Annotated in this window: 38 protein-coding genes and 1 tRNA gene; 35 read left to right on the top strand and 4 right to left on the bottom strand. The window is 46.8% G+C overall.

The window, feature by feature from the left end; translation table 11 throughout:
• The 21 genes from BVJ53_RS15605 (at window position 1) to lepA (ending at window position 26,909) form a co-directional block, all read left to right on the top strand.
• Window positions 1-177 (top strand): IS3 family transposase, encoded by a 177-nt coding sequence (locus tag BVJ53_RS15605; RefSeq protein WP_414467458.1) that lies wholly within the window; start codon window positions 1-3, stop codon window positions 175-177.
• A gap of 588 nt (window positions 178-765) precedes the next feature.
• A complete protein-coding gene (locus BVJ53_RS12290) occupies window positions 766-1,518 on the top strand; it encodes an isoprenyl transferase (RefSeq protein ID WP_129302652.1) in 753 nt (250 codons plus the stop codon).
• Between the two features lie 35 nt (window positions 1,519-1,553).
• Complete coding sequence (locus BVJ53_RS12285) at window positions 1,554-2,342, top strand: phosphatidate cytidylyltransferase (RefSeq protein ID WP_129302651.1); 789 nt, start codon at window positions 1,554-1,556, stop codon at window positions 2,340-2,342.
• A 16-nt stretch (window positions 2,343-2,358) separates the two neighbouring features.
• Window positions 2,359-3,600: an RIP metalloprotease RseP gene (gene rseP, locus BVJ53_RS12280; RefSeq protein WP_129302650.1), complete on the top strand. Its 1,242-nt coding sequence runs from the start codon at window positions 2,359-2,361 to the stop codon at window positions 3,598-3,600.
• A 23-nt stretch (window positions 3,601-3,623) separates the two neighbouring features.
• Window positions 3,624-5,354 (top strand): proline--tRNA ligase, encoded by a 1,731-nt coding sequence (locus tag BVJ53_RS12275; RefSeq protein WP_129302649.1) that lies wholly within the window; start codon window positions 3,624-3,626, stop codon window positions 5,352-5,354.
• 129 nt (window positions 5,355-5,483) lie between these two features.
• Window positions 5,484-9,818: a PolC-type DNA polymerase III gene (locus BVJ53_RS12270; protein ID WP_129302648.1), complete on the top strand. Its 4,335-nt coding sequence runs from the start codon at window positions 5,484-5,486 to the stop codon at window positions 9,816-9,818.
• A gap of 252 nt (window positions 9,819-10,070) precedes the next feature.
• Entirely contained in the window at window positions 10,071-10,550 is a 480-nt protein-coding gene (gene rimP / locus BVJ53_RS12265) for a ribosome maturation factor RimP (protein ID WP_129302647.1), read from the top strand.
• Window positions 10,551-10,566: 16 nt separating this feature from the next.
• On the top strand, window positions 10,567-11,778 hold the full coding sequence (gene nusA, locus BVJ53_RS12260) for a transcription termination factor NusA (protein WP_129302646.1): 1,212 nt from the start codon (window positions 10,567-10,569) through the stop codon (window positions 11,776-11,778).
• Between the two features lie 11 nt (window positions 11,779-11,789).
• Complete coding sequence (gene rnpM / locus BVJ53_RS12255; protein WP_049169457.1) at window positions 11,790-12,083, top strand: RNase P modulator RnpM; 294 nt, start codon at window positions 11,790-11,792, stop codon at window positions 12,081-12,083.
• 2 nt (window positions 12,084-12,085) lie between these two features.
• The gene (locus BVJ53_RS12250) at window positions 12,086-12,385 is read left to right on the top strand and encodes a YlxQ-related RNA-binding protein (protein ID WP_129302645.1); all 300 of its coding nucleotides are present in this window, start codon (window positions 12,086-12,088) and stop codon (window positions 12,383-12,385) included.
• Between the two features lie 20 nt (window positions 12,386-12,405).
• Window positions 12,406-15,189, top strand: a complete 2,784-nt coding sequence (gene infB, locus BVJ53_RS12245; protein WP_129302644.1) for a translation initiation factor IF-2 — start codon at window positions 12,406-12,408, stop codon at window positions 15,187-15,189.
• Between the two features lie 203 nt (window positions 15,190-15,392).
• Window positions 15,393-15,746, top strand: coding sequence for a 30S ribosome-binding factor RbfA (rbfA, locus tag BVJ53_RS12235; RefSeq protein WP_129302643.1), 354 nt, complete (start codon window positions 15,393-15,395; stop codon window positions 15,744-15,746).
• Between the two features lie 117 nt (window positions 15,747-15,863).
• Window positions 15,864-16,655 carry a DUF475 domain-containing protein gene (locus BVJ53_RS12230; RefSeq protein ID WP_191983448.1) on the top strand — a complete coding sequence of 264 codons (792 nt, stop codon included), beginning with the start codon at window positions 15,864-15,866 and terminating at the stop codon, window positions 16,653-16,655.
• A 53-nt stretch (window positions 16,656-16,708) separates the two neighbouring features.
• A complete protein-coding gene (truB, locus tag BVJ53_RS12225) occupies window positions 16,709-17,617 on the top strand; it encodes a tRNA pseudouridine(55) synthase TruB (protein WP_129302641.1) in 909 nt (302 codons plus the stop codon).
• 4 nt (window positions 17,618-17,621) lie between these two features.
• On the top strand, window positions 17,622-18,566 hold the full coding sequence (gene ribF / locus BVJ53_RS12220) for a riboflavin biosynthesis protein RibF (protein WP_129302640.1): 945 nt from the start codon (window positions 17,622-17,624) through the stop codon (window positions 18,564-18,566).
• A gap of 1 nt (window position 18,567) precedes the next feature.
• Complete coding sequence (hemW, locus tag BVJ53_RS12215; RefSeq protein WP_129302639.1) at window positions 18,568-19,713, top strand: radical SAM family heme chaperone HemW; 1,146 nt, start codon at window positions 18,568-18,570, stop codon at window positions 19,711-19,713.
• A 156-nt stretch (window positions 19,714-19,869) separates the two neighbouring features.
• Window positions 19,870-20,916 carry a heat-inducible transcriptional repressor HrcA gene (gene hrcA / locus BVJ53_RS12210; RefSeq protein ID WP_129302638.1) on the top strand — a complete coding sequence of 349 codons (1,047 nt, stop codon included), beginning with the start codon at window positions 19,870-19,872 and terminating at the stop codon, window positions 20,914-20,916.
• 67 nt (window positions 20,917-20,983) lie between these two features.
• Entirely contained in the window at window positions 20,984-21,577 is a 594-nt protein-coding gene (grpE, locus tag BVJ53_RS12205; RefSeq protein WP_129302637.1) for a nucleotide exchange factor GrpE, read from the top strand.
• Between the two features lie 29 nt (window positions 21,578-21,606).
• Window positions 21,607-23,478, top strand: coding sequence for a molecular chaperone DnaK (dnaK, locus tag BVJ53_RS12200; RefSeq protein WP_129302636.1), 1,872 nt, complete (start codon window positions 21,607-21,609; stop codon window positions 23,476-23,478).
• A gap of 113 nt (window positions 23,479-23,591) precedes the next feature.
• Window positions 23,592-24,761, top strand: a complete 1,170-nt coding sequence (gene dnaJ / locus BVJ53_RS12190; RefSeq protein WP_129302635.1) for a molecular chaperone DnaJ — start codon at window positions 23,592-23,594, stop codon at window positions 24,759-24,761.
• Between the two features lie 309 nt (window positions 24,762-25,070).
• Window positions 25,071-26,909 carry a translation elongation factor 4 gene (lepA, locus tag BVJ53_RS12185; RefSeq protein WP_129302634.1) on the top strand — a complete coding sequence of 613 codons (1,839 nt, stop codon included), beginning with the start codon at window positions 25,071-25,073 and terminating at the stop codon, window positions 26,907-26,909.
• A 151-nt stretch (window positions 26,910-27,060) separates the two neighbouring features.
• On the opposite strand, the gene BVJ53_RS12180 is transcribed toward lepA, so the two are convergent.
• The 3 genes from BVJ53_RS12180 to BVJ53_RS12170 all read right to left on the bottom strand — a co-directional run bounded on the left by BVJ53_RS12180 (window position 27,061) and on the right by BVJ53_RS12170 (window position 28,325).
• A complete protein-coding gene (locus BVJ53_RS12180) occupies window positions 27,061-27,282 on the bottom strand; it encodes a hypothetical protein (RefSeq protein ID WP_129302633.1) in 222 nt (73 codons plus the stop codon).
• 5 nt (window positions 27,283-27,287) lie between these two features.
• Complete coding sequence (locus BVJ53_RS12175; protein WP_129302632.1) at window positions 27,288-27,764, bottom strand: ASCH domain-containing protein; 477 nt, start codon at window positions 27,762-27,764, stop codon at window positions 27,288-27,290.
• 189 nt (window positions 27,765-27,953) lie between these two features.
• On the bottom strand, window positions 27,954-28,325 hold the full coding sequence (locus tag BVJ53_RS12170) for a hypothetical protein (protein ID WP_129302631.1): 372 nt from the start codon (window positions 28,323-28,325) through the stop codon (window positions 27,954-27,956).
• A 300-nt stretch (window positions 28,326-28,625) separates the two neighbouring features.
• Here BVJ53_RS12170 and recJ point away from each other — a divergent pair, with 300 nt between their 5' ends.
• The 9 genes from recJ to BVJ53_RS12125 all read left to right on the top strand — a co-directional run bounded on the left by recJ (window position 28,626) and on the right by BVJ53_RS12125 (window position 36,356).
• Window positions 28,626-30,920 carry a single-stranded-DNA-specific exonuclease RecJ gene (recJ, locus tag BVJ53_RS12165; RefSeq protein WP_129302630.1) on the top strand — a complete coding sequence of 765 codons (2,295 nt, stop codon included), beginning with the start codon at window positions 28,626-28,628 and terminating at the stop codon, window positions 30,918-30,920.
• On the top strand, window positions 30,917-31,444 hold the full coding sequence (locus BVJ53_RS12160) for an adenine phosphoribosyltransferase (RefSeq protein WP_010488148.1): 528 nt from the start codon (window positions 30,917-30,919) through the stop codon (window positions 31,442-31,444). Before recJ ends, BVJ53_RS12160 begins: the two co-directional genes overlap by 4 nt.
• An 87-nt stretch (window positions 31,445-31,531) precedes the next feature.
• Window positions 31,532-32,032, top strand: a complete 501-nt coding sequence (ybaK, locus tag BVJ53_RS12155; protein ID WP_129302629.1) for a Cys-tRNA(Pro) deacylase — start codon at window positions 31,532-31,534, stop codon at window positions 32,030-32,032.
• A gap of 16 nt (window positions 32,033-32,048) precedes the next feature.
• The gene (locus BVJ53_RS12150) at window positions 32,049-32,366 is read left to right on the top strand and encodes a DUF960 domain-containing protein (RefSeq protein WP_010488150.1); all 318 of its coding nucleotides are present in this window, start codon (window positions 32,049-32,051) and stop codon (window positions 32,364-32,366) included.
• A 101-nt stretch (window positions 32,367-32,467) separates the two neighbouring features.
• Complete coding sequence (locus tag BVJ53_RS12145) at window positions 32,468-33,262, top strand: N-formylglutamate amidohydrolase (protein WP_129302628.1); 795 nt, start codon at window positions 32,468-32,470, stop codon at window positions 33,260-33,262.
• A 1,373-nt stretch (window positions 33,263-34,635) separates the two neighbouring features.
• A tRNA-Ser gene (locus BVJ53_RS12140) sits at window positions 34,636-34,723 on the top strand.
• 261 nt (window positions 34,724-34,984) lie between these two features.
• The gene (locus tag BVJ53_RS12135; protein ID WP_129302627.1) at window positions 34,985-35,371 is read left to right on the top strand and encodes a hypothetical protein; all 387 of its coding nucleotides are present in this window, start codon (window positions 34,985-34,987) and stop codon (window positions 35,369-35,371) included.
• Entirely contained in the window at window positions 35,371-35,574 is a 204-nt protein-coding gene (locus BVJ53_RS12130) for a hypothetical protein (protein ID WP_129302654.1), read from the top strand. The genes BVJ53_RS12135 and BVJ53_RS12130 overlap by 1 nt, the downstream gene beginning before the upstream one ends.
• Before the next feature lie 395 nt (window positions 35,575-35,969).
• Entirely contained in the window at window positions 35,970-36,356 is a 387-nt protein-coding gene (locus BVJ53_RS12125; RefSeq protein ID WP_129302626.1) for a DUF1093 domain-containing protein, read from the top strand.
• Between the two features lie 152 nt (window positions 36,357-36,508).
• Here the strand turns inward: BVJ53_RS12125 and BVJ53_RS12120 are convergent, their stop codons facing one another.
• Window positions 36,509-36,757, bottom strand: coding sequence for a hypothetical protein (locus tag BVJ53_RS12120; RefSeq protein ID WP_129302625.1), 249 nt, complete (start codon window positions 36,755-36,757; stop codon window positions 36,509-36,511).
• A 104-nt stretch (window positions 36,758-36,861) separates the two neighbouring features.
• On the opposite strand from BVJ53_RS12120, the gene BVJ53_RS12115 reads away from it, so the two are divergent.
• From BVJ53_RS12115 to BVJ53_RS12095, 5 genes are all read left to right on the top strand, one after another.
• On the top strand, window positions 36,862-37,467 hold the full coding sequence (locus BVJ53_RS12115) for a DNA-3-methyladenine glycosylase (RefSeq protein ID WP_167470202.1): 606 nt from the start codon (window positions 36,862-36,864) through the stop codon (window positions 37,465-37,467).
• Entirely contained in the window at window positions 37,464-37,958 is a 495-nt protein-coding gene (locus tag BVJ53_RS12110; RefSeq protein WP_129302624.1) for a DUF3013 family protein, read from the top strand. Before BVJ53_RS12115 ends, BVJ53_RS12110 begins: the two co-directional genes overlap by 4 nt.
• A gap of 65 nt (window positions 37,959-38,023) precedes the next feature.
• The gene (prmA, locus tag BVJ53_RS12105; protein WP_129302623.1) at window positions 38,024-38,977 is read left to right on the top strand and encodes a 50S ribosomal protein L11 methyltransferase; all 954 of its coding nucleotides are present in this window, start codon (window positions 38,024-38,026) and stop codon (window positions 38,975-38,977) included.
• The gene (locus BVJ53_RS12100; RefSeq protein ID WP_129302622.1) at window positions 38,977-39,705 is read left to right on the top strand and encodes an RsmE family RNA methyltransferase; all 729 of its coding nucleotides are present in this window, start codon (window positions 38,977-38,979) and stop codon (window positions 39,703-39,705) included. Before prmA ends, BVJ53_RS12100 begins: the two co-directional genes overlap by 1 nt.
• A 38-nt stretch (window positions 39,706-39,743) precedes the next feature.
• A complete protein-coding gene (locus tag BVJ53_RS12095; protein WP_129302621.1) occupies window positions 39,744-40,067 on the top strand; it encodes a hypothetical protein in 324 nt (107 codons plus the stop codon).
• Window positions 40,068-40,425: the final 358 nt, after the last annotated feature.

Here is a 40,425-nt window from a genome sequence, read left to right as displayed (position 1 = left end):
ATGGAGCGCTGGTGGAACGAATTTAAACTGCGGTGGATGGATCGTCATCCAATGGCAAAGACTTACAAGGAATTCGTCCAGCTCGTTGAAGATGGGATCCACTATTTCAATCACGATAATCGTTCAGGACAAAGAGACGGCCTTACCCCAGAAGAATACTGGAATAAGGCCATCTAAAAGCTACCAAAATTTTATATTATTTCATCTGTCAACTTGACAGGGCCGACCGCAGAATGTTGTTCGCCTTTTGTTTTGCCATAGATGATTTGAAAGAAGCGTTAAGACACTAGTGCCAAAGCTGAGCCCCATCTGGCCGGAGATTGCGGAGTTTGGCACGGCACGGGACTAATTGCCTAGGATTTTGTATCGTTCGGAATTCAGTGATTCAAAGACATCTTATACGAATTATGGCTCAATCTCTTTGTTTTTGCTGGTGTGAGGATGTTTTGAAGATGCTATACGGGGGCGCGGTCGCTGGCGCAGAAGTCTGCGTGTAAGGGGCTTGGTCGCAATGGCTCTAGAACTTCGACTGCCGGTGTTGAGTGAAGTACTGTTCGCCGATGCTGCATCGAAACGCGCTCCCCGGCGCAGAAGCCTGCATGTAAGGGCCTTGACCGCAATGGCCACAACCCGGCCATCACGGTCAAGCCCACTTACACTCCAGCTTCTAACCGCGCCGGCTCGCGCTCTTGCCTTTTTTCTGCTACAATCGTTTAAGACATTTGGTACTTGAGGGTACCATGGACGTTGTGAGGAGGCGCCAGTTTGGCCACAGCCAAGGATTCTAAAGCAAAACTCGATCTTTCACGGATTCCTGCGCATATTGCGATTATCATGGATGGTAATGGCCGGTGGGCGAAGCGGCGATTTTTGCCGCGAGTTGCCGGTCATAAGCAAGGCATGCAAAATGTTAAAACCATTACTAAGGCAGCGAGTCGCCTTGGCGTTAAGGTTTTGACTTTGTATGCTTTTTCAACCGAAAATTGGAAGCGGCCTGGTTCCGAGGTTAATTACCTGATGCGCTTGCCGGTGGATTTTTTTAATGACTTTATGCCTGATTTAATTAAGGAAAATGTTAAAGTTGAAGTTATGGGTGAGTTGACCGACTTGCCTGATGCGACACGTCAGGCGAGTGAAAAGGCAATGGCTGATACAGCGAATAATACCGGGATGATCCTGAACTTTGCGTTAAACTATGGCGGTCGGGATGAACTGGTACATGCCGCAAAAAAGTTGGCTAAGCAGGTTCAAAAAGGTGCGCTCAAGCCAGAGGAAATTGATAATTCCCGTTTTTCTTCTGCTTTGATGACAGGATTTCTGGGCCCGTTGGCGGATCCGGACCTGCTGATTCGGACCAGTGGCGAGCTGCGGATTTCCAACTTTTTACTGTGGCAAATTGCTTACAGTGAACTGGTTTTTGTGGACGATTATTGGCCGGACTTCTCACCGGCTGCTCTTCAGTCGGCGATCGCAACCTACCAAGCGCGGGATCGTCGCTTTGGCGGTTTGAAGAAGTAATCAATTATTGAAATGGTGATGGAGGATTTATTATCATGAAACAACGGGTCATAACGGCGGTCGTTGCCTTAGCGATTTTTATTCCAATTTTAATCCTGGGCGGCGGTTGGATCGATACAGCCGGGGCAATTCTGGCATTGATCGCTTTGTCAGAAGTTTATATCATGCGGAAGCGGATTATTCTTTCGCCGGATTTTCTGATTGCGGCGCTTGGTGTCTTGGTCGTCGTTTTGCCAAATAGCTTCTTCCGCTGGCTGCCTCCCTTTTTGGGTCGCATTGATTTGATTTATGTTGCGGTTGCCTTGTTGCTATTTTTAACGGTCACGACCAAAAATCGGACAACTTTCGACGATATCGGCGTTTCGGTGCTGTCGTTTTTTTACATTGGGACCGGTTTTCATTATTTGATCAGTGTGCGGAATAATGCAGGTTTGGATACGTTGATGTTTGCATTGCTAATTGTCTGGCTCACTGATACCGGTGCTTATATGATCGGCCGTAAGCTAGGCCGTCACAAACTATGGCCGGCGATCAGTCCCAACAAAACGATTGAAGGAAGCATCGGCGGTATCGTTCTTGCCTTGATTACCGCTGCAATTTACTTAATGTTTTTGCCACAATATTATACATTTTGGCCGATGATGGGTATTGCGCTGTGTTTATCCGTTATCGGGCAAATCGGAGATTTAATTGAATCCGCGTTGAAACGGTTCTACGGTGTCAAAGATTCCGGGAAAATTTTGCCGGGACACGGCGGCATTTTGGATCGGTTTGATAGTTTACTGCTGGTATTGCCAATGTTGCATCTCTTTGGCATTGTCTAACTTCTAAGGAGCACATATGACCACAATCATTGCCTTTATTGTTATCTTCTGCATTCTTGTGGTGGTTCACGAGTTTGGCCATTTCTATTTTGCAAAACGCAGCGGTATTCTGGTGCGTGAATTTTCAATTGGAATGGGACCTAAACTTTGGGCGTCGCGTAAAAATAATACAACCTATACATTACGCTTGCTGCCGTTGGGCGGTTATGTGCGTATGGCAGGCTGGCAGGATGATGAAGATGATATCAAACCAGGCACGATGTTGAGCCTGATTTTAAACGATGCCGGTAAAGTTGTCCGTATTAATGCCAGTGACAAAACCACATTAGAAGGCGGCATGCCGGTTCAGGTCAGTCGAGTTGATTTGGTCAAGGATCTCGTCATCGAAGGTTATCCAAATGGTGATGAAGAGGCCTTGCAAACCTGGCACGTTGATCATGACGCCACCATCATCGAAGAAGACGGCACGGAAGTCCAAATTGCGCCGGAAGACGTTCAATTTCAAAATGCCCCGGTTTGGCGGCGACTACTAGTTAACTTTGCCGGACCGATGAATAACTTTATTCTCGCTATTTTAACGTTCATCGTTTATGGTCTGGTTTTTGGTGTGCAAATTTTTAATACCAATCAAGTCGGAACTGTTCTTCCTGATTACCCGGCTGCCCAAGCAGGACTTAAATCGAATGCTAGGGTTGAATCGATCGATGGTAAAAAGATTCATTCATTTACCGATCTTTCGACTCAGGTCAGCAAACATGCCGGCAAATCGGTCAAGTTTACCGTTAAGCAAGATGGCAAAACGCAAAATATTGCGATTAAACCGGATAAGGAAGGCAAGATTGGCGTGATGGTGCCCGTTGATAAGTCACCAGTGCGCGCCTTTACTTATGGGTTTACCCAGACTTGGGATTTAGCCGTTCGCACTTGGGATGTCTTGAAGTCGATGGTAACTGGAGGCTTTTCACTCAATAAGCTGGCTGGGCCGGTTGGTATTTATACCATGACCAGTCAAAGCGCAAAAGGCGGATTGGCCGGCTTGCTGTTCTTCATGGGTTACCTGAGCCTTGGTTTGGGTATTTCAAACTTACTGCCGATCCCAGTTTTGGACGGCGGAAAAATTTTATTAAATCTGATCGAAATCATTCGGCGTAAACCACTCAAACAGGAAACTGAAGGTGTTATCACGATGATTGGGCTGGGTTTGATGGTCTTACTGATGATCGCCGTCACAATTAATGACATTATGCGTTACTTTTAAATAAACTAGCTTTGGAGGCTGACATGAAACAATCACGGATGTTTATTCCCACAGAAAAAGAAGTACCGAGTTCGGCGGAAGCAAAATCACATAAAATGATGTTGCGGTCCGGCTTTGTTCGTCAAGTTCAGGCTGGGGTTTACGCTTATTTACCGCTCGCTGAACGCGTCCTAACTCGCATTGAAGCCATCATTGACGATGAAATGACGAAGATTGATGCGGTTAAGATGAAAATGCCAGTCTTGTTGCCGGCTGAACTCTGGGAAGAATCCGGACGTTATGAAACTTATGGACCGAACTTGTTTAAGTTGAAAAATCGCCAGGATCGTAAAATGATTCTGGGACCGACTCACGAAGAAACCTTCACGGACTTGGTACGTAATGAACTAAAGTCTTATAAACGCATGCCACTGGTTCTTTATCAAATTCAGGATAAGTTTCGCGATGAAGATCGCCCGCGTTACGGGGTACTACGAGGTCGCGAATTTATTATGAAGGATGCCTATTCGTTTACCAGCAATGATCATGATCTGGACACGATTTATCGCCAGATGGAACATGCTTACACCAATATCTTTGATCGCTTAGGGTTGCGTTATCGCACCATTATCGGTGATGGTGGGGCCATGGGTGGAAAGGATTCCAAGGAGTTCTCCGCCATTGCGCCAATCGGTGAAGATACCATTGTTTATTCCGATAGTTCTGACTATGCTGCTAATCTGGAGATGGCTACCAGCATGGCCTTACCTAAGCAAGGCGTAGAAGCCCAGGCGGAATTAAAACCGGTTGATACTAAAGATGCCAAGACTATCGCTGAAGTTGCAGCATTATTGAAAGTACCTGAGCAAAAACTGATTAAGGCTGTTTTGTTCATGGCTGATGGTGCGCCAGTGTTGGCGTTGGTGCGTGGCGATTATGAAGTGAACGATACCAAGCTAAAGAACATCTTAGGCGCGGATTTTCTTGAAATGGCAACCCCTGAGCAGGTTGAAACGGTCATGCATGCCGAAGTTGGCAATATCGGTCCGGTCAACGTTGATAAAGACGTGCGGATTATTGCCGATAACAGTTTAAGCGGCTTGACGAACCTGGTTGCAGGTGCTAATAAGGCTCACACCCATTTTCTAAATGTTAACTTTGACCGCGATGTTACGCCGGAAAGCTTTGCTGATATCCGGTTTGTCAAGGAAGGTGAAGTCTCGCCGGATGGTCAGGGCGTGCTTAAGTTCACGCGTGGAATCGAAATCGGCCATATCTTCAAACTAGGCACACGTTACTCAGAAACCATGGGCGCCAATTTTCTCGACGAAAATGGCCGCAGCCAACCGATTATCATGGGCTCTTATGGAATTGGCGTTTCCCGTTTGCTCTCAGCCATAGCGGAACAGCAAGCTGACGATCACGGCCTGATTTGGCCAACGACGATCGCACCATTTGACATTCATTTAATTCCGGTTAATCTAAAACGCGAGGAACAAAAGACGCTGACCGCCTCAATTGAAAGTATGCTTGAAGAGGCTGGTTACAGCGTTTTGGTTGACGACCGTAATGAGCGACCGGGGGTTAAATTTGCTGATTCTGACTTGATCGGTGTGCCGTTACGCGTGACAGTCGGTAAAAAAGCGGTCGACGAGATTGTTGAACTGAAGTTGCGTAAAACCGGCGAGACCATTGAAGTCAAGAAGGAAGAGCTGATCAGTTCGATCAAAATCCTCATGGCCCAACTGCATAAACAAGAACAGCCAAAAGCATAATTGATTACGATGATGCTGGGGCAAAATCGTCAATCCGATGATCGCCATGTCAAAAGCAAGTTTCGACATGGCATTAATCACCACGTGGCGGTTTGTCCCAGTTTCTGCCATCTAAGAGGGGTGCACAATTTGGTTTTATCCCAACATGAGATGTTTGAAAAATTACTGGATCAACTTGATTTGCCAGCGGATGTCAAAAATGATCCGGCGCTGGCAGAAGGTGTGGTCCAAGGTGTGACAATCCACGAGCAATCCCAGCGGTATGACTTTACGCTGGGATTTCCCGCGATTTTACCGTTTCAGATTTTTAATACATTGGCGACCCAATTACCGCTTGCGTTTAAACAAATTGCTAAAACTAACTTGACTATTTCAGTGGCTCATGCCGTTTTTACCGATGAACTGCTGGCCCAATACTGGCGGTTTGTCGTGCAAAATGCGGAAATCGGCACCGGAATTGTGCGCGAGCTGTGTGAAAAGCAGGTTCCGACACTAGTCAATGATCGTGCGGTGATCACTGCGGAAAACGAACAGGTTCGCCAATACTTGATTCATCAGGGTTTGGGTAAGCTTGAGGAAACCTATCAGCAAGTCGGATTCACCGGGTTGCGGATGCAGGCAGATGTTGATGAAGAGCAAGCTGCACAGTCAGTGGCCGCCTTCGAAGCCCAAAAAGCTGCCCAAACGGCCAAAATGGCGCAAGCTGCGGCCGAAGTAGTTAAACGTCAAGCCGCCAAACAGAAACAAGAAAGCACTGATGGTCCTGTACAAATGGGTCGTCAGCTGAAAATGAGTGACCCGCCACAGCAGATGGTGACCATCACGCAAGAAGAACGGTCGGTTACCGTCGAAGGCTACGTTTTTGATGTGGAAGTGCGTGAGTTACGATCCAAACGGCAATTATTAATTTTTAAAATCACGGATTACAGTTCCAGTTTCATTGCCAAGAAGTTTAGTAATGGCGCTGATGATGAGGCGATGTTTGCCAGAGTTCAGAAAGGCCAGTGGCTCCGCGTCCGTGGCAGTGTTCAGGAAGATAATTATTCCCGTGAATTGACGATTAATGCCCAGGACATTCAAACTGTTTCACATCCAGATCCGACTGATGACGTGGAAGGCGAAAAAAGGGTAGAACTTCACTTGCATACCAACATGAGCCAGATGGATGCCACTAATTCGATCACCGATTTTGTTAACCGCGCAAAAGAATGGGGTCACAAAGCGATCGCTGTGACAGATCATGCCGGCTTGCAGGCTTACCCAGAAGCACACACAGCGGCAGATAAAGCCGGCTTAAAAATGCTATATGGCGTTGAAATTAACTTAGTTGACGATGGCACGCCTGTCGCTTACCGCGCAAACGATCCCCGCGATCTTGCTGATTCCGAATATGTCGTCTTTGACGTTGAAACAACCGGACTGTCAGCGGTCTATGACAAGGTTATTGAACTCGCTGCGGTTAAGATGAAAGACGGCCAAGTGATTGACCAGTTTGAAGAAATGATCGATCCCGGTTTTCCTTTGTCAGAATTGACAATAAATTTGACGCACATTACCGATGATATGGTCCACGGTTCGAAGTCGGAAGAAGAAGTTTTCAAACTTTTCCAGCAATTTTGTGACGGTGCCATTATGGTCGGTCACAATGTAACTTTTGACGTGGGCTTTCTTGACAACGGGTATGAACGCCACGGACTTCCAGACATTGATAATCCTGTCATTGATACGCTGGAATTATCTCGTATGTTACATCCGGAACGCAAGAATCATAAGCTCGATACGTTGGCCAAACTATATAAAGTCAGTTTGGAACACCACCATCGCGCGAACGCCGATGCCGAAGCAACCGGTTATTTACTTTATGCGCTGGAAAAAGAAGCGGCCAAGCTTTATGGTATGACCAAACTTAATCAACTGAATGACCGAGTCGGCGCCGGTGATGCTTACAAGGCTGCCCGTCCGAGTCATGCTGTGGTTTTTGCTAAGACGCAGGCGGGATTGAAGAATCTATTCAAACTGGTCTCATTGTCCAATGTCAAATATTTCTACCGCGTACCACGAGTGCCGCGCAGCCAATTGCAAAAACTGCGTGAAGGTTTGCTAGTCGGATCGGCCTGCTCCAATGGTGAAGTTTTCACGGCGATGATGCAAAAAGGTGAAGCCGAAGCGCGCGAAAAGGCCGCTTTTTATGATTATCTTGAAATTCAGCCGTTACCGGTCTATCAGCCGTTGCTGGAAGCAGATTTGATTAAAGGTGAATCCCATCTAAAAGATATTCTTCAAAAGATCATTAAAATTGGCGATGAGATGGAGAAACCGGTGGTGGTCACTGGGGATGTCCATTATTTGGATCAGCATGATGCTATTTATCGCAAAATACTGATTCATAGTCAAGGCGGTGCGAATCCGCTGAATCGCCACAGTCTGCCTGATGTCCATTTTCGCTCAACTCGGGAAATGCTGGATGAATTTGACTGGCTAGGTGCTGACAAGGCCAAAGAGCTGGTTGTGACCAACTCCAATCTGATTGCTGACTGGATTGACGATGACATTTCGCCAGTCAAGACGAAACTTTATACACCTGATGTGCCGGGCGTGGAGGACAAACTCAAGCATGATGTCATGACCACCGCCCATGAATTATATGGCAATCCTTTGCCGGAAATTGTCGAACAACGGCTAGACAAAGAGCTAAAAAGTATTATTGGTAACGGGTTCTCGGTCATTTACAACATTGCCCAACGACTGGTTTTAAAGTCGAACAAGGACGGGTACCTGGTTGGTTCGCGAGGTTCGGTTGGCTCTAGTCTGGCGGCGACAATGGCGGGCATCACCGAGGTTAATCCGCTGCCGCCGCATTATCGCTGTCCTAAGTGTCAATACAGCGAATTCTTTACGCATGGCGAAGTCGGTTCCGGTTTTGACTTGCCTGATAAGGTCTGCCCGAAATGTGGTGCCGAGCTGCATAAAGATGGCCATGACATTCCTTTTGAAACCTTCCTCGGGTTCCATGGCGATAAGGTACCGGATATTGATTTGAACTTTTCCGGTGATTATCAACCGATCGCACATAACTATATCAAGGTCATGTTTGGCGAGGATCACAGTTTTCGGGCTGGGACAATCGGTACGGTTGCTGACAAAACGGCTTATGGTTATGTCAAAGCTTATGAACGTGACACCGGCCAGCAACTGCGCGGTGCCGAAATTGATCGGTTAGCGCAAGGTGATACCGGTGTTAAACGGACAACCGGACAACATCCAGCCGGCATTCTAATTGTTCCCGCTGATATGGATATTTACGATTTTACCCCGATCCAATATCCGGCTGACGATCAAAATGCTGCCTGGATGACGACTCATTTTGATTTCCATTCGATTCATGACAACATTTTGAAAATGGATGTCCTGGGCCATGATGATCCGACCATGATTCGGATGTTGCAGGATTTATCCGGAGTTGAGCCGAAGTCCATTCCAACCGATGATCCTGGTGTGATGGCGCTCTTTTCTGGTACTAAAAGTCTTGGGGTTACGCCTGAACAGATCAATTCGAAAATGGGTACACTGGGTATTCCTGAGTTTGGTACTCGGTTTGTCCGGGGCATGCTCGAAGAAACCAAACCGACAACCTTCAGCGAATTGCTTCAAATCTCTGGCCTTTCACATGGGACCGACGTGTGGTTAGGCAATGCAGAGGAATTGATCAAGCAAGGCATTGTTACGCTAAAAGAAGTCATCGGCTGTCGTGATAATATCATGATGGACTTGATCCATTGGGGCATGGATGACTCGATGGCCTTTAACATTATGGAACACGTGCGTAAAGGTCGCGGGATTCCGGAAGATTGGCAAAAAGCCATGCGGGAAAATGAAAATGTGCCGGATTGGTACATCGATTCCTGCTTGAAGATCAAATATATGTTTCCGAAGGCTCACGCTACAGCTTATATTTTGATGGCGTTACGGATTGCCTGGTTCAAGGTTCATTATCCGCTGGTGTACTACACGGCTTACTTCTCGGTGCGTGCGGAAGACTTTGATCTGGCGGCAATGAGTCATGGCAAAGAGGCAGTTAAGGCGGCCATGAAGGAAATTACAGACAAAGGCATGGATGCTTCGACAAAAGAAAAACAACTGCTGACAGTATTAGAAATTGCCAATGAATGTCTGGAACGAGGCTTTAAGATTAAAATGATTGATGTCACTAAGTCTGATTCGCATGATTTTCTGATTCAAGATGATCACACGATTTTGGCACCATTCCGCGCGGTTCCGGGATTAGGCGATAACGTTGCGAAGCAGATTGTTGCCGCGCGCGAAGAAAAGCCGTTCCTGTCCAAAGAAGATCTTGCCAATCGTGGTAAAGTTTCCAAGACGTTGATTGATTACATGACAACCAATCATGTTCTAGACGATTTACCAGACGAGAACCAACTCTCGCTTTTTGACGGATTGTTTTAAATTGTCAGGTAATATGATGGTGCCACAACCGCAAACTAGCAAAGTCTCGTGCAGTCGGTAGTGAAGCTTACTACCACAACGGACTGCCTGTTTGCAAGTGACGGTTATCTATGGTATTGTAACAATAGTAAAGTAAGGTTCTGGCGGTGAGTGAGCAGCGATGCTCACTCTTTTTATTGGCGAGCGTCATGATGTTTGTCAAGAAACCGTTAGAAGTGAAAGTCTTGAGTGAACAATAAAGGAGGCGGTGGCTTGAGTACGCAATCGGTTGTTGAAACCGTGACCGCTTTGGTCAAACCGATTTTGGACGACCATCATTTTTACCTCACGGATGTCGAATTTGTGAAAGAAGGCGGCGGCTGGTACTTGCGGGTGTATATCGACAAGTCAGGTGGCATCACATTGGATGAATGTGTGCTGGTCAGTGAAGCTTTGTCTGAGAAACTGGACAGTATGGATCCGGATCCGATTCCGCAGCAATACTTTCTTGAAGTTTCCAGCCCCGGTGCCGAGCGACCGTTGAAGCGTGAGAGGGATTATGAGCAGGCAGTTGGCGACTATATTCATGTCTCGCTATTCAAGAAGTTGGATGGTAAGAAAATCTTCGAAGGTACTTTGAAAGATCTGAATCCTGACCAGTTGACATTAACGGTCAAAGATAAAAGCCGCAAATTCGATCAGGTCATCGACCGAAAATTGATCGCTTCTGCACGGTTGGCGATCGAATTCTAGTGGAGGTAAGAAAAGCATGTCAAAGGAAATGATCCAAGCACTTGACGCTCTAGAGCAAGAAAAAGGCGTTAAGAAAGAGGTTGTGATCGAAGCTTTGGAAGCCGCGTTGGTTTCCGCGTATAAGCGTAATTACAATCAGGCGCAAAATGTCGATGTGGAATTTGATCCTAAGCAAGGGGACATCCATGTCTATGCTGTCAAAGAAGTGACTGATGAAGTTTTTGACTCGCGGTTAGAAGTGAGCCTCAAAGATGCATTGGCGATCAACAAAGCTTACGAAATCGGTGATAAAATCAAGTTCGAAGTCACGCCTAAAGATTTTGGCCGGATTGCAGCACAAACGGCTAAGCAGGTGATTATGCAACGCGTGCGTGAAGCTGAACGCAGTATTGTCTATGACGAGTATTCTCAGTATGAAGATGAGATCTTGCAAGGGGTTGTCGAGCGTCGCGATAACCGGTTCATCTACGTTAATTTAGGTAAGATCGAAGCTGTTTTGGGTCGCCAAGATCAGATGCCAAACGAAAAGTATGAGGCACACGATCGTATCAAGGTTTATGTGACCAAAGTCGAAAATACCAGTAAAGGTCCCCAAGTCTTCGTTAGTCGGACGCACCCGGGCTTGGTTAAACGCTTGTTTGAGCAGGAAGTTCCGGAGATTTTCGACGGTACGGTTGAAATTGTCAATATTGCGCGTGAACCGGGCGATCGGACGAAGATTGCGGTTCGGGCAACTAACGATGCTGTCGATGCTGTCGGTACCACAGTTGGTCCGCGCGGTGCTCGAGTACAGGCTGTGGTCAATGAGCTATCAGGCGAGAACATGGATGTTGTTCAGTGGGAAGAGGATCCTGCCGATTACATCGCCAATGCCTTGAATCCGGCACAGGTTATCGCGGTGCAATTCAACGATGAAGATAATGATCGTTCGGCAACCGTGATCGTCCCTGATTATCAGCTGTCACTGGCCATCGGTAAGAAAGGTCAAAATGCGCGGCTTGCTGCAAAGTTAACCGGTTATAAGATCGATATTAAGCCAGAATCAGAAGTTGAATTTGTGGATGACGATGAGTTGTCAGAGGCGGAAGCTGAAGCTGCAGCGGCGTCAGATAATCAGGTCGATGACACCGAGGCAATTAGCGACGAACCAACCGAAGCCGAACAATCGGATAACACATCCGAAGCAACACCGGTCACGCCAAACGCTGATAATCAGTCACAGGCATAAGGAGGCGAGCCATGAAAAAGCGTAAGATTCCAATGCGCAAGGACTTGCTAAGCAATACGATGATGCCGAAGAAAGAACTTGTTCGGATCGTTAAGAACAAGGAGAACGTTGTCGCAATTGATCCAACCGGAAAGGCAGCAGGACGTGGCGCATATGTGGCACTGAATCCTGATGCCGTGAAGCAGGCTAAGGGGAAAAAATTGATTGACGCAGCTTTCGGTATCACCATTGACCCGGCCTTTTACGATGATCTTTTTGCTTATGTTGATCATCAAAAGGCGCGTCAGGAACTATTCGGCAAGTAACCATGCAAAAACAAGCCGTTTTGAAATTATTGGGATTGGCCCGCCGCGCCAGTCGCCTTACCACCGGTGACCAACTGGTGTTAGGAGCGATTCGTTCCGGTGATGCAAAGCTGGTGTTCGTTGCCAGTGATGCAAGTGCCAATACCCGCAAGAAGTTTTCCGATAAAAGCAGCTACTATAAAGTTCCTTTGGTGACAGTATTCTCCAAAATGGACTTATCACAGGCTATCGGTAGTGATCGTTCAATCATTGCCGTGGCAGATGCAGGCTTCGCCAAGAAGATGCAAGAGCTGCTCACCTAAATTGCAGGGAGCGTGAAGAAATGGGCAAAAAACGCGTTTATGAATTTGCCAAAGAAATGCACGTCGATAATAAAGACGTTATCGATATCGCTAAAAACTTGGGTATCGAAGTGAAGAATCACATGTCCTCGATCGATCAAGATCAAGAAGCAAAAATCAAGGGGGTGTTGAGCAAGTCCTCAGCAGTTAAAACACCTTCAACATCAGCGGCTGCTAAACCGACCAAGTCAGCAGCGCCTGCAAGTGCTAAAGATAATCAGCATGCATCTGCAGAGAAACCGACCCGTCATGAGCATAAGCCGGCACGGTCTAACAAAACCGCTGACGGTAAAATCATTTTAAGTAAGTCAACGATTTTACGGCCTCGGGGCACGCAGACAACGCATAAATCCGGCAACCACAACCGCGGCAGCGAGCAAACGGCAACGGCTGCTAAGACAGGAAACCGTAATACCAATCGAAACAACAATAACAACCGTTCTGGCAATAACACTCGTCCGAATGATCGCAATCGGCGCGATCGTAATCGCCGGTTTGACAACCAGCGTGTAACCGGCCCAATGCCACGTGCCGGACGTCCGACCGCAGCCAATGGCAATCCGCGTCCCGTCGCAGGAAATGGCGGGAAATTTGTCAAGCCGGAATCCGAACGACAACAGCCAAAGCGTCAACAAGAGGCTAAACCAGCTGTAGCGAGTAAACGTTCTGAACGTTCTGAATCGACTCGTGCACAACAGCGGCCACAAATGGAACAACGGCCACAACGGACAGAACAGCGTCCTCGTACCGAACAACCAGCTACAAAAACCAATCAACGCTTTGCAAAACCGGCTGCCGTTACGCCAGCTGCCAAACCAGCAACGGTCGGCAGCCAGGACAACCGCAATAGTCGGCGCGGTAGTGGGAATAACAACTTTGGTCGCGGCAACAGCTTTGGGAATCGCAACGGGTTTAACCGCAACAGCAATCGACGGAACAAGAAGAACAAGCGTCGTCAACAAAGCCAGCCGAAGAAGGAAATGCCACAGCGCAAAGAGCGTCCGTTACCAGAAGTCTTGAATTATGAAGTTGGGATGAATGCTCAGGAACTGGGCAAGATCCTTCATCGTGAGCCAGCTGAATTAATCAAGAAACTGTTTATGTTGGGTGTTATGGTCAACCAGAACCAGAGTCTGGACAAAGATACCATTGAACTTTTGGCCACCGATTATGGTATTGACGCGAAAGAAAAGGTTCACGAAGACATTTCCGATTTGGACAAAGTGTTCGAAGAAGAAAACAAGAACCAAGACAACTTGCAGCCACGGCCGCCAGTTGTGACGATCATGGGACACGTTGACCACGGCAAAACAACCTTGCTGGATAAGTTACGGCATACGCACGTCACTGAAGGTGAAGCCGGTGGCATTACGCAGCATATAGGTGCGTATCAAGTTAAATTGCGTGATCGCTTGATTACGTTCCTCGATACCCCGGGGCATGCGGCCTTTACCAATATGCGCGCGCGCGGTGCCGATATTACCGATATTGTTATTCTTGTGGTTGCTGCTGACGATGGCGTGATGCCGCAAACGATTGAAGCGATTCATCACGCTCAGGCAGCCAAGGCGCCGATCATTGTAGCGGTCAACAAAATCGATAAGCCGGGGGCCAATCCGGAGCACGTCATGGAACAATTGACCGAATATGGGTTGATTCCTGAAGACTGGGGTGGCGACACAATTTTCGTCAAAATCTCAGCTAAATTCGGTAAAAACATCGATGAATTATTGGAGATGATTTTGCTGGAAGCAGATGTGCTTGAATTGAAGGCTAACCCGGATCAACGAGCTGTCGGTACAGTTATCGAAGCACGTTTGGATAAAGGTAAAGGACCGGTTGCGACTGTTTTGGTTCAACAAGGAACCTTGCACACCGGTGATCCGATTGTTGTTGGGAATACCTTTGGCCGTGTGCGCGCTATGACCAACGATCATGGTCGTCGGGTCAAGGATGCGTTGCCATCAATGCCAGTCGAAATCACCGGACTTAATGACGTACCGCAGTCCGCTGACAAGTTTGTTGTCTTCGCAGATGAACGGACTGCTCGGGCTGCCGGTGAAGAACGGGCAAAACGGGCTCAAGAAGAAGAACGCAAGAACACGACCCATGTCACTTTGGACAATTTGTTTGAAACAATGAAAGAAGGTCAACTTAAAGAAGTTGACGTCATCATTAAGGCGGATGTCCAAGGGTCTGTTGAAGCTTTGGCAGGAAGTCTTGAAAAGATTGAAGTCAAAGGCGTTCGAGTCAACATTATTCACCAAGCAGTTGGTGCGATTAATGAAAGTGATGTGACACTGGCCGCGGCAAGTAATGCCATCATCATTGGCTTTAACGTTCGGCCGACAGCATTGGCTAAAGCGCAGGCTGAACAGGATGATGTCGATATTCGTCTGCACAGTGTCATCTACAAAGCGATCGAAGAAGTCGAGTCAGCAATGAAGGGCATGCTGGAGCCAACTTATGAAGAGAAGGTTATCGGTACGGTTACGGTTCGTGAAACGATTCCGGTTTCCAAGGTCGGAACGGTTGTCGGCGGTTACGTCGATTCCGGTTATATTACCCGTGATGCCGGTGTTCGGCTCATTCGTGATGGTATTGTCAAGTATGAAGGTAAACTCGGTTCACTTCGTCGGTTTAAGGATGATGTTAAGCAGGTTCGCCAAGGATTTGAACTCGGGCTGACCATTGAGAATTATAACGATATTAAAGTCGGTGATCAGATCGAAGCCTTTACAATGGAGGAAGTACCTGTCAAGTAAGCGGTGTACGGAAGCCATTTTGAAGGAAAGGCGTTTGCTGGCTGAGAAGGGCTGGTGAACGATCCATCATAACGCGTTCGCTGGCGCAGGAGCCTGCATGTAAGGACCTTGGTCGCAATGGCACAAACCGCCATCACGCCCAAGGCCACTTACACTCCGGCTTCTAACCGCGCCAGCTCACGCTCACCAGGAGGTTTAAGCGGATGAAGCATCGTATCGGTCGAGTTGAGACTCAGATCCAACGTGAAGTTGATGATATCTTGTTAAAGGATGTTAATGATCCGCGGGTCAAAGGCGTGACGATTACCGGCGTCAAGCTGACCGGTGATCTGCAGCATGCCACCATTTTCTATAGCATTCTCGATGATGCACCTGATAAAGTCGAAGCAGCCCAAACTGGTTTGGATAAAGCCAGTGGACTGATTCGGCGTGAAGTCGGGCAACGGATTCGGCTGTTCAAGGTGCCGGAAATCGAATTTGTTCAAGACAAATCCGTTCAGTATGGTGCTCGCATTGATCAGTTAATCAATGAAGTGCGGCGCAAGAATTTGGAATAGCGCTGTTCAATCAAAAGGGGTTCAGTCGTCAAGATTGAATCCTTTTTTCGTGTCCTTTTTTATGAAGTCATCAGGCAACGTTGCCTTTCTCGTAATAGCCGCTTTAGCTTTCCTGGCTTGAACGGTATAATAATAAACATTGAGAAGGGAAGGATCACGATCAAGTTTTTAGGGACCTTATACGGACCATTCTTTTCGATGCACAACTGGCAGCTGGCTTTTTCGGTCAGCGGCCTAGTTACGATTTTCAGCTTAATCCTTTTAGAATGTATGCTCTCCGTTGATAATGCAGTTGTTCTCGCTGCACAGACCGAACAGCTTAAGGCTGAGTCGGAGCGCAAAAAGGCCTTGATGTATGGCATGGGAGGAGCATATCTGTTTCGCTTCATTGCCATCGGACTTGGAACTTACTTATTACAGTTTTGGCCGATTAAGGCACTTGGCGCTTTGTATCTGGTATGGATGAGTGCTAGTTATTTTTATGCGGTTCGTCATCCTAAAAGCAACACAGGCAAACGGACCAAACGCGCTCATGGCTTATGGGGGACGGTTTTTCAAATTGAAAGCCTCGATATAGTTTTCTCGGTGGATTCAATCTTGGCAGCTTTGGCAGTCTCCAGTAATCCGGTCATTGTTTTAATCGGCGGCTGCTTGGGTATTTTGGCGATGCGGGTTGTTGCTCAAGTGATCACGACCTTTATCGATCGAGTACCTGAGTTGGAAACCGCGGCGTATGTACTCGTTGGCCTCATTGCCATCAAACTTGGATTGAGTTTGCCGATGATCAATGTCAAAACACCGGATTGGCTCTTTTCGATTTTGGTCGTGCTGATTTTTATTTGGGCAGGATGGCAACATGCGGCACATGCTAGGCATCATCGCAGCATGTATACCAAGCCTAAAGCTTGATGGGTTACAATAATTAACTTTTTTAATTTTGAAAACTGAAAGGGGCCGACTTCATGAACGGCATTCTTCCGCTGTATAAACCAACCGGCATGACCAGTGCCGATGCCGTTTATCATGCACGCAAGCTTCTTCACATTAAAAAAATCGGTCACTCCGGTACACTTGACCCGAATGTTGACGGTGTTTTACCACTCGCGATTGGTGCGGCGACCAAAGCTGTGCCCCAATTAATGGCCAGTGGGAAAATTTATACCGGCGAAATCACACTTGGCTTTGCAACAACCACCGAAGATCTTGATGGCGAGGTGGTGAAACGGACGCCGCTAGTGAAGCCGGTACCGGTGCATGAACTGGATCAGGCACTGACGCAATGGACAGGGGAAATTACCCAAGTGCCGCCGATGTTTTCAGCAGTCAAAGTCAATGGTAGGCGGTTGTATGAGTATGCGCGTGCCGGTGAGTCAGTTGAACGTCCGAAGCGCCAGGTGACGGTAAAGCGCTTTGAGCGAATCAGTGAACCGATTTTCGACGTAGCTCAAGGAATTCAACGTTTTCGTTTTGAGGTTGCAGTGTCTAAGGGAACCTATATCCGAACCTTGGCAGTTGATGTTGGCCAATCATTAGGCGTCGCTGCAGTGATGAGTCAATTGACGCGGATTAAAAGCGGCGGCTTTACATTAGCGCAATCGGTCAGCCTTAGAGACTTGGAGCAACATATTACTGATGGCACTATAGCGTCAGTGATCCAACCGATTGATATTGCATTTGCTGAATTGCCGAAAGTTGATTTGACAAACGACCAGTATGACGATGTCCGGCACGGCCGATTTTTGACCCTGCAGCTGGATGCACCAAGGATTCGGCTACATTACGCTGGCGTTTTGAAAGCCATCTATCGATTGGAAAAACACCAGTATCGCCCGGATATTATGTTTTTAGCGAATGAGAAGAATGCGAGATAATTTAATGGAAGTCATCGATATTCACCCGCCGTTGCAAGCATCAGCGGCACCGCTACAGCCCATCGTTTTGACGCTGGGTTTCTTTGATGGCGTACACCGCGGCCATCAAGCCGTCATTAAAGCAGGGAAGCAAGTAGCCTTAGCCAAAAAATTGCCGTTAGCTGTGATGACATTTGACATTCATCCGGCTGTTGTTTATCGCGGCGTCAGTAAAACAACGATCCAGTATCTGTCAACGCGTGAAGAAAAGATTGATTTGATGCGGCAATTAGGGGTGGATTTGTTGTATTTTGTTCATTTTACGCCGGAATTCGCTGCCTTATCGCCACAAGCGTTTGTGGATCAGTATTTGGTGGGGCTGAAGGCTGATACAGTTGTGGCCGGTTTTGATTATACTTATGGGAAACGCACGATTGCCAACATGGCTTTACTGCCTGACTATGCCCATGGCAGATTTGAAGTCATCAGTGTACCAAAGCTGGCAGAAGATGGCGAAAAAATCAGTTCGACCCGAATTCGTGACGCATTGGATCAAGGAGACATTGACACGGCAAATGAGCTTTTAGGTTACCCTTATTTGACGACTGGCAAAGTGGTTCATGGTGAAGCCCGCGGTCGGCAACTTGGTTTCCCGACCATTAATCTGGCGACATTAGGCCAGCAGCGGCTTCCTGGTATCGGCATTTATGCTGTTACGGTGAACGTGGATGGCACTTGGTATCTAGGAATGGCTTCGATTGGCCGGAATGTCACGTTTGGCAGTGATCGTGATGTGACGCTTGAGATAAATCTACTGGATTTTAACCGCATGATCTATGGTAAAACCGTGCGAGTTCGTTGGTACCATTATCTGCGTGGTGAAGTAAAATTTGCCAACGCCGAAGAGTTGATTAGCCAGCTAAAGAAAGACGAAGTGGCAGTCCGTCAGTATTTCGCGAAGAAGGGTTAAAATGGCAGGCGCATATATTCATATTCCGTTTTGCGAACATATTTGTTACTACTGTGATTTCAATAAAGTCTTCATTGAAGGTCAGCCTGTTGATGACTATGTTGCGATGTTGCTTAAAGAGATGCGGATGGTCATGGCAGAGCATCCCGATGAAAAAATCGAAACGGTCTATGTCGGTGGCGGAACACCCACAACTTTGACACCCAAACAGTTGGCGACACTTTGCCAAGGCGTTCACGACATTTTGCATTTTGATTCTGGTGAATTCACGTTTGAGGCGAACCCCAATGATTTGCTGACGACCGATAAGTTGCAGGTTTTACATGATTATGGCGTCAATCGACTATCAATCGGGGTCCAGTCTTTTAACGACGAAGTTCTCAAGCGGATCGGTCGGATTCATCGCGCCAAGGATGTTTATGTTGCGATTGCCAACGCCAGAAAAGTGGGTTTTGATAATCTGTCGATTGATTTGATTTTTCGACTACCGGATCAAAGCCGGGATGATTTTTTAAATAGTCTACAAAATGCCCTCGATCTAGATTTGCCACATTATTCCACGTATTCACTGATTCTTGAACGGAAAACCATCTTTTATAATTTGATGCGCCAAGGAAAATTACGCTTGCCAACGCAGGATATCGAAGCCGACATGTATCAGGATGCCATTGATTTAATGGAAGCGCATGGTAGACATCAATATGAAATTAGCAATTTTGCCAAAGATGGTTATCAATGCCAACACAACTTGCTTTACTGGGAAAATGACAAATACTTCGGCTTTGGGGCTGGCGCGTTTGGTTATCTTGGACGCGATCGGTATCATAATTATGGCCCGATCAAGCAGTACCTGACGCCGCTTCATACCGAACATTTACCGGTTTTGGCCCATCACCTGGTTCCGGTTTCCGAACAAATTGAAGAAGAAATGTTTCTCGGTTTGCGAACCATGCGCGGCGTAAGTGAAAAACGCTTCTATGAGCGCTATCACCTGACAGTTGATGCGGTGTACGGAGAGACTGTACCTGAGTTGGAAAGCCAAGGTTTGTTACAGCGCAATGATGGCTTTATCCGGCTGACAAACAAGGGTAAGTTTTTAGGTAACGAAGTCTTTCAACAATTTTTGCTTGATGAGCCGCTTATTTAAACGGTTTTTTTCTTGAAAAAATGATCGCCATTGGATAGAAACACCGAAAGCACTGAAGATGTTAGCAATGTTGCCTTGACTTTGCTAACAGTGCTTGGTATATTATTCAGTGTATTAGCACTCGTGTGAAACGAGTGCTAAAGGTGAGGTGAGAAAATGTTGACGAAACGGCAAGTGCTCGTCTTAAAAGAAATCATCCGCCTGTTTACCGAAAGCGGGGAGCCGGTCGGGTCAAAGCGATTGATGCGTGAGCTGCCTATTCATGTCAGTTCCGCCACAATCCGTAACGACATGGCGTCGCTTGAAGATGCTGGTTTGATCACCAAGACCCACAGTAGTTCCGGACGCGTGCCATCGACGCAAGGCTATCGGTATTATCTCGATCATCTTGTTGAACCGATGCGTGTTTCGCATCAAGAACTGGCAACTATCAAGCAGGCATTTAGCCAGCGATACAACAAGATGGACGAGATTGTGGCGCAAAGTGCGCAAATTCTGTCTAATCTGACGAGTTACACGGCCATTAGCTTGGGACCTGAAGTAACCAATATCAAGCTGACTGGTTTTCGCCTTGTTCCATTAGGTAATCACCAAGTCATGGCAATTTTGGTCACGAATAACGGTAATATCGAAAACAAGGTCTTTACTGTGTCGCAAAATATCTCATCCGATGAGCTTGAAAAAGCAATTCGAATCGTCAATGATCAACTGGTTGGCTTGCCGTTGATTCAGGTTGCACAGCGGCTGAAAACCGATGTGCCTTCGATGTTAATGCAGTATCTGACTAGTCCTGAAGGCTTCTTGGATATTTTCGGTAACATCTTAAAATCAGCTGCTTCCGAGCGCTTTTATGTCGGCGGGCGGTTGAATTTGATGGATTACCTAGGAGATTCCGATATCCATGAACTGAAAAAAATCTTGTCATTGATTGACGCTGATCACGGCGATCTCACGGAACTGCTTGGTGGACCGATTCGCCAAACGCCGGTTCAGGTTCGGCTAGGTCCGGAGCTCAAACCAATTGATCTGGCCAATCTTAGTTTAATCACGGCCAGTTACGATGTTGGCGATCATGGCACCGGCATGATTGCCTTACTGGGCCCGACACAGATGCCGTATTCGAAAATGATCGGACTGCTGGATGTTTTCCGTGAAGAGCTGGCAAAACGATTGACAGATTATTATGCCAACTTTGATCAATGAAAATTAAAAAATGTTTGTTAGCATCGTTGTATGAATACTGGCGAATGTGATTTAAAGGGAGGATACCATGGCAGAAAAAAAAGCAAAGCAAACTGCGGCAGATACCGCCAAACAGGCAAAACAACCTGCTGAAGCGTCAGGATCTTCGCTTAAAGAAGACATTCTGAAAGAAAGCATCGCTGATCTTAATGATCAACTGAAAAGCAGCCAACATGATGGTGAGCAGTTGAAGAAAGAGCGTGATGAATTCGAAGATAAATATCTGCGGGCAGCTGCGGAGATTCAAAACATGAATCATCGGTTCGAAAAAGAGCAACAGAAGCTGCTGAAGTACGACGGCCAGAAGTTAGCAAAGGCGATTTTGCCAGTTGTCGATAATCTTGAACGCGCGCTCGCAACCGAAGCCAAAGATGATAGTGCTGCCTCACTGAAAAAGGGTGTCCAGATGGTTTATGACCACTTGGAACGTGCTTTGAAGGAAAACGGCATCACTGCCATTGATGGCACAGGTAAAAAATTCGATCCGAATACTCAACAGGCTGTCCAAACAGTCGCGGCTGATGATAAACATGCAGCTGATACTGTCGCGCAGGTGTTGCAAAAAGGGTATTATCTCAAGGATCGGGTTTTACGCCCTGCTATGGTCGTCGTTGCTAAATAATTAATCTGAAAATAAAGAAGGTATAACATATGAGTAAAGTTATTGGTATTGACTTAGGAACCACCAACTCAGCTGTTGCGGTTTTGGAAGGCAATCAGCCAAAAATCATTACAAATCCTGAAGGTAACCGAACCACACCATCTGTTGTTGCGTTTAAGGATGGCGAAATTCAAGTCGGCGAAGTCGCTAAACGTCAGGCAATCACCAACCCAGATACCATTGTTTCGATTAAACGCCACATGGGCGAAGCTAATTACAAAGTTAAGGTTGGCGATAAGGAATACACCCCACAGGAAATTTCTGCGATGATTCTGCAATACATCAAAAAATTCTCGGAAGACTATCTGGGCGAACCGGTTAAAGATGCGGTTATTACTGTGCCGGCTTACTTTAACGATAGCCAGCGTCAGGCTACCAAGGATGCCGGGAAGATTGCCGGCTTAAATGTACAGCGGATCATCAACGAACCAACGGCCTCCGCGCTGGCCTATGGCTTGGACAAGGGTGACAAAGACGAAAAGATTCTGGTTTATGACCTCGGCGGTGGGACCTTCGATGTTTCCATTCTGCAATTAGGCGATGGGGTCTTTGAAGTTCTGTCAACTAATGGCGATACGCATTTGGGCGGTGATGATTTTGATAACAAGATCATCAACTGGTTGGTTTCCGAATTCAAGAAGGACAACAACATTGATCTCTCTAAAGACAAGATGGCCATGCAACGTTTGAAGGACGCAGCTGAAAAGGCGAAGAAAGACCTCTCTGGTGTTACCCAGACCCAGATTAGTTTGCCATTTATCTCTGCTGGCGCTAATGGACCGCTGCACTTAGAACGTACTTTGACGCGCGCTCAATTTGATGAAATGACAGCTGACTTGGTTGCTAAGACCAAACAGCCGGTTGAAAATGCTTTGAAGGATGCTAAACTGACCAATGCCGACATCGACAAAGTCATCTTGAACGGTGGTTCTACACGGATTCCGGCGGTTCAGGAAGCCGTTAAGGAATGGACAGGCAAAGACCCTGATCATAGTATCAACCCTGATGAAGCTGTTGCTTTGGGTGCTGCTATCCAAGGTGGTGTCATTTCCGGTGATGTTAAGGACGTTGTTCTGTTGGATGTTACACCGCTGTCACTGGGTATTGAAACCATGGGTGGCGTCTTCACCAAGTTGATCGATCGTAACACGACTATACCGACTTCCAAGAGCCAGGTTTTCTCAACCGCAGCTGACAACCAGCCGGCCGTTGACATTCATGTCTTACAAGGTGAACGGCCAATGGCAGCAGATGACAAAACGCTTGGTCGCTTTGAATTGACGGACATTCCGCCAGCACCACGTGGGGTTCCGCAAATCGAAGTTAAGTTTGATATCGATAAGAACGGGATCGTTCAGGTTTCTGCCAAAGACCTCGGCACCGGCAAGTCACAGAATATCACTATTAAGAGTTCCAGTGGTTTGTCCGATGAAGAAATTGAACGCATGAAGAAGGAAGCCGAAGAAAACGCCGAAGCCGACGAAAAGCGCAAGGAAGAAGTCGACTTGAAGAACGATGTCGATCAGTTACTCTTCCAGACCGACAAGACGCTCAAGGACGTTGATGGCAAGGTTCCTGAAGAAGATATCAAGAAGGTCAAGGATGCTCAGGAAGCTTTGAAGAAAGCTCAACAAGAAAACAACCTTGATGACATGAAGCAGAAACGGGACGACTTGAACAAGTTGGTTCAGGATATGACCGTTAAGCTTTATGAAAACGCCCAGAAGAATCAGCAGGCACAAGGCGGCGCAACTAGTGGTGCAGCAACAGGTGCAACGCAAGGCAGTGCTGACGATAAGAAGTCTGACGATGGTACCATCAATGGCGATTACAAGGATGTTTCTGACAACGATAAGAAGTAATGTCGTAGATCGTCAACAAAAAGCCGAAGCCGCGGCGCGGTTTTGGCTTTTTGTTTGAATTATGCTATGCTGAATTGGCATTTTCAGTCACGATCTGAATCGAGGAGGAACTCATGGCGGATCAGAAAGATTATTATGAGACGCTCGGTGTGAGCCGGGATGCTGATGATGACACCATTCGAAAGGCTTTTCGCAAGCTATCGAAAAAATATCATCCCGATCTCAATCACGCACCAGGCGCGGAGCAAAAGTTCAAAGAGATAAATGAAGCCTATCAGGTCCTGTCTGATCCCCAGAAACGTGCGGCCTATGATCAGTATGGTTCTGCTGATGGTCCACAGGGATTCGGCAATGCAGGCGCAGGTCAGGCAGGTGGCTTTGGTGACTTTGGTGGCGGCCAAGGTGGTTTTGGCGGCGGTTTTGACGACATTTTCAGCCAGTTCTTTGGCGGAACTGGCGGTGGCGCCCAGGCGAATCCGTCGGCACCGCGTCAAGGCGCTGATTTGCAATACCGGATGGATTTGACGTTTGAAGAGGCGATTTTTGGTAAAAATACCAAGATCTCCTATGACCGCGAATCTGTTTGTCACACCTGTCATGGCAGTGGGGCCAAGCCGGGGACCAGCCCGGTAACGTGCCATAAGTGCCACGGCACCGGCTATATTCAAGTACAACGCAATACGGCTTTTGGCACAATGATGACACGCCAGGTTTGCGATGTCTGCGGCGGTACCGGTAAAGAAATCAAAGAGAAGTGCCCAACCTGCCATGGCAGTGGTCATGAACAGGAACGTCATACCATTGATGTCAAGGTTCCGGCTGGCGTTGAAGACGGTCAACAAATGCGGCTGCAACAAGCTGGCGAAGCAGGAACCAATGGTGGGCCTTACGGTGATCTATACATTGTTTTCCGGGTTGCTCCAAGCAAAAAATATCAACGCGACGGTGCAGAAATCTATCTGACCATTCCATTAAGCTTTGCGCAGGCGGCGTTGGGTGACGAAATCAAAGTCGATACGGTGCATGGACCAGTTGAGCTTAAGATTCCAGCAGGCACCCAAAGCCAGACCAAGTTTAGATTGCGAGGCAAAGGGGCACCACGACTGCGTGGCAACGGAACTGGCGACGAGATTGTCACCGTTGAAATTCAGACGCCAAAGCACCTGAATGAGAAGCAAAAAGCAGCATTGATGCAATTTGCGGCGGCCAGCGGTGAAGATGTCACACCGCATAACGGAACCTTGTTTGATCGCGTTAAAGAAGCTTTTAAAGGCGGGAAATAAAGCGCCAATAAATTAATTGACACAAAAAATCGGTTCTGGAGGCAATTTGTCGCTGGAACCGATTTTTTAATATCCCTGTCTGGCAACTCCAAATCAGCTTGCCTGGCTGCGGAAACGCATTCTCAGTCGCAGAAATCTACGTGTAAGGACCTCACGCCTAAATGGCCAAAGCCCAGCCATTTAGGCGCGAGGCCACTTACACTCCGATTTCTAAGCGCTCCTGTTCACGCTCTGGTTTCTAACCGCGCCAGCTCATGCTCTGCTATAATAGAAAACAAACGATCGCTTAGAAAGTAGGCACTATTAAACATGAATCATGAAGAAATGCTGGAACGACAAAAGCATATCCGCAATTTTTCGATTATTGCCCATATTGATCATGGCAAATCGACGCTTGCCGATCGCATTTTGGAATTAACCGATACCATTGCCAAGCGCGACATGCAGGCGCAGGTGCTTGATGACATGGCACTTGAGCGGGAACGCGGGATTACGATCAAACTCAACGCGGTCGAATTGCATTATAAAGCCAAAAATGGCGAAACCTATATCTTCCATTTGATTGATACACCAGGACACGTTGATTTTAGCTATGAGGTCAGTCGCAGTTTGGCGGCGTGTGAAGGCGCATTGCTAGTTGTCGATGCCACTCAAGGGGTCGAAGCCCAAACGCTAGCTAACGTTTATTTAGCGATTGATGATGATTTGGAAATTATTCCTGTTATCAACAAAGTCGATCTGCCAAGTGCGCAGCCGGATGTGGTCAAAGAAGAAATCGAGGAAATGATCGGCCTTGATGCTTCTGATGCCATTTTGGCCAGTGGTAAAACCGGACTCGGCGTTCCTGAGATTCTTGAGCGGATTGTGAAAGATATTCCTGCACCCTCAGGAGATGTGAACGCACCGCTACAAGCCTTGATTTTTGATTCCGTTTACGACGATTATCGCGGCGTGGTGCTTGATGTTCGCGTTAAGGAAGGCCAAGTTAAAGTCGGCGACACGATTCAGTTGATGAGCAATGGCAAACAGTTTCAGGTGACAGAAGTCGGCGTTATGTCGCCTAAAGCCGTCAAGCGTGATTTCCTGATGGTTGGCGATGTCGGGTATATTACTGCCGCTATCAAAACCATTCAGGATACTCGCGTTGGCGATACCGTGACCCTGGCTGACCGCCCGGCAAAAGAACCACTGAAAGGGTACCGGAAAATCACGCCAATGGTTTATTCCGGACTTTTTCCAGTGGACAACGCGAAGTTTAACGACTTGCGGGAAGCATTGGAAAAATTGCAGCTTAACGATGCAGCGCTTGAGTTTGAACCGGAAACCTCGCAGGCACTTGGCTTTGGCTTTCGTTGCGGATTCTTAGGGCTGTTACACATGGATGTCGTTCAGGAGCGTCTAGAACGCGACTACGGCTTGGATTTAATCATGACGGCGCCAAGTGTTGATTATCAGGTCGTTTTGACAGACGGCACGGAAAAGACCATTGATAACCCGGCAGACATGCCTGATGCAAGCGAAATCAAGGAAATTCGCGAGCCTTACGTGAAAGCCTCGATTATGGTACCGAACGATTATGTCGGACCGGTCATGGAACTGTCCCAACGTAAACGCGGCGAATTTGTCACGATGGATTATTTAGACAAGTATCGTGTCAATGTCATCTACGAACTGCCATTATCCGAAATCATTTATGACTTCTTTGACGACCTCAAGAGCAGCACCAAAGGCTACGCAAGTCTAGACTACGAAATCATCGGTTACCGTCAAAGTGATCTGGTCAAAATGGACATCCTGCTGAATGGCGACCCGGTTGACGCACTGAGCACCATTGTTCACAAAGACTTTGCCTATGAACGTGGCAAGGCCATTGTTGCGCGATTGAAAACAACGATTCCGCGGCAACAGTTTGAAATTCCGATTCAGGCAGCTATCGGTAATAAAATCATCGCCCGTAGCACTGTCAAAGCCTATCGCAAGAACGTTTTGGCTAAATGTTACGGCGGTGACATTACCCGGAAACGCAAATTACTGGAAAAGCAAAAGGCTGGTAAGAAAAGGATGAAGGCGGTTGGTTCTGTGGAGGTGCCTCAGGAGGCGTTTATGAGTATTCTCAAGATGAACGACGAAGAGAGTCGCGGGAAATAGTGCTTAACCGATGCTATTAGCGATTTGCTTCTATACGATGTCAGTTACCACCGTGTCTTTGCGACTAAACAAATGGGCACTAGAGACAAACCATGAATCTCTAGTGCCCGTTTTGTTCGTATGGTATGGCCTTTTTCGTTTCAATAACGTCTCATCCTTTACGTTGATGATCATCCACAATATGTTTTGCCTTATGCGCCAGCTTACGTTCAGGTTTAAAGAACTGGTACGCACCATAGGAAACCAATCCACCGAGCGCCGTAATGCCGAAAACAAGGATGTAGATGGTCGCGTCTAAAGTAGGGTGAGGGATGTCCTCAAGTTTCCCTGTGACTTTCTTTTCCGCTAATGCCGTGCGATTCTTGAGACTCATGTTCATCACCTCGTTTGAACAATTGGAAACACCGTGTGAAATTCTTCAACAACGACCATTGAGGAAACCGAATCAAACTGAATGCCATTTGCATGATATTCGTTCCTGAAAAAGTCTTCATGAATCTTACGCCAACTTGCCAATGATTTAGAGCCTTCGCCTTCACGTCTGGCAATGGTGGCATCGACCTTTGCAAATGGCGTCACAAACACATTGTCCGTGTAAGTCAAGGCAACCGGGCGATCCTGACGATCTAAGATGATGTTGTAGACACCGGCGATCGGCAAGGGATCCTGTTCAATCGTGTAGAGTTCAAAGCCGCTGGTGGTGGCGGTTTTTTGGCCGTTTTTAACCAACGCCGCCAATTCATCAGCAAACTCGGGGCCGCCAAGCTGATACGCGTCCTCGTAGGTTGCGGCTGGTAAATCCAATGCTGTTTTGGCTCTAGCAAAAAAGTCGTCCAATACTTGCTGATCAGCCATGACTTTCACGTCCTTTCTTTATCATCATTATCACACAATTCCCAAGATGATGCATGATTGGTTTACTGAAAGGCCGCACGCATGAGCATTAATCAGTTTCCGTCATTAGAACCGCCTTGATACAGAAGCATCATTTAACAGCAAGAAAAAACGATGCCTTGACTGCATCGTTTTTGTCTGCATTTAATTTTAGAAGACCTGTTCGTCAACTTTGCGCATGACGATCTTTGGTACGGTTAAACCAAGCTCATTTGCCAAAATCTTCATGGCTTCTTCGCGGGTCTTGATTTTATCCATGTCCCAGATGATGTTAGCAATTCGCCCGTTTTCATAATCGAACGGTTCCTCGTAAAAGTAATCATCATCGTTGTCGCTGTGAAGTTTAGCAGAAACCTTCTTTGACAACGCCCGGGTGTAATCGCGGTCGATCATTTCCGGAACATCTTTTTCCGTTACATAACCGACTTTCTCAATTTGCTTAGCTGCCTTATCGACTGCTTCGTCAGAAACTGTAATCTTCTTGCCGGCCTTTTCATTGAATTGGTCTTGAGATTTTGCCATGGTGCTTCCTCCTTAAAATCGTAACGAGAGGCGATCGGCTTTGAGCACACCACTGCCTCGCTACGCTTTGTCTAATAAAGACAATCCATTCATTGAGGATTGCCTGGTTAAAGTCGCTGACTGGAGTAGGGCTTTCTAACACTTTTATTATATCACGCTTTCTCTTGCCCGAACGGATAGGTTTACGGAAACGCAAAGCAACAGCTTCAATTGTCCGACGACAAGGAAAACTTCCGGCAAGCGGTTAATTCACGGCGGTTTGTCTGGTATACTGGATCGGTTAGAAAGGAACGAAACAATATGACGCAGTATCAGTGGCAACTCGTAGCACAACCGGATTCAGCGACTGTTCAGCAATTAAGCCAAACGCTCGAGGTGCCGGCTTTTTTGGGGACCTTGTTGTGGCAACGCGGGATTAAAAGTCAATCAGACTACGAGGCGTTCGTGCATCCGGATATCTCTCGGCTACACGATCCATTTGCGTTACATGATATGGATAAGGCCGTTGCACGGATCTTGAAAGCCATCAAACACAATGAAAAAATCACGATTTACGGCGACTATGACGTTGATGGCCTGACCAGCAGCGCGATCATGCTTGAGACATTGCAGAGCCTTGGCGCGGATCCTGATGTCTTTATTCCGGATCGGTTTGCTGACGGTTACGGTCCGAATGCCGAAGTCTACGCCTACTTGCAGAAAACCGGTACGCAACTGGTAATTACGGTTGATAACGGGGTGGCTGGTGCGTCAGTCATTGACACGGCGCAAGCAGCCGGAATGGATGTCGTGGTCACGGATCACCACGAACTGCCCAAACAACTGCCGAAAGCCGTGGCGGTCGTGCACCCGCGGCATCCTGACGGTCATTATCCGTTTGGCGATCTTTCTGGTGCCGGCGTGGCGTTTAAAGTGGCAACCGCACTGCTTGGCGAACCACCGCTTGAAAGTATCGATTTGGCTGCCTTAGGGACGATTGCAGATTTAGTTAGTCTAACCGATGAGAATCGCGTGATCGCGCAGCTGGGTTTGAAAATGATTCAGACCCAGCCGCGTGTTGGAATTGCTGCAATCCTGAAAGAAGCTGGCGTTGCTCCGGAAACCGTCAACGAAACAACAGTCGGCTTTGTGATTGGTCCGCGACTGAATGCACTAGGACGCATGGGTGATGCGAATCCCGGCGTTACCTTGCTGACGACTTTTGAAGAGGATGTCGCTGCCGATCTTGCACAACAGATAGGCAAGCTGAATCAGGAGCGTCAAGGCTTGGTGAGCAAAATTGCCGCCGAAGCGCTAGCCATGGCCCAGACACCGCAGAATCAAGCGGCTAAGACGCTGCTACTGGCAAAAAAAGGTTGGCACGAAGGCGTTGTTGGCATCGTTGCCAGCAAAGTGGTTGAAGCCACGGGCAAGCCAACCCTGATTATGAATATCGAAGACGATGGTACGACTGCAAAAGGATCAGGTCGCTCTATCGAAGCCTATCATCTTTTTAAGGCCCTGGAGCCGGTTAAGGACAAAGCGGTGGCATTCGGTGGTCACCATATGGCGGTTGGATTGACAGCCAAAACGGAGGAGCTGCCAGCGATTCATGCCCAGATGGAAGCCGCAGCTGCAACCATGCTTAAAACCGTTCCAAAGCCGACATTGGCGATTGCTGCGCGGCTGGAGATTGATGATTTGACATTAGCTCATTATGAACTGATTCGCCAACTCGCCCCCTTTGGTCAAGGAAATCCCGAACCCACTTTTTCATTGCGACCGCAAGTGATTCAGAATGTGAAGCAAATCGGCAAAGAGAACAATCATCTGAGGTTTCAGGTAGACAATGGCATCAACGTTATCGGCTTTGGTTTTGGCGAAGCCGCCGCAACGTTGGTGGATGCTCAAGCCGTTAAGCTTGCTGTCAGACTGGATCAGAACACCTGGCAAGGCAATAAGAGCCTGCAGCTGATGCTAAAAGATTATGAAGTCAAGCAACCGCAAGTCATTGATTGGCGAATGCCTTCTGTTGACGGCAGCCAGTTCAAAAGCAGTCATACCTATGTCTTTTTTGATGCGAAGGTCAAGCAGCAATTCGAGCGACAATTTTCCTTTGGCGGCCCGACACTGACGGCTGAACAAGTCACAACGCCGTTAGCCAACGCCGTTTTGGTTGATTTACCAGAGAATCGTGCACAGTTGCGGACGGTCATGCAGCAAATCCAACTGCCAGTGGCGGTCATGTTTTACGGCGCACCCAGTCATTTAGTGGCCATTCCGACTCGCGTTGAGTTCGGCGCGGTTTTGCATTTTCTCAAGGCCCATCCCGGTTTTGACAAACACCATATTCCGGCAATCGCTAAGGCCGTGCACTTGACGGTCCATCAGGTGATCTTGGCGATTCAGGTGTTTTTTGAACTTGACTTTGTTACAATAGATGGTGCTTTTATTTCTCCAGTCACAGCACCGGCCAAGAAGCCGCTGCAAACAGCAAAGGCTTATGCAGCGCGCGAAGAATTTCTGACGCTTGCCCAGCAGCTGCAAACCATGCCGCGAGTCCAGTTGGAGGCGATGTTGCTGACGGAGCATACAGACAGTGAGGTAGGATCATGACCATCAATTTTAAAGATTACATCGCAAGTGTGAAAGACTTTCCGGAACCGGGGATTATTTTTCGCGACATTTCGCCACTGATGGCGGATGGAAAGGCCTATGCCGCAGCAACTGACGAAATTGCCGCTTACGCCCAGGACAAAGGCGTTGAGATGATCGTCGGTCCGGAAGCACGCGGCTTTATTGTTGGTTGCCCGGTCGCTTACAAGTTAGGCATTGGTTTCGCACCGGCCCGGAAAAAGGGAAAGCTGCCGCGACCAACCGTTAAGGCCAGCTATGATCTGGAATATGGCGAAGCGACCCTTTATTTACACAAGGATGCCATCAAGCCGGGTCAACGGGTTCTGGTTTGTGATGACCTGCTGGCAACCGGGGGGACCATTGCCGCAACGATTCGCCTAGTTGAACAACTGGGTGGTGTGGTGGTTGGTACAGCCTTTTTGATTGAATTAAGCGACTTACATGGCCGTGATAAGATCAAGGACTATGATATGTTCACGTTAATGGCATACACCGGCGCTTGACGGTGGTATTTTCGCTGCAATTGCCCTAGTATTTTAAGTGAAGGTTTTCGAGTAGGTCAGATGGAAATTTCGTGAGGAGGGGTCGCAATGGCTAAACATCATAAGACAGAAAAAACCTTGGTCGAAAAAATGTTAGACAAAGCGGGCATTACCTACGTGCCTTATGAATTTCCGACCGAAGAAGTGGGCGACGTTGCCCAGTTGGAAGTCGATCACCTTGACGTTCCGGAACATCGGATTTACAAAACGCTGGTGTTGACCGGCAACAAGACCGGGCCAGTGGTTGGCGTTGTTCCCTTAGATCGGCATGTCGACTACAAAAAGCTAAGCAAGGTCTCCGGCAATCGTAAAGTGGGTATGGTGCCGTTAAAAGACCTTGTGAAAACGACTGGCTATGAACACGGCGCTAACACACCGATTGGCATTCATGAACGCCACAAGTACCCGATCTTTATCAGTCAAGAGGCCGAAAATCAGCAGCAAATGATTGTATCAGCTGGCAAAGTCGGCCGTTCCGTTGGCATTGATCCCAAAGTGTTGGCAGACTTTGTCGATGCACGGTTTGCGGATATTGCCACGCAGGACTGAGGAAAGGAGCCAAGTCATGTTTGAAGCAAATCATAGTCGATTCGCGACATTTGGCGTCATTTCGAACTTGCCAGGCGAAATTATCGATAGTATTTGGATGATCATCGACCGCAACTTACAAGGTGTGGTGCCACTGAACAACTTACTGCGCTTTGATCTGCAGAATAATCAAGGCAAGCTGACGGTTCATTTTAGTGAAGAAGGGGCCGATACGGAAATGGCCGTGGATCTGCCATTTCCGTACGATCCCAGCTTTCCGGACACTGTGATGGCTTACGATGATGGTGAAAGTCAAACTATTCTTTTACCTGAAGAAGGCCACCGCGAATCGTAATGTCGCACTTAATCAAGTAAAAAGGCTAATCAGCATCGGGCGAAAATCGTTCGGTGCTGATTTTTTACGGTGCATCGTTTGCAATAAGGGGGGATTCATATTTGAATGACCAAAACGCAAAATACACGGTGCTGAATCCGGATCATGATTCACCGGTCGTTATCAGTTTACCGCACAGCGGCACTTGGCTTCCTGATTCCATGAAACAGGCATTGTTACCAACTGCTGTGCTAGCCAACACGGATTGGTTTTTGCCGGAACTCTATCGCTTTTTACCAGCCGCCGGGTTTACGACGTTGATCAATCATGTTAATCGGTATGTAGCCGATCCCAACCGCGCAGTGACCTACAATCCGCACCATGATTATCGCTCGGCCACTATCTATCAACGCAACACATTTGATCATTCACTATACGCCAAACCTTTAACGACTTTGCAAATGCAGCAACGCGTCCACATGTTTTATTGGCCTTATCGTCATCAGCTGACGAAGTTGTTGTATCAAAAGAAATCAAGATTTGGCCATGCTTATTTAATTGACCTGCACAGCTTTGCCCAATATCCGTATTATCCGGGCGTTAAGCCAAAAGCCATTGTCTTAGGCAACGATCATGACAAGACTTCCAACAAAGCATTTCGGCAAGCGCTGACAAACCGGTTGATCGATCAGGGTTGGACTGTCGAAAATAATTTCCTATTTCGCGGTGGCGACATCACACGTTATTATGGGCATCAACAGGGGATAACGGCGATTCAAATTGAATTGCGCTATGACCAGTACATCGCGCACAGGGCTTTTGGCGAAGAAGTGCTCACGCGCTATCAGCCGGATATTTTTGGGCAGGCGCAAAGGCGTTTAGCTTTTTTGATAGATTTTTTGAATCGTCTGGATTAAAGAAGGCATCTTGATCTCGATGATTGCGTTGTCAAAATCCGAATCAGAATAAAATGCTAAAAAGACACCGGTGAGTTATTTTCTCACGGGTGTCTTTTGATAGTTGATGTAAACAGGCAAACTTTATCTGTCCCCCAAACCAGCAGGCAATACTGAGCAGAAGAATGGCTGACTGATGAAGAGTGAAGAGCAACAAAAAGAATGAGTATATGGACACTGCCACTACACTTGAAGAGAAAATAGGACATCAAGGAAGAAGTTTTCCCTGAGTAAGGAACATTGGAGCTTCCAGCAGCTGATATAAAATACTTAATTTTAAGAAAGATTATTTAATATGCTATGAATTAATTATATTATATATTGGAAACAAAATTAACGTTTCCATTTGTTACTAAATAAGTATAAAATATTAGTGACGTATTTGATCACCCTGATTATTATTCCTGAACTTTAGTGTCGCCTTTACTAATATACAAAATAAATTGGGAACAGCTTAAATCATTATAGAATCGTGCTTACTCAAGGACAGAATCAAAGAGCTTGTTAAATCATAAATCGTTCTAGATTGCATTGTGACCATCGTTATTAGACTTTTTAGCAGTTTAGAACCAATCTAGCTGATATGTGGTGTAAATACATTGAAAGTTTTTGGGTGAATAATCGAATGTTTAATTTTATACAGACCAGTTTCGAAAATCTAAATAAATGGATAAATAGTTCTACAGGGAATTACAACATGATTCTTATGATCTTGCTCTTTTTATTCTTTGTTTCCACTCTGTTATTCGCGTATGCCGCCGTTAGAAAGAAAACAAATGTCATACAGCTTCTGTTCATAACCTTGTTTGCAAGTCTTGTTATTGATACTCTTTTCTTAAAGGATCCGGAGATGCATCTGTTTATACTTTTTAAGTACGTCATCGTTTTCATCATTGGAGCCATTTTAGCCTTAATAATTTAGCTCCTTAATCCATGAGATTATTGGGACGATAGCCAGCTTGTTGTTTTGCCAGGACCGAGCAATATCTTTGTAGTGTTTATGGAACCATTAAAATAAAATCATGCAATACTGAGAGATCATGCAAGCTGTAATGAATTAATGACGTCTTCATCGTTCTCGCCAGCATAGCAACTTCTTAGACTTTCTTTTCACGAAGTCTTCTTAAGCCAAATTATTCAAGTTAATCAGACTAATTTCGGACAGCAAACTCCTGTTAATTACTATCGTATTTTTGACTTGTCACGTTCCAGAGATCTTTTGAATGAATACTCACTTTTACAGCAAAAGCCACTATCAACAAATTGAAGTGATATTTTTCAAGAGAATTGCTTCCCAAAGCGCAGGCATTTTGTTATACTAGTTCTTGTGTTTTGGAGAGTTGGCAGAGTGGTAATGCAACGGACTCGAAATCCGTCGAACCGGCTAATACCGGCGCGCAGGTTCAAATCCTGTACTCTCCTGAGATTGAAAGAGCGTGATACCGGGATTTAACACCTGTTATCACGCTTTTTTTACGCCATTAGTCTGGTTCGGAAGTCGACTCTGCGAACCTGCACGTTACGCGTTCGGTTTTCTTACAGTCAGTTTCATTTTTGATTGCTTGTATCAAAATTTGTCCGCAGAAGATTAATAACGTTTGTATAAACAGGAGCCATCATCGTGCAATGGTTTCTGCAAACTTGTATAATACAGTTACTGTTAAAACAAGGGATGATCGACACTTGAAAATTTCCATTAAAAAAGTACCGGCGCTTTATGATTTGATTTACGGGGCGTTTGCCCTTGTGATGCTAATTGTTGCGATCGTGACAACTTTGCCCAACGGATTTTCTTTTACAAGCGTTGGTGCGACGCTGATGACATGGGCGAACCATTTGTGGTGGCTGACTGTGCCTGGCATAATTTTTCATTTACTGTCGTATTTTGTGAGTCAACATTCACGATTGCTAACAGTGGGTAACATTATAGGGTTATGCGCCTTTATTGCCTTTATTTTGATTCCTAATTATAGTGTCTTCGCATTGATTGGGTTGGTCGTTGCCATGCTGCTTATTTTGAGAGGCGCCAATCGCTCACATCGAATGCGCGAGGAGTCGGAGGTGTCATGATGCCTTGGTTAAAGCATAAGAAAGATGACGAACCGGAAATCGGCATTGGTGATCATGATTTTAGCCAGTTTGTCAAAAATGCCCGTCGCGATCCACAACGTTTCAAGGCAGTTCAGTCAGTCTTTAGCCGATTAAAACGCAGTCCGCATAAAAATAAAAACAGTCATCAGCCTGTGAAGCATTTTCCAAAAGATGTGCGTTAAAATTATTTAACCGTTGTGCAACAAGCGATATCAGCCTCGGAACGATTTTTGTATCCGAGGCTGATTTTAGGTGCACAGATTATTCACTCTGTTGCTCGCAAACAGTTCTCAGATGTTTCGATGTCACGTGCTACTGTTCTATACTTGTAAAAGTATCAAAATTAAAGTAGAAGTAGTTATTTTTGCTCTAGAAAAATGCTTAATCAAGTCTTTATTTGTTCATTGAGATGGCATTGATGAACTAATACAACTAACGCAGAAACGCCCGTATGCCACGTACACCTTACGTTCATGACATTTTTGTCACAATTAAGAAAACTCTAAAGACGGTAAAGATAGTTGCATCTTTTTAATCGAATCGGCATAATGTTCTTAACAAAAAGGAGCGATTATTCATGAAAAGAGTTATAGGTGTAATTGCGTTACTTGTGGTTCTTGTTTTAGGCTTTTTCGGCTATCAGTATTGGAATAGTACCTATAATGGCGTTGAAGCCTATGCAGTGGTCACGGAAGGGAAGAAGCAAGCCTCCAAAAATGATGATGGCTCACCTTACAAAGTGAATGGAAAACAATACTACACGTATGAATACGATTTCACCTGGATCACAAAGGATGGTCAAGAACGAAAACTCGGCTTTTCATCTCCAGAATCGGCTGATCCTAAGCCATTAACGCCAGGTACGTATGTTAAAGCCAAGATTTCGCAAAAACGAGTCATTGCTGGTCCACAAACCGTTTCGGCCGATTCGGTTCCTGCGGCGATTAAGGATAAACTTAAATAGCTTCTCAGCATGATGCTAGCATGCATGGAAATAGTGCAGAGGCCTGGGCTGAGTCCGATTACGCCCAGCTTTCTAGCCGTACCGGGTCGCACGCAAAAAAGGAGGCAAACAACAGCCCATTAAGACTGCTAGTTTGCCTCTTTTTTTAGCCATTATTTGTGGTCAGGCAATGTCAGCGCGCCGTCTTCGACCAATTTGCTTAAGATTCGATAAAGTAGTTCTTCGGAAAAATCCCGCGACTCTGACAGCAAATAACTATAAGTGTCGGCCACACCCGGATCCGGTACTTTTGCTAACCATTTTTGGAGGCGGGCATTGACCTTGTCGTCTGTGTAGAGTTCGGAGACCAGTGTATCGGCTTGTTGACTGATAAGCGCGCGCAATGCTAAGTTTTCTGCCATGTTCAGCTTCCTTTCCAGTTGGTTACTATTATACCTGGCGATGTTTTGAAGGCAACGTCACTTAGCCCTTTGCATTCGTCTGAAGCTAGGCTAATATATTAAGCATGATAATTCCTTGGTTAGCAACACAACCAACACTTCAATCCGCGCAACAATTGCTGGGGATGAAGTTAAGTTTAGCCAACTGTGGCGGCTTAATTGTCGAAACCGAAGCTTACCTCGGCGTTCGCGATCAAGCGGCACACGCGTTTGGCAATCGACATACTAAACGCAATAACAGTCTGTTCTTGGAAGCAGGCACGGTTTACGTGTATCAAATGCGGCAATACTGTTTACTGAATATTGTGACCCAGGCGGCTGATATTCCTGAGTGCATTTTAATTCGCGCGCTTGAACCGATTGCTGGACTGTCAGACATGGCACAACGACGTCATCGAACCGGTGCCGGACTCACGAACGGGCCGGGGAAATTGTGTCAGGCGCTGGCGATTGATCGGCAGCTCGACGGTACTGTGTTAAATGACGGTCAATTAAAACTGACGCCAACAACGTGTCGGCCACAGAATATCGCAGTCAGTCCCCGAATCGGCATTCCTAACAAGGAACCTTGGACAAGTGCGCCGCTGCGATTTTATGTGTCTGGCAATCCGTTTGTTTCGGGGCTGCCGCGACGTGACCAGGATCGGAAAATGAAAGGATGGCAAGCATGAGCCAACTGAATATGTTAGATGCGATCGGCGAGAAAATGGATCAGCTCGATTTTGACGGCGATCTTAGTTTGAACTGGGATAAGGATGCCCACGTCATTGAATTGGAAATCACGATGACAGCGCAAAGTGAGGCAGGTATTCAGGTTGAGGACCAGAATGGCGCGACCATTGATGACGGGCCGGTCACTTATCAAGATGCGATTCTTTTTTATGACGAAACCCGGCTGCATGGTGAAGATTATGCTGATGACTATCTGGCCATTTTTGGGTTTAACGGCAAGAAAGGCATCGATGTCGCAACCGTGGATGCCTTGTTCATCTATCTGCAGGATTTGCTGGATGACGGTGAAAGCGATCTGATGGATTTTGTTGATGGTACGTCTGACAATGATCTTTTTGCATTGAATTTTGACGATGTGGCCTTTGAAGAGATTCTGGCACAACAACCTGACGCAAACAATCGGATTTTTTTGCCGTATCCCAAGTATTAAAAAGTTGGTGAGTAAGTGTCAAACGTGATTGGATATTAGGTGGCACTAACTAAAAGGAGACCTCGATGAACAACGATTGGACAGCGCTAACGGTAACAACTTCAACTGAAGCGATAGAGGCGGTCAGTAATATTTTGATGGAAGCCGGTGCCGAGGGGATTCAAATCAAAGACGCTGCTGACTTCAAAAAGGAGACGATTGATGCTCACGGAACCTGGTTTGACCCGACGACCATTCCACATTTGACTTCAGGGGCTCAGGTGATCGGCTATTTTGAACCAGTCACTTCGCTCATTGAACAGCGTGATCACATTGCTTCTCAAGTCAAAGCGCTGAAGCAATTCGGATTAGATCCCGGTGCGGCGACGATCGCGTTAACTGACGTGCGGCAGGCGGATTGGGCGAATGTCTGGAAACAGTATTATCACCCGCTTCGAGTTTCGCGATTTTTGACCATTGTGCCTAAGTGGGAACATTACACGCCTGAACAAAATGACGAAATTGTGCTGACGCTGGATCCGGGCATGGCGTTTGGTACCGGTACGCATCCGACCACCCAGCTGATGTTGGGGTTATTGGAATCGGTGGTGCGTGGTGGCGAAACGATGATTGATGTCGGAACCGGCTCCGGAATTTTGGCGATCGCTGCCGAACGCCTGGGTGTCAACCGTATTTTAGCAACCGATGTCGATGATGTTGCCGTTAAAAATGCGCAGTCTAATATTAAACTCAATCCTGTGAGTCACATAACGGTGAAGGCGAATGATTTGCTACAAGGCATCACGATGTCCGCTGACTTGATTGTTGCTAACATTTTGGCTGAGGTTTTAGTGCCTTTAATTCCTCAGGTTCAGGAACGCTTGAAGCCCAAGGGTCACTTCCTACTAGCTGGCATTATTGCCAACAAATCTGGCTTAATCACGCAGACTTTGCAGGCCAATGGGTTTAAGATTGTCCAACGGCGTGAAGCAGGCGGCTGGGTGGCACTTGATGCGGTGATTTCTGAGGAGGACGATTGATGCAGCGTTTTTTTACTACACATAAGTTGCATGAACAACAAACACTAGCGCTGGATCCAGCCATTGCCAAGCATGCCATTAAGGTGTTGCGGCATGAGGTTGGCGATGTGATTGAGCTAGCCGATCCCGAACGCCACGTTTATCACGCCATAATCCAAAGCACTGATCCGCTGACGGTTTTGATTGGCGAAGATGTCACACAACCCGTCGAATTGCCAATTGCCGTTGAGATTGTCTGTGGTGTCAGCAAAGGCGACAAAGCCGAGTGGATTGTCCAAAAGGCAACCGAATTAGGCGCTGCGAAGATCAGTTTTTTTAATGCTCAGTGGGGAACTGCCCGCTGGTCGGCTGAACGGATTGCCAAGAAAGCGAACCGGCTAGCAACCATTGCTCAGAATGCAGCGGAACAAAGTCATCGTAATCTAATTCCCAAAGTGGCAATGTATGCTAAGCTTGACGATGTGGGTAATAGTGCTGAAGTCAAACTGGTTGCTTACGAAGAAAGTGCCAAACAAGGCGAACATGCGGCATTAGTCGCAGCGTTGGCAGAAAAGCCGGCATCATTATGTGTTGTTTTTGGTCCGGAAGGCGGTATTTCGCCGGCTGAGTTATCAGTATTAAAAGCACGCGGCTTCACGCCAGCCGGTCTCGGTCCGCGAATCTTACGAGCAGAAACGGCGCCGCTGTATTTGTTGAGTGCCGTTTCGGTTCTTACTGAACTTGCTTAATTAAAAACTGAATCATTGATAAAAGGAGACTTTCGCTGATGAGTCGTGTCATGAATTGGGTCAAAGTTCCACGCAATACTATTATTTGTTGGAGCGTCTTCGTGACCTTGCTCCTTCCTTGGATCTTCCCGTTATTGCATCTCAGTGTTGCCATTCGCGTCGGAGTGTTGTTCATTTTGATCAATATGCTGAGTGCTTGGTGGATTGGCAAAATGATTCACCGCCATCACTTAGGTTGGTGTTGGCTTTTAGTATTACCTGTTTTATTTACATTGATGGTTTTGTGGCGCTACAAATGGTATGGGTACTTTTTCCCGCCGATATACATTGTTTTGAGCCTACTGGCAATGGCAAAGGACTAGCATTTTTCTAGAGAATCGTTATAATTTAAGGGTAATCTAAGAAAAGTGAAACTTGCTGTGCGATAATTGTTTTCATCAACAACGTGCAGTGATCATGCGCGAGCTGACGCGATTGGTCAAGCGTAATAAAGCGGCGATAAGCGTGTTGTCCCGGCCAAGTCGGGACAGACCGTTTATCGCCCTTCTCATATTGTCACCGCGCATATTAACGCGCTCCCCGGCGCAGAAGTCTGCATGTAAGGACCTTGGCGCAATGGCCAAAGCCCGGCCATCTCGCCAAGGCCGCTTACACTCCGACTTCTGACCGCGCCGGCTCGCGCTCACATTAACGCGCTCCCCGGCGCAGAAGTCTGCATGT

The organism is Lacticaseibacillus chiayiensis, assembly GCF_004123795.1.
Taxonomy (GTDB): domain Bacteria; phylum Bacillota; class Bacilli; order Lactobacillales; family Lactobacillaceae; genus Lacticaseibacillus; species Lacticaseibacillus chiayiensis.
Note: the sequence above shows the minus strand (reverse complement) of the source record. Positions and strands in the feature narration are given on the sequence as shown.

Bases quoted from the DNA above. Each gene is read 5' to 3' on its own strand.
- BVJ53_RS15605 (WP_414467458.1), top strand. From the start codon at position 1: ATGGAGCGCTGGTGGAACGAATTTAAACTGCGGTGGATGGATCGTCAT.
- BVJ53_RS12285 (WP_129302651.1), top strand. From the start codon at position 1,554: ATGAAACAACGGGTCATAACGGCGGTCGTTGCCTTAGCGATTTTTATT.
- rseP (WP_129302650.1), top strand. From the start codon at position 2,359: ATGACCACAATCATTGCCTTTATTGTTATCTTCTGCATTCTTGTGGTG.
- BVJ53_RS12275 (WP_129302649.1), top strand. From the start codon at position 3,624: ATGAAACAATCACGGATGTTTATTCCCACAGAAAAAGAAGTACCGAGT.
- nusA (WP_129302646.1), top strand. From the start codon at position 10,567: ATGTCAAAGGAAATGATCCAAGCACTTGACGCTCTAGAGCAAGAAAAA.
- rnpM (WP_049169457.1), top strand. From the start codon at position 11,790: ATGAAAAAGCGTAAGATTCCAATGCGCAAGGACTTGCTAAGCAATACG.
- BVJ53_RS12250 (WP_129302645.1), top strand. From the start codon at position 12,086: ATGCAAAAACAAGCCGTTTTGAAATTATTGGGATTGGCCCGCCGCGCC.
- infB (WP_129302644.1), top strand. From the start codon at position 12,406: ATGGGCAAAAAACGCGTTTATGAATTTGCCAAAGAAATGCACGTCGAT.
- rbfA (WP_129302643.1), top strand. From the start codon at position 15,393: ATGAAGCATCGTATCGGTCGAGTTGAGACTCAGATCCAACGTGAAGTT.
- truB (WP_129302641.1), top strand. From the start codon at position 16,709: ATGAACGGCATTCTTCCGCTGTATAAACCAACCGGCATGACCAGTGCC.
- ribF (WP_129302640.1), top strand. From the start codon at position 17,622: ATGGAAGTCATCGATATTCACCCGCCGTTGCAAGCATCAGCGGCACCG.
- hemW (WP_129302639.1), top strand. From the start codon at position 18,568: ATGGCAGGCGCATATATTCATATTCCGTTTTGCGAACATATTTGTTAC.
- hrcA (WP_129302638.1), top strand. From the start codon at position 19,870: ATGTTGACGAAACGGCAAGTGCTCGTCTTAAAAGAAATCATCCGCCTG.
- grpE (WP_129302637.1), top strand. From the start codon at position 20,984: ATGGCAGAAAAAAAAGCAAAGCAAACTGCGGCAGATACCGCCAAACAG.
- dnaK (WP_129302636.1), top strand. From the start codon at position 21,607: ATGAGTAAAGTTATTGGTATTGACTTAGGAACCACCAACTCAGCTGTT.
- dnaJ (WP_129302635.1), top strand. From the start codon at position 23,592: ATGGCGGATCAGAAAGATTATTATGAGACGCTCGGTGTGAGCCGGGAT.
- lepA (WP_129302634.1), top strand. From the start codon at position 25,071: ATGAATCATGAAGAAATGCTGGAACGACAAAAGCATATCCGCAATTTT.
- BVJ53_RS12180 (WP_129302633.1), bottom strand. From the start codon at position 27,282: ATGAGTCTCAAGAATCGCACGGCATTAGCGGAAAAGAAAGTCACAGGG.
- BVJ53_RS12175 (WP_129302632.1), bottom strand. From the start codon at position 27,764: ATGGCTGATCAGCAAGTATTGGACGACTTTTTTGCTAGAGCCAAAACA.
- BVJ53_RS12170 (WP_129302631.1), bottom strand. From the start codon at position 28,325: ATGGCAAAATCTCAAGACCAATTCAATGAAAAGGCCGGCAAGAAGATT.
- recJ (WP_129302630.1), top strand. From the start codon at position 28,626: ATGACGCAGTATCAGTGGCAACTCGTAGCACAACCGGATTCAGCGACT.
- BVJ53_RS12160 (WP_010488148.1), top strand. From the start codon at position 30,917: ATGACCATCAATTTTAAAGATTACATCGCAAGTGTGAAAGACTTTCCG.
- ybaK (WP_129302629.1), top strand. From the start codon at position 31,532: ATGGCTAAACATCATAAGACAGAAAAAACCTTGGTCGAAAAAATGTTA.
- BVJ53_RS12150 (WP_010488150.1), top strand. From the start codon at position 32,049: ATGTTTGAAGCAAATCATAGTCGATTCGCGACATTTGGCGTCATTTCG.
- BVJ53_RS12130 (WP_129302654.1), top strand. From the start codon at position 35,371: ATGCCTTGGTTAAAGCATAAGAAAGATGACGAACCGGAAATCGGCATT.
- BVJ53_RS12125 (WP_129302626.1), top strand. From the start codon at position 35,970: ATGAAAAGAGTTATAGGTGTAATTGCGTTACTTGTGGTTCTTGTTTTA.
- BVJ53_RS12120 (WP_129302625.1), bottom strand. From the start codon at position 36,757: ATGGCAGAAAACTTAGCATTGCGCGCGCTTATCAGTCAACAAGCCGAT.
- BVJ53_RS12115 (WP_167470202.1), top strand. From the start codon at position 36,862: ATGATAATTCCTTGGTTAGCAACACAACCAACACTTCAATCCGCGCAA.
- BVJ53_RS12110 (WP_129302624.1), top strand. From the start codon at position 37,464: ATGAGCCAACTGAATATGTTAGATGCGATCGGCGAGAAAATGGATCAG.
- prmA (WP_129302623.1), top strand. From the start codon at position 38,024: ATGAACAACGATTGGACAGCGCTAACGGTAACAACTTCAACTGAAGCG.
- BVJ53_RS12100 (WP_129302622.1), top strand. From the start codon at position 38,977: ATGCAGCGTTTTTTTACTACACATAAGTTGCATGAACAACAAACACTA.
- BVJ53_RS12095 (WP_129302621.1), top strand. From the start codon at position 39,744: ATGAGTCGTGTCATGAATTGGGTCAAAGTTCCACGCAATACTATTATT.